The organism is Bradyrhizobium sp. CSA112, assembly GCF_029051645.1.
In the GTDB taxonomy this organism is placed as follows: Bacteria; Pseudomonadota; Alphaproteobacteria; order Rhizobiales; family Xanthobacteraceae; genus Bradyrhizobium.
On record NZ_JAACFS010000003.1, the window covers coordinates 343,986 to 401,381 of the forward strand.

Annotated in this window: 53 protein-coding genes (2 of these 53 running past the window's edge); 36 read left to right on the forward strand and 17 right to left on the reverse strand. The window is 59.4% G+C overall.

The features are described from left to right. Both GWE18_RS09120 and GWE18_RS09125 read right to left on the reverse strand, forming a co-directional pair. Positions 1-201, reverse strand: partial view of an O-antigen ligase family protein gene (locus GWE18_RS09120; protein WP_275185420.1) — the beginning only. 1,107 nt of this gene lie to the left of the window's left edge; only the first 201 of its 1,308 coding nucleotides appear in the window; its start codon is at positions 199-201; the stop codon falls past the left edge of the window. A gap of 213 nt (positions 202-414) precedes the next feature. After that, the gene (locus GWE18_RS09125; protein ID WP_275185421.1) at positions 415-1,314 is read right to left on the reverse strand and encodes a class I SAM-dependent methyltransferase; all 900 of its coding nucleotides are present in this window, start codon (positions 1,312-1,314) and stop codon (positions 415-417) included. Between the two features lie 337 nt (positions 1,315-1,651). On the opposite strand from GWE18_RS09125, the gene GWE18_RS09130 reads away from it, so the two are divergent. From GWE18_RS09130 to GWE18_RS09235, 22 genes are all read left to right on the forward strand, one after another. Then, a complete protein-coding gene (locus tag GWE18_RS09130; RefSeq protein WP_275185422.1) occupies positions 1,652-2,293 on the forward strand; it encodes a winged helix-turn-helix transcriptional regulator in 642 nt (213 codons plus the stop codon). Then, entirely contained in the window at positions 2,290-2,805 is a 516-nt protein-coding gene (locus GWE18_RS09135) for a transcriptional activator RfaH (protein WP_275185423.1), read from the forward strand. Before GWE18_RS09130 ends, GWE18_RS09135 begins: the two co-directional genes overlap by 4 nt. Positions 2,806-2,909: 104 nt before the next feature. After that, positions 2,910-3,866: a Gfo/Idh/MocA family oxidoreductase gene (locus GWE18_RS09140; RefSeq protein ID WP_275185424.1), complete on the forward strand. Its 957-nt coding sequence runs from the start codon at positions 2,910-2,912 to the stop codon at positions 3,864-3,866. 5 nt (positions 3,867-3,871) lie between these two features. Next, positions 3,872-4,456 (forward strand): acyltransferase, encoded by a 585-nt coding sequence (locus tag GWE18_RS09145; RefSeq protein WP_275185603.1) that lies wholly within the window; start codon positions 3,872-3,874, stop codon positions 4,454-4,456. Positions 4,457-4,467: 11 nt separating this feature from the next. Next, positions 4,468-5,463, forward strand: a complete 996-nt coding sequence (locus tag GWE18_RS09150; RefSeq protein WP_275185425.1) for an NAD-dependent epimerase/dehydratase family protein — start codon at positions 4,468-4,470, stop codon at positions 5,461-5,463. A 15-nt stretch (positions 5,464-5,478) separates the two neighbouring features. Beyond that, on the forward strand, positions 5,479-6,636 hold the full coding sequence (locus tag GWE18_RS09155) for a DegT/DnrJ/EryC1/StrS family aminotransferase (protein WP_275185426.1): 1,158 nt from the start codon (positions 5,479-5,481) through the stop codon (positions 6,634-6,636). An 8-nt stretch (positions 6,637-6,644) separates the two neighbouring features. Continuing rightward, positions 6,645-7,646: a class I SAM-dependent methyltransferase gene (locus GWE18_RS09160; protein ID WP_275185427.1), complete on the forward strand. Its 1,002-nt coding sequence runs from the start codon at positions 6,645-6,647 to the stop codon at positions 7,644-7,646. A 3-nt stretch (positions 7,647-7,649) separates the two neighbouring features. Further along, a complete protein-coding gene (gene asnB / locus GWE18_RS09165; RefSeq protein WP_275185428.1) occupies positions 7,650-9,569 on the forward strand; it encodes an asparagine synthase (glutamine-hydrolyzing) in 1,920 nt (639 codons plus the stop codon). Next, entirely contained in the window at positions 9,527-10,156 is a 630-nt protein-coding gene (locus GWE18_RS09170; RefSeq protein WP_275185429.1) for an acyltransferase, read from the forward strand. Before asnB (GWE18_RS09165) ends, GWE18_RS09170 begins: the two co-directional genes overlap by 43 nt. A gap of 23 nt (positions 10,157-10,179) precedes the next feature. Next, a complete protein-coding gene (locus tag GWE18_RS09175) occupies positions 10,180-11,370 on the forward strand; it encodes a glycosyltransferase (RefSeq protein ID WP_275185430.1) in 1,191 nt (396 codons plus the stop codon). 110 nt (positions 11,371-11,480) lie between these two features. Continuing rightward, positions 11,481-12,611: a class I SAM-dependent methyltransferase gene (locus GWE18_RS09180; RefSeq protein ID WP_275185431.1), complete on the forward strand. Its 1,131-nt coding sequence runs from the start codon at positions 11,481-11,483 to the stop codon at positions 12,609-12,611. A gap of 1 nt (position 12,612) precedes the next feature. After that, complete coding sequence (locus tag GWE18_RS09185; RefSeq protein ID WP_275185432.1) at positions 12,613-12,909, forward strand: hypothetical protein; 297 nt, start codon at positions 12,613-12,615, stop codon at positions 12,907-12,909. Between the two features lie 67 nt (positions 12,910-12,976). Continuing rightward, positions 12,977-14,026 carry a radical SAM protein gene (locus GWE18_RS09190; protein ID WP_275185433.1) on the forward strand — a complete coding sequence of 350 codons (1,050 nt, stop codon included), beginning with the start codon at positions 12,977-12,979 and terminating at the stop codon, positions 14,024-14,026. An 83-nt stretch (positions 14,027-14,109) separates the two neighbouring features. After that, on the forward strand, positions 14,110-15,612 hold the full coding sequence (locus GWE18_RS09195) for a hypothetical protein (protein WP_275185434.1): 1,503 nt from the start codon (positions 14,110-14,112) through the stop codon (positions 15,610-15,612). A 13-nt stretch (positions 15,613-15,625) separates the two neighbouring features. Further along, positions 15,626-17,236 carry a hypothetical protein gene (locus tag GWE18_RS09200; RefSeq protein WP_275185435.1) on the forward strand — a complete coding sequence of 537 codons (1,611 nt, stop codon included), beginning with the start codon at positions 15,626-15,628 and terminating at the stop codon, positions 17,234-17,236. 3 nt (positions 17,237-17,239) lie between these two features. Next, the gene (locus GWE18_RS09205; RefSeq protein WP_275185436.1) at positions 17,240-18,214 is read left to right on the forward strand and encodes a class I SAM-dependent methyltransferase; all 975 of its coding nucleotides are present in this window, start codon (positions 17,240-17,242) and stop codon (positions 18,212-18,214) included. Positions 18,215-18,216: 2 nt separating this feature from the next. Further along, positions 18,217-19,347 (forward strand): glycosyltransferase, encoded by a 1,131-nt coding sequence (locus GWE18_RS09210; protein ID WP_275185437.1) that lies wholly within the window; start codon positions 18,217-18,219, stop codon positions 19,345-19,347. 56 nt (positions 19,348-19,403) lie between these two features. Further along, positions 19,404-20,465 (forward strand): glycosyltransferase, encoded by a 1,062-nt coding sequence (locus GWE18_RS09215; RefSeq protein ID WP_275185438.1) that lies wholly within the window; start codon positions 19,404-19,406, stop codon positions 20,463-20,465. Continuing rightward, complete coding sequence (locus GWE18_RS09220; protein ID WP_275185439.1) at positions 20,462-22,228, forward strand: ABC transporter ATP-binding protein; 1,767 nt, start codon at positions 20,462-20,464, stop codon at positions 22,226-22,228. The genes GWE18_RS09215 and GWE18_RS09220 overlap by 4 nt, the downstream gene beginning before the upstream one ends. A 17-nt stretch (positions 22,229-22,245) precedes the next feature. Further along, positions 22,246-23,406 carry a glycosyltransferase gene (locus GWE18_RS09225; protein WP_275185440.1) on the forward strand — a complete coding sequence of 387 codons (1,161 nt, stop codon included), beginning with the start codon at positions 22,246-22,248 and terminating at the stop codon, positions 23,404-23,406. Next, a complete protein-coding gene (locus GWE18_RS09230; RefSeq protein ID WP_275185441.1) occupies positions 23,399-24,220 on the forward strand; it encodes a class I SAM-dependent methyltransferase in 822 nt (273 codons plus the stop codon). The genes GWE18_RS09225 and GWE18_RS09230 overlap by 8 nt, the downstream gene beginning before the upstream one ends. After that, positions 24,217-25,410, forward strand: coding sequence for a glycosyltransferase (locus GWE18_RS09235; protein ID WP_275185442.1), 1,194 nt, complete (start codon positions 24,217-24,219; stop codon positions 25,408-25,410). The genes GWE18_RS09230 and GWE18_RS09235 overlap by 4 nt, the downstream gene beginning before the upstream one ends. 1 nt (position 25,411) lies before the next feature. On the opposite strand, the gene asnB (GWE18_RS09240) is transcribed toward GWE18_RS09235, so the two are convergent. Beyond that, on the reverse strand, positions 25,412-27,343 hold the full coding sequence (gene asnB, locus GWE18_RS09240) for an asparagine synthase (glutamine-hydrolyzing) (protein WP_275185443.1): 1,932 nt from the start codon (positions 27,341-27,343) through the stop codon (positions 25,412-25,414). A gap of 445 nt (positions 27,344-27,788) precedes the next feature. Between asnB (GWE18_RS09240) and GWE18_RS09245 the strand changes: the two genes are divergently transcribed. Next, positions 27,789-29,072 carry a nucleotide sugar dehydrogenase gene (locus GWE18_RS09245; RefSeq protein ID WP_275185604.1) on the forward strand — a complete coding sequence of 428 codons (1,284 nt, stop codon included), beginning with the start codon at positions 27,789-27,791 and terminating at the stop codon, positions 29,070-29,072. Positions 29,073-29,091: 19 nt separating this feature from the next. Next, the gene (locus GWE18_RS09250; protein ID WP_275185444.1) at positions 29,092-30,108 is read left to right on the forward strand and encodes an NAD-dependent epimerase; all 1,017 of its coding nucleotides are present in this window, start codon (positions 29,092-29,094) and stop codon (positions 30,106-30,108) included. A gap of 672 nt (positions 30,109-30,780) precedes the next feature. Here GWE18_RS09250 and GWE18_RS09255 read toward each other — a convergent pair. Next, a complete protein-coding gene (locus GWE18_RS09255; RefSeq protein WP_275185445.1) occupies positions 30,781-32,004 on the reverse strand; it encodes an AMP-binding protein in 1,224 nt (407 codons plus the stop codon). Between the two features lie 95 nt (positions 32,005-32,099). Between GWE18_RS09255 and GWE18_RS09260 the strand changes: the two genes are divergently transcribed. After that, positions 32,100-33,260, forward strand: a complete 1,161-nt coding sequence (locus tag GWE18_RS09260; protein ID WP_275185446.1) for an AGE family epimerase/isomerase — start codon at positions 32,100-32,102, stop codon at positions 33,258-33,260. A 95-nt stretch (positions 33,261-33,355) separates the two neighbouring features. Here GWE18_RS09260 and GWE18_RS09265 read toward each other — a convergent pair whose 3' ends face one another. From GWE18_RS09265 to GWE18_RS09290, 6 genes are all read right to left on the reverse strand, one after another. After that, positions 33,356-34,198: an ABC transporter ATP-binding protein gene (locus GWE18_RS09265; RefSeq protein ID WP_057854176.1), complete on the reverse strand. Its 843-nt coding sequence runs from the start codon at positions 34,196-34,198 to the stop codon at positions 33,356-33,358. A gap of 197 nt (positions 34,199-34,395) precedes the next feature. Beyond that, a complete protein-coding gene (locus GWE18_RS09270) occupies positions 34,396-35,676 on the reverse strand; it encodes an ABC transporter substrate-binding protein (RefSeq protein ID WP_275185447.1) in 1,281 nt (426 codons plus the stop codon). A gap of 58 nt (positions 35,677-35,734) precedes the next feature. Beyond that, positions 35,735-36,808, reverse strand: coding sequence for a branched-chain amino acid ABC transporter permease (locus tag GWE18_RS09275; protein ID WP_275185448.1), 1,074 nt, complete (start codon positions 36,806-36,808; stop codon positions 35,735-35,737). A 6-nt stretch (positions 36,809-36,814) separates the two neighbouring features. Next, the gene (locus tag GWE18_RS09280; RefSeq protein ID WP_057847915.1) at positions 36,815-37,708 is read right to left on the reverse strand and encodes a branched-chain amino acid ABC transporter permease; all 894 of its coding nucleotides are present in this window, start codon (positions 37,706-37,708) and stop codon (positions 36,815-36,817) included. A 217-nt stretch (positions 37,709-37,925) separates the two neighbouring features. Then, positions 37,926-39,857, reverse strand: a complete 1,932-nt coding sequence (locus GWE18_RS09285; RefSeq protein ID WP_275185449.1) for a long-chain fatty acid--CoA ligase — start codon at positions 39,855-39,857, stop codon at positions 37,926-37,928. After that, positions 39,854-40,675: an ABC transporter ATP-binding protein gene (locus GWE18_RS09290; protein WP_275185450.1), complete on the reverse strand. Its 822-nt coding sequence runs from the start codon at positions 40,673-40,675 to the stop codon at positions 39,854-39,856. Before GWE18_RS09290 ends, GWE18_RS09285 begins: the two co-directional genes overlap by 4 nt. Before the next feature lie 305 nt (positions 40,676-40,980). Here GWE18_RS09290 and GWE18_RS09295 point away from each other — a divergent pair, with 305 nt between their 5' ends. Continuing rightward, a complete protein-coding gene (locus GWE18_RS09295; RefSeq protein ID WP_275185451.1) occupies positions 40,981-41,655 on the forward strand; it encodes a Crp/Fnr family transcriptional regulator in 675 nt (224 codons plus the stop codon). Between the two features lie 52 nt (positions 41,656-41,707). Here GWE18_RS09295 and GWE18_RS09300 read toward each other — a convergent pair whose 3' ends face one another. The 5 genes from GWE18_RS09300 to GWE18_RS09320 all read right to left on the reverse strand — a co-directional run bounded on the left by GWE18_RS09300 (position 41,708) and on the right by GWE18_RS09320 (position 46,702). Then, on the reverse strand, positions 41,708-42,403 hold the full coding sequence (locus tag GWE18_RS09300; RefSeq protein WP_275185452.1) for an ABC transporter ATP-binding protein: 696 nt from the start codon (positions 42,401-42,403) through the stop codon (positions 41,708-41,710). Next, positions 42,403-43,152 (reverse strand): ABC transporter ATP-binding protein, encoded by a 750-nt coding sequence (locus GWE18_RS09305; protein WP_275185453.1) that lies wholly within the window; start codon positions 43,150-43,152, stop codon positions 42,403-42,405. Before GWE18_RS09305 ends, GWE18_RS09300 begins: the two co-directional genes overlap by 1 nt. Continuing rightward, positions 43,149-44,450, reverse strand: coding sequence for a branched-chain amino acid ABC transporter permease (locus tag GWE18_RS09310; RefSeq protein ID WP_275185454.1), 1,302 nt, complete (start codon positions 44,448-44,450; stop codon positions 43,149-43,151). The genes GWE18_RS09305 and GWE18_RS09310 overlap by 4 nt, the downstream gene beginning before the upstream one ends. Continuing rightward, positions 44,447-45,394, reverse strand: a complete 948-nt coding sequence (locus tag GWE18_RS09315; RefSeq protein ID WP_275185455.1) for a branched-chain amino acid ABC transporter permease — start codon at positions 45,392-45,394, stop codon at positions 44,447-44,449. Before GWE18_RS09315 ends, GWE18_RS09310 begins: the two co-directional genes overlap by 4 nt. 72 nt (positions 45,395-45,466) lie before the next feature. Further along, positions 45,467-46,702: a branched-chain amino acid ABC transporter substrate-binding protein gene (locus GWE18_RS09320; protein ID WP_275185456.1), complete on the reverse strand. Its 1,236-nt coding sequence runs from the start codon at positions 46,700-46,702 to the stop codon at positions 45,467-45,469. Positions 46,703-46,981: 279 nt separating this feature from the next. Between GWE18_RS09320 and gmd the strand changes: the two genes are divergently transcribed. The 3 genes from gmd (at position 46,982) to GWE18_RS09335 (ending at position 50,134) form a co-directional block, all read left to right on the forward strand. Next, on the forward strand, positions 46,982-48,067 hold the full coding sequence (gene gmd, locus GWE18_RS09325; RefSeq protein WP_275185457.1) for a GDP-mannose 4,6-dehydratase: 1,086 nt from the start codon (positions 46,982-46,984) through the stop codon (positions 48,065-48,067). After that, positions 48,048-49,001, forward strand: a complete 954-nt coding sequence (locus GWE18_RS09330; RefSeq protein ID WP_275185458.1) for a GDP-L-fucose synthase — start codon at positions 48,048-48,050, stop codon at positions 48,999-49,001. The genes gmd and GWE18_RS09330 overlap by 20 nt, the downstream gene beginning before the upstream one ends. 152 nt (positions 49,002-49,153) lie before the next feature. Then, the gene (locus GWE18_RS09335) at positions 49,154-50,134 is read left to right on the forward strand and encodes a tripartite tricarboxylate transporter substrate binding protein (protein WP_275185459.1); all 981 of its coding nucleotides are present in this window, start codon (positions 49,154-49,156) and stop codon (positions 50,132-50,134) included. On the opposite strand, the gene GWE18_RS09340 is transcribed toward GWE18_RS09335, so the two are convergent. Further along, complete coding sequence (locus GWE18_RS09340; protein ID WP_275185460.1) at positions 50,131-50,976, reverse strand: uroporphyrinogen-III synthase; 846 nt, start codon at positions 50,974-50,976, stop codon at positions 50,131-50,133. The genes GWE18_RS09335 and GWE18_RS09340 overlap by 4 nt on opposite strands. Before the next feature lie 139 nt (positions 50,977-51,115). Between GWE18_RS09340 and purU the strand changes: the two genes are divergently transcribed. Beyond that, positions 51,116-51,979 (forward strand): formyltetrahydrofolate deformylase, encoded by an 864-nt coding sequence (gene purU, locus GWE18_RS09345; RefSeq protein ID WP_275185461.1) that lies wholly within the window; start codon positions 51,116-51,118, stop codon positions 51,977-51,979. 22 nt (positions 51,980-52,001) lie between these two features. On the opposite strand, the gene GWE18_RS09350 is transcribed toward purU, so the two are convergent. Continuing rightward, positions 52,002-52,280, reverse strand: coding sequence for a hypothetical protein (locus GWE18_RS09350; RefSeq protein ID WP_275185462.1), 279 nt, complete (start codon positions 52,278-52,280; stop codon positions 52,002-52,004). 406 nt (positions 52,281-52,686) lie between these two features. Between GWE18_RS09350 and GWE18_RS09355 the strand changes: the two genes are divergently transcribed. The 6 genes from GWE18_RS09355 to GWE18_RS09380 all read left to right on the forward strand — a co-directional run. Next, the gene (locus tag GWE18_RS09355; RefSeq protein ID WP_275185605.1) at positions 52,687-53,811 is read left to right on the forward strand and encodes an ABC transporter substrate-binding protein; all 1,125 of its coding nucleotides are present in this window, start codon (positions 52,687-52,689) and stop codon (positions 53,809-53,811) included. Positions 53,812-53,951: 140 nt separating this feature from the next. Next, positions 53,952-54,821, forward strand: a complete 870-nt coding sequence (locus GWE18_RS09360; protein ID WP_057854165.1) for a branched-chain amino acid ABC transporter permease — start codon at positions 53,952-53,954, stop codon at positions 54,819-54,821. Between the two features lie 7 nt (positions 54,822-54,828). After that, positions 54,829-55,860: a branched-chain amino acid ABC transporter permease gene (locus GWE18_RS09365; protein WP_275185463.1), complete on the forward strand. Its 1,032-nt coding sequence runs from the start codon at positions 54,829-54,831 to the stop codon at positions 55,858-55,860. After that, positions 55,857-56,609, forward strand: coding sequence for an ABC transporter ATP-binding protein (locus tag GWE18_RS09370; protein ID WP_275185464.1), 753 nt, complete (start codon positions 55,857-55,859; stop codon positions 56,607-56,609). The genes GWE18_RS09365 and GWE18_RS09370 overlap by 4 nt, the downstream gene beginning before the upstream one ends. Next, on the forward strand, positions 56,602-57,318 hold the full coding sequence (locus GWE18_RS09375; protein WP_275185465.1) for an ABC transporter ATP-binding protein: 717 nt from the start codon (positions 56,602-56,604) through the stop codon (positions 57,316-57,318). Before GWE18_RS09370 ends, GWE18_RS09375 begins: the two co-directional genes overlap by 8 nt. Positions 57,319-57,337: 19 nt before the next feature. Further along, positions 57,338-57,396 carry the 5' portion of a cobalamin-independent methionine synthase II family protein gene (locus tag GWE18_RS09380; protein WP_275185466.1) on the forward strand. It continues 1,060 nt past the right edge of the window, so the window shows 59 of its 1,119 coding nt (coding positions 1-59); its start codon is at positions 57,338-57,340; its stop codon lies beyond the right edge, outside the window.

The window sequence follows — 57,396 nt, forward strand, 5'->3', positions numbered from 1 at the left end:
AGCGCCTCGGACATAACGGGCGCCGACGAAGATCGGAGGCCAAATCAGGGCAACCAGAACAAGCCCGGCTACGACCGAAGCCGCAAAAATCGCTGTCGAGCCTATCAGATAGAACGGTACGAAGGTCTTCGCGAGGACCGCCACCGTAACTGTGACGGATGTCCATCTCGCGATGGTTGGCGCGTTGTATCTAACCTGCATGTTGCTCTATCGGTTCGCCGAACAAGTCGAGGGCTCCTGCGTCCCATGATCCTCGATTGTCAGGCTTATGCCGGATTGAGACGTCGATGAACAGATCGAGTTTTCCTTCGAGAATGGGGCTAAGAGGTTCTGCGCCGCCGCTGTAAAGCGACACCACCGAGCCGGAAACGAGCCTCAGCTCTGATATCAAGTCAACGGCAGGTTTCGGATTGTCTATGATCGTGCTGGTGATAAAGAATTCACAGAGTGGCTTTGCGAGTCTGCGTTGTAGCGTTTTTTACCGATGGCACACCAATAGGGCACTTTGTCTGAAAAGCGAATCTCCTCAAACCCTGCGTCAGCCAGCATCTGCTCGATCTGCCCTCGCGTGAACCGCTGCTCAAGCCTGGTACAGAACCGGTCGTAGGCGTCGGTGCGCATCACGTAGAAGTTTCGATCGCGATAGGACTCGAGCGGAATGGCAGCAGGAGAAAACCCAGCGCGCTCAACCAGCGCTGCGAAACGCGCCAAGGGCCAATAGATCACAACCGCGATGATCTGGCTAATCACGAGCCGCAACCTTGGCGGCAACGGCGAAATGATCATCCGGAAGAGATTGCTGAAACGCCAAACCGCGCGATACCACCATGATCGGTTGTCGAGCGCGTAATAAAGGTAAACTAAAAAAGGCGCGCCAACCTTCAGCTTGGTTGCGATAGCGCGGATGGCCGCCATTGTATCTGGCACGTGATGCAAGACGCCAAGCGAGAACGCGAAATCGAGGGAGTTATCGTCAACCGGCATATCACCGACGCTCGCGAGATGAAAGCTGACGTTGGTGGCATGGGCGAGATTCTGCCGCGCGACGGCGAGGGCGTCTGCGCTTGCATCGAGGAGATGAAGATGACCGACCTTTTGAGCGACCATGACCGACCAGCGCCCGCTGCCGCAACCCACGTCGATGCCAACCGGATGGGGCGGCAACTCGCTCCACGGAAAGATGTGGAAGTAGGACCGGAAGATCGCCTCACGGTCCGCCGGCAAAAATTCGCTTTCACCCTGTCGGAAGGTCGACCACTCATGACCGAATCCGGCCGCGACATCCAAATCAATATTTTTTGTCACGTCGTTCATCGCATGCCATTTCGGGCCGCTTCAAAGCGGCTATGAGCATGCGAGTGGGTTTGCACGAATGAATTCCTGTCGAAACTGGCGTGGTGCGCTAAGCAACTTGCATTTTGGTGTTTGTTTTGGCGTACAGCCTTGAGCCAAAGCGCGCAAGATTCCAGGTGCGATGAGATTTAGAAATGGGGCGAATTTATCGACGAGGACGGGACGTGGGACTTCGATTGCTTGTTTGCCAACAGTTATTTATAAGTAATGTCAATGGCTTGTATTGTTCATGCTATGAACGATGGACTTGACGTTCACGTCATGAACGCGCTATTACCGCCGCCAGCGGGAATTTTCCATGGATCGTGTGTTGTTAAACGAGAGCGGGGAGGACGAAAGGATCGTCCTCAATTTGCTCAATTCTGTCGATGATGGCGCTCAATCGCAACGCCGCATCGCCGAGGAACTTGGAATCGCACTAGGCCTCGTTAACGCCTACCTCAAACGATGTATCAAAAAAGGTCTCGTCAAAGTCAGCCATGCGCCGGCGCGCCGCTACGCCTATTACCTGACACCGCAAGGCTTCGCTGAAAAGTCGCGCCTAACGGTGGAATACCTGTCGTCTTCGTTTTCATTTTTCAGACAGGCCAAAGCTGATTGCACGCGAGTCTTTCAGATGGCTAGGGAACAGAACTTGCAAAACCTCGTGCTCTGCGGAAAGTCGGATTTGGCCGAGATTGCCATCCTATCGGCTGTTGACTGTGGGGTCTCGATCGTCGCCATTGTCGATCAAAACGCCAATGAGATGCTCTTTGTCGGAAAGCAAGTTGTTTCTGACTACGACCGTTTGGTAGTTTCATTTGACGCCGTCGTCGTCACCGATGTCGTCAACGCCCGCCGGGCGTTCGATGAAGCCGTGCGGCTCTACGGACCCGGGCGTGTGCTCGCTCCAAAATTGCTGGGCTTAAATGTCTCTGAGCGTCGGGGTGCGGAGCAATGAGTATCGCCAAACTCGATGCATGGTACGTTGTTCAGACGCAGATTAATGCTGAAGCGAAAGCGGCGCGCAACCTGGTGCGGCAAGGATTCGAGGTGTACTTGCCCCGTTACCTAAAACGCCGTAGCCATGCTCGCAAGATCGAGAAGGTTGCCGCGCCGTTGTTCCCGCGCTATCTATTCGTGCGAATAGACATGACGACGCAACGTTGGCGCTCAGTTCAGTCCACGTTTGGCGTGTCGCGCCTTGTATTGAATGGCTCCGGCCCGGCACCAGTGGCGCAGCAAGTTCTTGACTTGCTGCAAACGCGCGAAAACGAAAACGGCTACGTAAAGCTGGACCAGCGTCCAAAATTTGCGCGGGGAGAGAAGGTGCGCGTATTGGCGGGCGCTTTCGCAGAAAATTTGGGATTGTTCGATGGGCAGGCTGATCGCGATCGAATTGCGATCCTGCTTGACCTGTTGGGGCGTAAGGTTCGGGTCTCGATCGAGGCCGATATGGTTGCGGCTGCCTGAGGCCGCCTGACGCGCGGGTAGCCCCGCACCAATTTGAATATGCTGGTCTGGTGACCCCGAGTCACCCGGACTGCGGTAGCTTAGAAAAACCACGTCTCGGTTTCATGGGTGATGTCCAGATGACTACATTCGCGCTGATCGGAGCTGCCGGATATGTCGCGCCTCGTCACATGAAGGCGATCCATGTTGTCGGTGGCGATCTGAAGGTTGCCTATGATCCGAACGATTCTGTTGGAATTCTCGACAGCCATTTTCCGGACACGCATTTCTTTACCGAGTTTGAGCGGTTCGATCGGCACGTCGACAAACTTCGGCGCCGCGGCGAGAAGATCGACTATGTGTCGATCTGCTCGCCGAACCACCTGCACGATGCGCATTGCCGCTTCGCCTTGCGGTCTGGGGCGGATGCCATCTGCGAGAAGCCGCTGGTTCTCAATCCATGGAACATCGACGGCCTTGCGGAGATCGAGCGTGACACTGGACGTCGAATTTCCACTATCCTTCAACTGCGGCTGCATCCCGCCATCGTCGCGCTGCGCGAGAAGTTTGCAAAGAGCAATGAGCGTCACAAGGTTGACCTGACCTACATCGCGTCGAGAGGGCGCTGGTATCACGCTTCGTGGAAGGGTGAGGACGCTAAATCGGGTGGCGTTGCGACCAATATCGGCGTGCACTTTTTCGATATGCTCAGCTTCGTGTTCGGTCGTGTACAGCGGAATCAGGCCCACCTCCGCGAGCCAGAACGTGCGGCCGGCTTCCTCGAGTGCGAGCGTGCCGACGTGAGTTGGTTCCTTTCGGTCGATCGCAACGATTTGCCGGAAAATGTCAAAGGCAAGAAAACGACATTCCGTTCGATCACGGTAGACAATGACGAGGTCGAATTTTCGGAAGGCTTTACTGATTTACATACCCGCAGTTACGAGGAGATCGTCGCAGGACGCGGCTTCAGTCTAGACGAAGTGCGTTCGTCGATCGACATTGTCTCCACGTTTCGAAATGCACCAGTGACCAGCGGCGATGGCCTTATTCATCCATTCGCAAGAAAAGAGCGTCGCGCTTGACCGAGATGCGCAAAGATCCGCGCTTTCCCGGCGTACTGATTCATGTTTCGAGTTACGTGGACGAAGGTGCAATCATCGGGAACGGCACAAATATTTGGCATTTTTGCCACATCCTTCCTGGTACCATCATCGGTGAAAACTGCTCGATCGGCCAGAACGTGATGATCGGGCCGCGCGTGAAAATCGGTAACGGCTGCAAGATTCAAAACAATGTCTCGCTTTATGACGGCGTTGAACTCGCCAACGATGTGTTTTGTGGTCCGAGCTGCGTTTTCACCAACGTCAACAATCCGCGCGCCAATGTGTCGCGCAAGGATGAATTTCGAAAGACGCCTGTCGGTCGCGGGGCGAGCATCGGCGCTAACGCGACGATTGTGTGCGGACATCGACTCGGAGAATACTGCTTCATTGGCGCAGGTGCGGTGGTGACAAAAGATGTTCCGGCGTTTGCGCTTGTGACTGGGAATCCGGCGCGCCGCATAGGTTGGATGAGTAGGCAAGGTGAGAGATTGGCGGCGGATCTTGTCTGTCGGCGGAGCGGCGAACGATATCGCGAGATTTCGCCTTCGCTTCTCACGCCGATCGAGTAGGAGAATAGACATTGGACGTTCGAGGAAAGCGGTTTGTGGTGATTGGCGGCGCCGGGCTTATCGGGTCGCATGCGGTCGACCAACTCGTGCAGCAGGACGTCGGTGAGATCGTCATCTATGATAATTTCGTTCGCGGGACTCACGAAAATCTCGCGGAAGCCATGCGCGACCCACGTGTCAAGATTTTCGAAGCCGGTGGCGACATTACGCAGTCTGATATTCTCGATGCGGCTCTCAAGGGCGTCGACGGCGTTTTTCAATTCGCAGCGCTCTGGCTTCTTCAGTGCCATGAATACCCACGGACGGCTTTCGACGTGAATGTGCGCGGCATGTTCAATGTGCTCGACGGCTGTGTACGTAACGGCGTGAAGCGCTTGGTATGGTCGTCATCTGCTTCCGTCTATGGCGACGCGATTGAAGAGCCAATGACGGAAGATCATCCATTCAACAATAAGAATTTCTACGGCGCGACGAAGATTTGCGGTGAAGCGATGGCGCGCGCCTACCACTTTCGTTACGGGCTAGATTATGTCGGTCTGCGCTACATGAATGTGTATGGCCCACGGCAGGATTATCGTGGCGCCTATATCGCGGTGATCATGAAGATGCTCGACGCGATCGATCGCGGTGAGGGTCCGACGATCCTAGGTGATGGATCCGAGGCGTTTGATTTCGTGGCAGTGGAAGATTGTGCGCGGGCAAATCTGTGCGCTATGAAGGCGACCGCCACCGACAGATTCTACAATGTTGGCACCGGCAAGCGCACATCGCTCAAGGAAGTTGCCGAAAAGCTCTTGAATCTGACCGGATCAAACCAGCCGATCAACTACGCTCCTCGGAGTCAAGCGACGCTCGTCCGCAACCGTATCGGGTCGCCGAAACGTGCCATGGAGGAAATCGGGTTTGCTTCCGCTATCGACCTCGAAGAGGGCTTGAAGTCACTCATCGAATGGCGTCGTACACACATCGCCGAAGTCACGACCAGACGCGCCCACGCGGCCACCTAACAAGCAACGGAAATTATGACGCAACGACGTATTCAGATATCCCAACCCTCCATGGGGGAGGAAGAATGGCACGCGGTTCGCGAGCCATTGGTCTCCGGTTGGCTCACGCAGGGCCCGAAAGTAGCGGCCTTCGAGAAGGCTTTTGCGGAACGGCACAATGTTGCGCACGCCATGGCTGTAACGAGCTGCACGACAGCGCTTCATCTTGCCCTCGATGCGATCGGTATCGGCCCCGGCGACGAGGTTATTGTTCCGTCATTTACGTGGGTAGCAACGGCAAATGCGGTGCTTTATTGCGGCGCCAATCCCGTTCTGTGTGATGTCGATCGCGATACCTACAACATTGATGTTCCCTCGATGGTTTCGAAAATCACTGCCAGGACGAGGGCCGTCATAGCTGTGCATCTGTTCGGGTTGTGTGCCGACGTGGATAGCATTCGCGGAGCGCTTCCGCCGGGCATCAAGATTGTCGAAGACGCGGCGTGTGCGGCAGGCGCGTCTTACAAGGGCAAATGGGCGGGTGGACTTGGGGATGCTGCCTGCTTTTCGTTCCATCCGCGAAAGTCGATCACGACGGGCGAAGGCGGCATGCTGACTACCAATGATGCCAAGCTGTCTGCGAAAGCGGACATCTTGCGAAATCATGGCGCGTCGATCTCCGAAGAGCAGCGTCACCGTGGCCCCCAGCCCTATCTTCTTGCAGCGTTTGATGAACTCGGCTTCAACTATCGGATGACCGATATTCAGGCGGCCATCGGCTTGGTTCAGCTTGGTAAGCTCGACAAATTTGTCGATGAACGTGACGTGCGTGCGCGCCAGTATCGAGAGGTCCTGGCTGACCTTCCTTGGTTGCGTCACCCGCAAATATCGAATTTTGGACGTCATGCCTGGCAGGCCTACGTGACTTATGTCGATCCGCAGCTTGCTCCTGCACCGAGGAACGAAATTATGGGGCGGCTTCACGCAATGGGCATCGCAACGCGTCCCGGGACGCATTCGATTCACATGCTCGGGTATTACCAGCGGCGCTTTGGATTTAAATCTGACGATCTACCGGGAGCGCGGGATTGTGAGCGCAACACGATGGCCATTCCGATGCACAACAGGATGTCGGACGACGACTACGCTTACGTCATCGATTGCATTCGGCGGATCGACGCGGGCAAGGCGTGATATTGACCATGCGGACGTTCCCGATCTTGAGCGAAATTATCGGAACACCGGTGCCCGCAGAAGGTCCGGTCACGATCAATGGGCGGCAGTTTCTCGTCAGGGATGGTGTGTTGCGTGCCCCAGAATTCCTCTCCCGCACGCAGGCGCAAACCTCGGAGGTGTTCGGCTACAAGTGGAATCAGCGTGAAACTTTCGAAAGTCACAACGCGCGAGCCATGATGCGAGAATGGTTGCGCGCCCGCTACGGTGACCCGTCGACCATGCCATGGCTCGACAATAACGCGATTCTTGTTGACGTGGGATGTGGCGCTGCACGTAGTTCAATCGAACTGTTTTCTGACCGACTCAAGCGCGTGCGTTTCATTGGAACCGACATTTCCAGCGCGGTCGATGTTGCAGCAGAAAGTTTTCGGGCGGCGGGCCTTTCTGGTGAATTCATACAGTGCGATCTCAACGCGCTGCCGTTTCGCGAGCAAACCTGCGATGCGGTATTTTCAGAGGGGGTATTGCACCACACGGATTCGACGAAAAATGCGTTCGAGCGCGTCGCTCGACTAGTCAAACCCGGTGGGCATTTCCTGTTTTACGTCTACCGGAAAAAGGGTCCCCTTCGTGAATTTACGGATGATTACATCCGCAGCAAACTGCAGAATCTTTCGCCAGAGCAAGCATGGAAGGCGATGGAGCCATTGACGAAACTTGGCATCGCTTTTGGCCAATTGAACGCAAAGATTCAGGTGCCGGAGGACGTCGTACTTCTTGGCATCAAAGCCGGCGAATACGACATCCAGCGGTTCCTGTACTGGAATGTCGTGAAAATGTTCTATCGGGAGGATATGACGTTTGACGAAATGGCGCATATTAACTTTGACTGGTTCGCGCCGATGAACGCGCATCGCCAGACGGAAGAGGAGGTACGTCGCTGGTGCGAGATCGCCAATTTCGACATCGAGCGGGAAGTCGTCGAAGAAGCCGGGATCACCGTTGTTGCCCGGAAGCGTGATTGCTGAGCCATGTGCGGAATCGCCGGATATCTGAATTTTGACGGCAAGCCGGCCTCGCCTGTCATCCTTAAGGCGATGACGGACATGTTGGTGCATCGCGGGCCGGATGACGAAGGTCAACTGGTCGAAGGTGGCCTTGGATTAGGCCACCGCCGCCTCTCGATCATCGATTTGTACCCGACCGGCCATCAGCCAATGGCCAGCAGCGGCGGCCATCTCGTCATCAGCTTTAACGGTGAGATCTATAATTACCGTGAGCTGCGACTGGAGCTTGAGACCCTTGGTTACTCGTTCCGCTCGGAGTCCGATACAGAAGTGCTGCTTTCGGCGCTCGAGGCATGGGGTGAGAAGGCGCTGCTGCGGCTCAACGGCATGTTCGCCTTCGTGTTGTATGATCGGCGCGAGCGCTGCCTGCTTCTGGCGCGGGATCGCTACGGTATCAAGCCGTTATATTACGTGACCGTCGGCCAAACGGTGATGTTCGCGTCGGAGATCAAGGCATTCATCGCGCATCCTGCATTCAAAGCCGATCTCAACCCTGATGGGTTGATCGAATACATGAGTTTCCAGAACTTTTTGACGGATCGTACGCTGTATAAGAATGTGCACATTCTCCCCGCGGGAAATGTCTTGTCCATTGCGATGCAGGGTCCGGTTCGCGCGCCCCGCCAGTATTGGGATTTCCAGTTCAGCGAACGCGAAACTGGGCGTACCCGCGCAGATTATCTCGAAGAATTGGATAATCTGTTTGTGCAGGCAGTCAGTAGGCAGCTTGTAAGTGACGTTCCGGTCGCGTCGTACCTCAGTGGGGGGCTCGATACCGGTGCGATTGCCGTAATCGCCAGTCGGCAATTGCCGGAAATGCGGACCTTCACGATCGGATTCGACATGAGTTCGGTGTCTGGGCTTGAACTTGCTTTTGATGAGCGCGCGAAGGCTGAGCGAATGTCCGCGCTGTGCCGCACGGAACAATACGAAATGGTCCTGAAGGCTGGCGACATGGAGCGGGCGATCGACCCGCTCGTGTGGCACTTGGAGGAGCCGCGCGTTGGCCAGTCCTATCCGAATTTCTATGCCGCCAAGCTCGCCGGCAAATTCAACAAGGTTGTTCTGTCCGGAGCTGGCGGAGACGAGCTTTTTGCGGGTTATCCGTGGCGTTATTTCCGGGCTTCTGACAATCACGACTTCAACGACTATTCGGCGCTTTATTTCAAGGATTGGCAGCGCCTGGTGCCAAGTGACGCCTTTCCGGCACTGACCGCTCCACTTGACGGGAAGCATCAGACGGACCCGCTAGCCGTATTTCGCAGCGTGTTCGCACATCACGCCACGGAATTGGCCCGCCCGGAAGACTACATCTGTCACTCCCTTTATTTTGAGGCGAAAACCTTCCTGCACGGCTTGCTGGTTGTCGAGGACAAGCTTTCAATGGCGCACTCGCTCGAGTCACGCGTTCCGTTTCTGGATAACAATCTCGTCGATTTCGCAATGGCGCTTCCGGTTTCGCACAAGCTTGCCAATCTGGGGCAAGTGGCCGGTCACGATGAAAATCTGCCCGGACCGAAGACTTCGGTGTATTCGCAACGTTCGCAGGATGGAAAAGTTATTTTGCGCGAAGCGATGGCGCGCTATGTGCCTGCGGATGTCGCCAGCGGCGCCAAGCAGGGGTTTTCTGCACCCGACGCGAGCTGGTTTCGCGGCGAAAGCATAGATTACGTCCGACGTGTTCTTGTCGACCGGAGATCGCGCCTTTACGATTATCTCGATTACGACGTCGTTTGCAGGCTCGTGGCCGATCATCTCGAAGGCCGCGCAAACCGGCGTCTGCTGATTTGGTCGCTTATCTATCTAGAGAGCTGGTGTCGGCAATTCCTCTCCGGAAGCGGATGGTCAGCGACACAGCAAAGGGCGCGAGCGGCTTTGCGATGAGCAAAATGCATTCTCCGCTTGATCCCACCGCGTTTGCGGAGGCGCTCACGGCGCTCCGTTTTGAAAACGAGAAGAGGCTCAGGGAGCAATTCAATCGTAGTCTGCCTTTTGCAGACGGCGCGTTTGATCGTTGGGAAAGGGCGCGGCGGCTTGGCTTCGGCGAGCGGACGAGCATCTATGATAGTGCGATCGTGTATGGTGATGTGAGCGTGGGCGCGGACAGTTGGATTGGCCCTTCCGCGATTCTTGACGGCTCCGGCGGTCCGCTGCGGATCGGCTCATTCTGTTCGATATCGGCAGGCGTGCATGTCTATACGCACGATACGGCGCTCTGGGCGCTGTCGGGTGGAAAGCTTCCTTACAAGAAGTCAGCAGTCACGATTGGCGACAACGTATACATCGGCGGCCAGTGCTTGGTTGTCGCCGGTGTTACGATCAACTCCTGCTGCGTAGTCGCCGCTCATTCCCTCGTCACTAAAGACGTGCCGAGCGGTGCGATTGCGGGCGGCGTTCCGGCGAAGCCGATTGGACGAGTGGAGGGAAAGGGGAAAGACATCAAGTTGGTCTTTCTCACTCAGAGGACGTGACCGTGGACACTACATGCTCAAACATGATCGGTTTGTTCATTTTAAACTCTGACCTTGATGCGTTGAAGGCAAAGGGCGTAGCCGGAATGATCGGTGAGAGGACCGAAAGGGGATATCTCTCTCGCGTCATCACGTTGCATCCTATGGCCAAGGAAACGCGGGTCGTCGACGCGGGACCGGAACTTCCGGTTCATGAGCTTGCATTGCCCGCTTTTGAAGGCGCTCGCGTCCGGCGGTGGCTTGGCTTCATCGCGCATGTGTTTTGGGCGGCGATCTATGCTCGCCGACTTGCCTTGCGTGAGAGTGCATCCTTCGTACGTGCGCAGGATCCGTATTTTTCAGGTTTGATTGGCTTTCTGGCGACGCGATGGCCGCGGGTGCCGTTCTGCATATCAATTCACGCAGACTATGATCAGCGCCATGCACTCGATGGGAAGCAAGGGGCTCCAAAGATTTTGGGGTCGCGGAACCTAGCAAAGCGCCTTGAGCGATTTCTACTTCGCCGGGCCGACTTGGTTATGCCGATTCGTGAATCGCTGCGAATACAGGCTATCGGACACGGAGCGTCTTCCGAGCGAACGGTTGTGTTTCCGCATGCTGTTGATTTCCAATCGATTGACAAGGTCGATCCTGCGTTGCCCCACGAGGTTAAAGTGAGGGCAGTCGGTCGGAAAGTTCTCTTGTTCACTGGGCGACTGTCTCGAGAGAACTACGTTTGGGACGTTGTAGAAGTCGCTCGGAGGATTGTCGGACGTGGAGATTGCATCTTCGTTTTCATCGGTCTCGGGCCAGAGCTTGACGCCGTGCGTTCGGCGTGTTCCGCGGACGAGGCATTGCGAGGTACGGTGATCGTATGCGGACCGCTCGAACGGCGCGCGGTACATGCAGCACAGAAGGCGGCCTATGCTGGGTTGGTACTGATGGGAGGCTTCACTTTGATAGAGTTCTGTGCTGCGCGACGACCCTGTGTTGCTTACGATGTGGAATGGCACCGTGATCTGATTGAGGATGGCAAGACCGGAATGCTTCTTCGTGAGGGCGATCGGGAGGGCCTATACAAAGTTCTGTCGAGACTTCTCGATGAGCCTGATTTTGCGGGTCAGCTCGGTCAAGCCGCCTATACACGCGCTCGCGCGCAACACGACGTCGAAAGCGTAATGACGATTCGCCGGAATATCTATCAAAGGCTCACTGCAGAGCGGACGCTACTCTGATGTTGGATAAGATAGAACTCATTCGAGGTTGGATCGAGTCGAGGTCGCCTGCCTTGCGTCGCAGATTGTTAGAAGAGACGATGGCGGCCGCGCAGTGTGGACCGCGGCGCATGATCTCTGCGCCAGTCCCTAAAAAGGATTCGGCGTCTGGTGTGCTGTTCAAGACCTCCGCAGGTTACGAACTGCCCGTGGAGCATCACCATCGATATCGAATGGTGAAAGGCCCAACTTATATCGCGGAGTTGGTTTGGCTTTACGGATTGGAGCAACAGGGGCTGCTCGCGCCTGATGATCAGGCTGAATTCCATCGTGTCGTCGGCACCAGAACGCTTGCTGTTCCTTTTGAAGATGCGTGTTCCTGGTCCGTGCGCCTGGCCGAGAAATATATCGCGCATTTGGTGCCAGGTTCGGTCGAGGCCGGGATGCCCATTATCGCCCCGAAAGATGCAAAGCTCAAAGAACAGTTGGCGATATTCCGCAACTCCAACGGTACTCTCTTGGAGAGATTCAGTGCTTGCGGCGGGCGCGTTTTGCCGCCGGGTGCCGATGTGTTGGAGATCGGGTTCACCTCCGGTGGTCACTCGATCTTCGCGCTCGAAGGACTCGGTTTTCAGGTTTCGGGGATCGACAATCTCTATGGTGGCATCGCCGATCGCGCGGTGCTGCACACGCATCTTGCCAAGCGGCTCAGCTCGAAGGCGCAGTTCGTCTTCGGCGATGTCACGCAACAAACGCCGTTTGAGGATGCAAGTTTTGATATGATCTTCTCGATCAGCGTGCTGGAGCATGTGTCGGATTTGCCCGCTGCTTTCCGGGAAATGCGCCGCTTGCTGAAGCCCGATGGTTTTCTGCTGCATCGCTATAATCCATTTTTTGCAGCAAATGGTGGGCATTCTTGGGGTGAGCTGGATTGTCCGTGGGGCCATGTTCGGGTTTCAACAGCCGACCACCTTCGTTATCTTGAAGAGCAACGCCCATATGAGGAAGCCTGCGCGCGGCCTTGGGTGGCGAGTGCCATGAATAGGTCGGCGTCACTGGCGCAAGTACAAAAATGGCTAGTTGAGGCCGGCTTTCGGCCGGTTCTTTGGGAGGAACATCCAGAGCCAGTAGAAGAGGTGTGTTTACTCGATGGGGTTGCCGCTATCCAGGCGTTGGGACAACATCCGTTTATAGGTCTTTCCGATCTACTAACGCGGGAAGTTGTCTTTGCTGCCGTTCCTGCTACGATTTCGGCGACCTGAAATGCTTACGGTAAGAATGGAATCTCGCGCACTTCTCGAAAAGAAACTCGCCGAATCCTTCGCTGAGCCGTGGGGAACACGTGGCACACTGCGCCCAGAAATCGTCGCACTGACGGAAGATCCTGTCACTGGTGGGGTATCCGGAACGCTCCGGTTCCACGTCTCGACACGGTCTGGGAATGAAGCGCTGGCGCTCGAGCATCCGTTCGGTCCTCTGGAGAGCAAGGACGATGTCGACGATTGCCTCGCCGAGGCGCTGAGCAGGCTGCTGGCGGTTCATTCGTCATGGCCGCGGTGATGTCGAAAGCTGATTGCCGGAAAGGCGTCCCATGGGGTTTCTGAGTAAAGCTAGGACGGCTTACAGGATGAGCAAGGGCCGTCCGAAAGGATGGCAATCGCTGTTGTGGAACACGGCAATGGCGCGGACAGGACGTGTTGGTCCCTTGATGACGCCGGTTCACGTGGCCATCGAGCCGACGAACGCCTGCAACGCGCAATGCCCGGTTTGTGAGACGGGCAATTTCACCATGCGGCGACGCAAGGGACTGTTGGACTTCAAGGCCTACAGGACGCTCATCGACGAAATCGCGCCGACAACGACAACGCTGATGTACTATTTTATGGGCGAGCCGTTCCTCAACAAGCATTCGTACGACATGATACGGTATGCGCGTGATCGCGGCATCTACGTGGAGACCTGCACAAACGGTGACCTCGCGGACGCCCAAGGCGTGATCTACTCCGATATCAATAAGATCAGCTTTCAGCTCGGCGGCATGGATGAGGAGACGCACCGGCGATATCGCGTCCGTTCCAGTCTGGCGAAGACGCACGCCAACCTTCATGCGCTGATCGATCTGCGTCGACGCAATCCGCAGTCGAACGTGCAGGTTGATGTCGGCTTCATTGTGATGCGTCACAATGAGCATCAGGTGCCGGCGTTCCTGAAATGGGCCAAGGAGATCGGCGCGGATTCTGCAAATGTCATCGATCCCTGCGCGCGCAATATGTTGGAGGCACACGCCTATCTGCCGAAGGACCGCAAATACTGGTTCTACGACGAGGAGGCATTCGAGCGCGGTGTACTGAAGCCAAAACATCTGCCGGACAACGAGTGCCAGTGGATATGGAACTCAATCCAGATCAATTGGGACGGCGAAGCCGTGCCGTGCTGCCGGGATCCGAATGGCTTGCACCCGCTCGGCAACGTGTTCGAGCATGGGCTGCGTGGCGTTTTCAACAGCAAAAAGGCACGCGAGTTCCGTCAGCAGGTGTTGGACAATCAGGGCGCCATCGAAATCTGCAAGCTCTGTTCGAGCTACGGGCTGCCGACGCTTGAGAAGCCGCGGCCAATCGAGTTCGAAATCCAACGGCATAGCTTCGATCCCGAAAAGCTCGAACTGCCGACGGTATAATTCACGGTGCGCATTTGGCGTGGCCAGCTGACCAGGCCTTCCTGCTTGCTGCCGCGCAGCTATGCTTCCTTTCGGTGGACGCTGTGACATTCCTGCTGGCTTTCGTTCTCTCCGCGGCTGTCTTCCTCGCGATACGTATCTTTCCACTCGGGTCTCATCGAGAACGCGGCTGTGACGCATATTATTTTCTTATGTGCGCCCGCGCGCTGCGCGAGGATTGGCAGTTGCCCATAAGATTGCCGCCCAAATATCTCGCCGAGCCAGAGGAGCAGTGGTATCCGCCCCTTTTTCCTGTGCTTATTGCGCTGCTGCCGTCGGCATGGCTCCACCGCCGGCACTGGGCTGTCAATCATGTCCTCGATCTTGCGTTTGCAGGTGGCCTGTTTTACATGACGCGGCACTATGTGGGTGACTTCGGAGCAGCTGCGACAATTCTTGTGTACGCTGCGCAGCCGGCACTGGTGCAGGAATTCGCGGCGCTGACGAGCCGACCGCTCGGCATGCTGCTTCAGCTAGCAGCCGTCGCGGCTGGCTATGCTTGCATCATCGCAGGCTCATGGAGTGCTGGCGCCCTAGCGGTCGTGGCGGTCGCCTTGCTCGTTTATGCCCACAAGCTATCGCTGCAATTGTTGTGGTTTTTGTTTCCGTTTCTTGCGCTTGTCATGGGCGCCTGGGAATGGGTCGCCATCCTTGTCGCCGGCTACGCGCTGGCGGGGGTCGTATGGCCCGGCTTTTTTATGAAGATTCAGCGCGCGCATATCGACATCGTCTCGTTTTGGGCACGCAACTGGCCACTCCTCGGCGCGAACCCGGTACGTCAGTCGCCGCTCTATGGCGATGGCAAAACGAAGACTTCCTATTACGACAGTGCCGCAGTGCGTTCGGCACCTGCGTTTCTCAAGACGGTTCTGCAAATTAACATCTTCGCAGTATTCCTTCCGCTTGGGCTCGTCGCGCCGTTGCAAGGCGTGCCATTCGCCGATTTTCTGTGGTGGTGGGCAACGGGCATCTATTTGTGGGTCGGTGCTACCCATTTCGTCTCGCGTCTGCGCTGCCTCGGCTTGGCCCAACAGTATGTGAAGTTCGGCTATGCGCCAGTGCTGGGATTTTTGGCTATTTATCTGCAGGAAACGGCGTCAATCTGGATTTGGTTTGCCGCAGCCGCTTGCGTTGCTGTTCAACTGCGCTGGTATGTCCTTACTGCGCTTGCTCTGCGAGCAGAGCCTGCAATCCCGCATTCGGACCGGCTCGGTGAGCTATTGCAATTCATCGAGGCGCAGCCTGCTCCCCGAATCATGGTCTTTCCCTATCACCTTGCCGATGAACTCGCCTATCGCAGCAAGGCGCAAGTACTTTGGGGAACACATGGTTATGACTTCGAGCGAGTGGAGCCTTTCTTTCCAGTGCTGCAATTTCCGCTCTCTTCGTTGGTCAATGCGTTTGGGCTTTCCCACGTGGTTCTCGACACGAATTTCGCTGCGCCGGAGGAGCTGCATCTCGATGCAGCGCGTGGCGGCAAACGGATAGGTCGCTTCATAGTCTTCAAAGCGTCGGACGCAATAGCAGCGGTCGACGGTCGCACGTGACACAGGGCGCTTTATGACGTTGCCGCTAAGTTGGTTTCACGTGCCTTCCGCAACGAGCAAGTCCTCCTACGCATTTGAAGGCGCGAGAGGACGGATTGAGTGGCCGACGCGTCATGGATGCAATCTTGGTGGCGCGGGAATTTGGAATTTCCTCTGGCGGCTGGGCGCTCGACCTGCCGAACCAGAGTTGGCGCGGGATGGTCATCTTCTGATTGTCCTCGACGGGCCCTTGCCGGAAGCCGCGGCGCGCGAACTACGCGCAAAGATCGAAGGCCGCCGCGGTTGGGTGATCGCCGCAGGCGATGCCTCAGCTTTGCAGGGCTTGCTGCCGCAGGGAATAGCGATTGTAGGCGAGACATCTCCGTTTCCGTATGCGGCGCTTGGATGGACAGGGCTCGTCGGCGATAGCGCGCAAATCATTGCGCCACCCGGATGGCAGTTCTTCCGCGTTACCAGCGGCGACAAATGGGTCGAGACGTTTGGTGATCTGGTCGCATTGGGCGGCGACCGGCAGAGCCCGGAGCGGGCGCTTCGCATTCCGCTTAAGGCGCCAGCGGCAATCCGCTTGGGGCAGTTAATCCTTCTGAATGGCAATCCATTTTCTGCGTTGCAGGCATGGCTCCAAGGGCAGGAAGATCTGGAGCCGTGGCTTGCATGGCGTCATGGTGTCTTCTGGCTAGATGAGCAGGTCGAGTTTCTTGCGGACGCGCTTGAGCGCTTCGGCTTCCCGCTGGCGGAGGCCGAGACGCCAGGGGTAGTTACGTTGCCGTCGACGACCATCGTGCTGCGCCATGATCTCGATTCGTCGCGCGACATGAGTTTTTTGGCGGCCGCGCAAGCGGTTGGCGTCGGTGCAACGCACGCCGTTTTGCTTGACGCCAATACGGATTTCTGGACCAAAACGCTGGCGGCCGCAACGGCTCACGAAGCAGCCTTCCACTATGACACGCTGCGCTCGGACAGCGTTGTCGAGCGCCTTCGCCGCATCGGTGGTTGGCGGCCGGCGACAGAATATCGGCCGGGGTACCGCACCGTCGCGGGCCACGGCTTGCTCAGGCAAGTACGGGCAGCGCGATCGCGCAGTGTAGGGGTACGGACACTTCATCGTCACGCGAGTTTTATCCGCTATCCGGAATTTGTAGACGCACTCGATTATGTTTTTTCCGAGGAGCCCGAGGTTCTTGGCGCGTCAAGCTTCTTTCGTGGCCAGATCCTTCGGTGGGGAATTGATCGCTGTGATGGGGCACGCGGCACGGTGGGCCAGTTTCCGTCTCCGATGTTTCCTTATTGGATGCCCTTTCGGCCTGCACATGCGGGCGACGGAGGCAGGCTGCTGTCGGGCTTTGAGAGCACGTCGATGATGGAGTGCGAGCCGGCGCTGGTCGCGCAAATACTGGACTATCGTCCACGTCGGCTGCGGCAACGTGTGCTAACGCTGTCCTATCACCCGTTCCACGCTCACCGGCCGACCTTCAACACGGAAGGAACGCTGGTGTGGTTCCAGGAGATTCTGCTTCTACTTAAAGAACAGAATGTATGCGTTCTTTCACTGGCGGAAGTTCTTGCACGTTGTCACCAAGACCTCACAGAGCGAGTGAGCGGCCGTCATGGGAAATCGGATTGATTGATGATCGACCAAGTAACTGACGCTTTCGCGGCGGCCTGCCCTTTCTGCAAGACAAGCTTCGTCGCTTCGTCAAGTGGCCGTTGCGTCACGTGCGACGCTGCTTGGCAGAAGAAAGGCCGAGTAGTTTCTTGGCATCCGAACGTGGGGAGGGGCGAACCGCAGCCCGTAAAGTCTCCTTCACTGGCTCGTAGAATCCGCCTTGCACGTCAGAATCCATGGCTGGTCGGCCAGTATCTCGCAGCGAAAGTCAGTCGTTTTCATCCCTTGCAAGGAACGTTGTCGCCGCTGGCGGCACTTAGCAGGCGACGGGTTGAGCAATATTATTGCCGAACGCTGACAGATAAAGCGTTGGCGAGCGAATGGGTTGAGGCATTCACTAAGGGTCTCGATCTGCCCACCGCTCCTTTCATGCTTGATCATGGTTGCGGTCGTGGTCGGATGACAGCCTTAGCGATACAAAATGGCTACCGGGTGTTTGGGCAGGAAGTAACTACCCATCCTTGGTGGAGTCGCCTCAATTTCGAGGTGGCACAAGTTGTGCCGCCAAATGCTAGGTACTTACCATGGGCCGACGGTGCGTTTTCGCTCATGCTGGATGTAGGTGTCATCGGGCATTTCGACTACAGCTCCCTTGCGCAACTCGCCAAGGAAGCCCACCGCGTAATTCGTACGGGCGGATATTGGATCATCCTCGAAGCTAATAGCGACGGATACGGCGCTGCCGGTCCGCGCAACCACTATGGTCGGCTACATAGCCTTAGCGAAGTAAAATCGCTCGTATGTCAGGCTGGTTTTGTCATTGTCGATGTCGAATACGAAGGGTTCCGCTCACCGATTCTACCTCGCACCGTGGATTATGTGCGGAACATTCTTTGGCCGTCGCCGCTAAACTTGAGCGATAGGCATTCTTTCGCTGCCCGTATCACGCAACCTGTCAAGCGATACCTCTGGAGGCTGCGTTTGCAGCGGGTCTGAATATGGTTCGTATCTTACTTTTACCCTCGCCGTTTCAATATGTGAATCCGACTTGGGAAAAGCTTCTTGGTCAGCTCGTAGAGGACGGGTCAGCCATCGTGGTTGGTCCCCGAACCGGAAAGGCTTCGCGCAGCCTTAAGCAAATCATTCGAAATAGCGGCCCTTTCGATGTCGTCATATGCGATCCATGGTTCTTCTTTCAGTCGCCGTCCATTCCTGAGGAGTATTTGCCTCTCGACATGGGCGAAGTTGATATACCCATTATTGTCTCTTTGATGCAGTATGATTTGCATAATTTGTCTAAAGAGTTTCTGGACCGAATTGAAGCTAAAGCCGCATGTGCGATTTCTGCTTGCGCAGGGCATGATTTTAAATACGTGCCATCCGAAGACGCATTTCGCAATGAACCTTGGCTAGAACGATCTGCACATTCGATTTCTTCGGTAACGGCGCTCGGTGAAAAGTTCTTCTTGATACCTCACTGTATCGGATCCGATGAATTCGAAAGCAGCGCTAGACGAAAAGCTTTTGACTTGATCGTTCCAGGCGTTGGTTATCATTTTCGGCGATTGGTGCGCGAATGGGCTGCGGAAAAGACGTGTTTGACTGTGGGCAATGATCGAGACCTGATACAAAAGGTGCTGGGCAGGCTGAGTCATCTATTTCTGTTCGGAAGTAAGCTAAGCTGGGCCAATCAGCCCGTGGGAATAAAACTGTATCAGCGGCGATTCCGGACGGCGATTTCCCGAGCACGAGTGGCAGTTACTTGCGACGGCTCTATTAGTTACCCAATCCGGAAGTTCTTTGAGATCCCCGCAGTCGGCACCATTCTCGCTGCAAAGTTTTTTGATCGGCCGGAACGGCTCGGTTTTCTAGCTGGACAGAACTGCTTCAGTTTGACGGAAGACAATCTCGACGAACTTGCGGACATTGTAGAGCTTGCGCAAAGCGATTCAGGGCCCGCTTTGCGTGTCCGCGAGGCGGGCCAAACCATGGTCCGCGACCTGCATAGTGTTTCCGTGCGCGCGCGTCAGCTTCGCGATCTTTGCGGAGCGGTTGCGTCAGGCGATGCCAATGCAATGATCTGGAAAGACGGTCGACCTATTCTCATAAAGCGGGTCGTTGAGCATTGAGAATCCTCGTTCTCGACACCAATGTTGCCTATGCGAATCCGACCGCGCGCGTTCTGTTGTCCGCGCTCGCGCGCGAGGCAGACATTGTCTTCGGCGGAATTGGCTATGCCGCCGACACTTCGAATTTGCGCGCACTCGAGCGGCGCGTGGGCCGTTTCGATGTCATTGTCGGGCAGACCTGGATGTTCGGTGCGCCGGGCGCGGGACAATATGGCGCCTTCGTGCCGCGCGATCTGCGGGATTATCCGGCGCCGAAAGTGCTCAACCTGCTTCAGGTGGACCCTTATGCAATCCCCGAGTACATCTACGAAAGCTGCGTCAGAGGCGCCGACGCCGTTGTCAGCACAGTCGCAAGCCCGCAGTATCGAATTCCCGATCCGTGCGCGGCAACCGAGCGCGAGAGTTGGTTCGATCCCGGACTTTATATGGTGCGACATCCCGAATTGATCGACGAGCGCTGGCTAATGCTACCGCATTGCGCTGCTGAAGCGGAGTTCGTGCCACACGGTGCAGTATCAAAGCGATGGGACGCAATTGTTCCGGGCATCGGCTATCGTTTTCGGAAGGAGGCACGGGATCATCTCGCCAGTCGGCGAGAATTCTCGCTGGCCTCACTCGACAGTCCCTTGCAGCGTTTTCTCTATTGGGCCACCTCCGATTATCGTGTGCAGCGCCATATTGACCTGTCGGCCTGGTTTCACAGCCGTTTCCGTAACAGGATTGCCGCGTCCCGCGTAGGCATTACGTGCGACGGATCGGTTGGGTACGCGATCCGGAAGTTTTTTGAAATTCCAGCGTTCGGTACCTTGCTCGTTGCTCGCTTCTTTCCCGACATGGGAGCTCTCGGGTTCAAAGACGAGGAAAATTGCTTCGCGGTGGACGATCATTCCCTGGGTCGGCTAAACGAGGTCCTGGGCTTTGCGAAAAGCGATAGTCGCGAAGCGGTGCGGATTTTGAACGCGGGGCAGGAGATGATCCGCGAGCGACACAGTGCTACAGTCCGTGCACGGCAGTTTCTTGTCCTGCTCGAAGCCCTTTGCCTGGGTAAACTGAGCGGCACGCGATGGCGCGACGGCCAGCAGATCATTCTCGCTTCAGACGTCACGGTGGCGTTATGATTGCGAAACTTGCCAGGAAACTTCTCGGCGACCTCTGGCACCAGTTCGGCTGGCGTGCGCCGACACTCGTCCTCCTCATCATTCTTGCCGGTTCGTTCGAAGGCGTTGCGATCTCACTGCTTTTGCCGCTTCTTTCGGTCCTGGGCGTCACCGGGGGCGAAGAAGCCCATATGTCGCTGTTCAACGCAACATTCGCGCGAATCGGTCTCGACATGACCCTCGGAACCGTCGTGGCGCTGATCGCCACCATCATTGTGCTGCAATATTCTTCGGTGATCGCGCAAAGTTGGTTGTCTGCCACGGTGCAAAGCGGTTACTTGCGCGTTCTGCGGCAAGAAACGTTTCGGCGCGTCATGCATGCTGATTGGCCGTTTCTGATGAAGCGTTCCGTTGGTGGATTGATCAGTTTCGTGACATCGGAAACGTCGCGCGCCGCGTCCGCGGTTTATGTAGTCGTACAACTTGTCAGCGCGGTTGTGACCGCGACGATCTTCGTGGTCATAGCTGTCGTGCTTTCGTGGCAGCTTACGTTCCTGCTGCTTGCCGCAGCCGGGCTTGTTGCGGCTCTCCTGCATCCGGTTCTTCGCTGGTCGCGCGCTCTAGGCGCCGAGACATCGGTTCAGCACGCCCGGTCGTTGGGCTGGCTTAACGAGGTGTTTAGTGGAGCCAAGCTGATCAAGGCCACAGCGGCGGAAGAGTATGTTGCTCAGCGCCACAACATCATCGAAGATGACCTTGCCCGCATCCAGCGGGGATTGTTGCTTCAGCCTCATCTGCTGCGCGTAGTATTTGAGGCGACAGGCATTCTGCTGTTGCTCGGTACCTTGGCGCTTGCGTCCAGGTTCTTCTACCTTGAGGGTGGCGTGGTCCTCACGGTAGTGGCATTGTTCATGAGGCTTTATCCGCGTCTCGGCAATGTTCAGCATTTGGTACAGCAGCTATTTATCACGCTACCTGCTGTGGAGAATCTTGAACGACTTAACCGCGAGCTCGACAGCGCGCAGGAAACTATTGGTCAGCCCGACAATTTGCTTTCGCCCGGCGATATAGACATTAGAGATCTTCATCTGCGTTATGATGAGCGACCGGTGTTGCGGGGGATCGACTTGCATCTCGCCGCCGGTGGACATTATGCTTTTGTCGGCCCGTCTGGAGCGGGGAAGACGAGTCTTGTCGATTGTCTACTTGGTCTCGTCCCCAGTTCGAAGGGGAACATTTGCGTCGGTGGTGTGCCGATGGCCGAAGTAGGTCTCGCCAACTGGCGTCGGTCCGTAGGCTACGTCACCCAGGAGACGGTGCTCTTCAACATGTCTATCCGCGACAATATCGCCTGGAGCAATCTGGAAGCATCGGACGCAATGGTCGAGGACGCCGCACGACGCGCCAATGCGCATGAGTTCATCATAGCAAACCCAAAGGGCTACGACGCGATGATCGGGGACCGGGGCGTTATGCTGTCCGGCGGGCAGCGGCAGCGCATCGGGCTCGCGCGAGCGCTACTCGGCAACCGCGCCTTGCTTATCTTAGACGAAGCCACGAGCGCACTCGATAGCGACGCAGAACAGTCGATATTGGGCGCCATTCGCGCGCTGCGCGGGAAGTTAACCGTAATTATGATTGCCCACCGACTTCCGACAGTTCGCTTCTGCGACCGGATTTTTTTGATTGAAGAGGGGCAGGTGGTCGAAGCAGGCGGTTGGTTGGAGCTGATTACCAAGAATGGCCGCTTCTCAAGCTTGCTCGAAGCTCAGGGAATGCCCTGATCCGTGTACCCGATGACATGACGGACGTGCTCTTTTTCGTTGGCAGTCTTGCCGTGGGCGGAACCGAGCGGCATCTGTCGCAAGTGTTGCCTGCGCTCACAAAGCGCGGTTGGGCTCTTAAGATGGTTGTTTTCAGCGACGGTGGCGCGTTTACCGAGCCAATCGAAGCGGCGGGCATTCCGATCGAGGTTTTGCCGCGCGGGTTTTCCGTCCCTGTTCCAAAATTGAGGGGCGCGCTGGCGCTGGTACAGCAGACACGAGCGCTTGCCGTTGGCCTCCGCCGCCGGCCGCCGCGTATCCTCCACTGCTTCCTCCCAACGTGTTGCATAGTCGGCGGATTGGCGGTGCGAATGGCCGGATTTTCACCGGTGGTTATGAGTCGTCGGTCTCAGGCAGCGCGACCTTCCTCGTTTCCCGGAGATAAATCGATGGAGCGTTGGGCGCTCCGGCATGCAAATCTCGTCTTTGGCCATTCCAGCCGGGTGATTGATGAACTGAAGGCGGAAGGCATCGCCAATACCAAGCTTCGTCTGAACCATAATGGTATCGATCTTGAAGCGTTTGATGACGCGGCCGGCGAGCGGGAAGGGACACGGCGCGCCGAACAGTGGCGTCCGGACGAGATAGTTTTTGCGACAGTCGCCAATCTCATTCCGTACAAGGGCCATGTGGATTTGATCCAGGCATTCGCGCGGCTTGCAGGGAATCTGCCGTGGCGTCTGGTCCTGGTCGGACAGGGTGGACCTGCCTTTACGCAGCAGTTGCGCGAGCTCACGCAACGGTTAGGAATCGCTGAGCGAGTGGATTTTCTTGGTGGGCGCGCCGACGTTCCGCGACTGCTGAAGGCCGCCGATGCAGGAATCCTGGCTTCGCATCAGGAGGGGTTCCCCAACGCGATCCTCGAATACATGGCCGCCAGCCTGCCGGTGATCGCGACTGCGACAGGCGGAAATTTTGACGCGGTGTGTGAGAATCAGACAGGATTGCTCATTCCCCCCGCCGCACCGGAATTGTTGTCGCAGGCGGCGGTCTTGCTGCTGAGTGATCCGCTGCTGCGAAAGCGTTTAGGGCAGGCCGGACGCCGGCGCGTCGAATCAACATTTTCTCTCGACGCTTGCGTGGACCGCTATGAGGACGCGTACAGAGGGTTACTTGGCAATGGACATCATCATGGATGACACCGACGTGAGTGATAAGGAACGTCGATTTAAGTTTGGCGCCAATTGGCGACGGTTTCTCGAGATGGTGGATAGCGCACGCATCCGGACTGCAGAGGAATCGCTGCGCAACATGCTTCCAGAATCGGCACTCCAAGGCAGGAGCTTCGTCGATGTTGGTTGCGGCAGCGGCTTGTTCAGTCTCGCCGCCCGCAATCTCGGCGCCAAAGTTCATTCCCTCGACTACGACCCGCAATCCGTCGAATGCGCCCATGTGCTGCGCGAGCGGTTTTGCTCGGGCGATGCAGATTGGTCCATTGAACGCGGGTCCGCGCTCGACGAAAGCTATATGCGTGGGCTCGGACAGCATGACGTCGTGTATTCTTGGGGCGTCTTGCATCACACAGGTGATATGTGGCGCGCGCTCGAGCTGACAGGCGAGTTGGTCAGCCCGGGCGGCGCGCTGGTCGTGTCAATCTACAACGATCAGGGCCTTCGGTCCGAACGCTGGAAACGAATTAAGCGTTATTATGCCAATAGCCCGCAATGGCGCCAAAGACTCATCGTTTGGCTCGCATTCATGCGAATCTGGGGCCCGCAACTGGCGCGTGATTTCCTTCGCGGTCGTGGTCTGTCGACCTGGCGCAACTATGGCAGCGATCGCGGTATGTCGGCCTGGCACGACCTCGTCGACTGGGTTGGCGGCTATCCGTTCGAGGTCGCCAAGCCCGAAGAAATCTTCGAGTTCTTCAAGACGCGTGGTTTCAAGTTGCAGAAATTGAAGACGTGCGGAGGCGGCATAGGCTGCAACGAGTTCTTGTTCGTTCGATCATGAGCCCCGAAACAGTTTTTTGCGTGATCGGCTCGCTCCATGTCGGTGGGGCGGAACGTCACCTCGTTCAGGTCTTGCCGCGGCTTGATCGCAAGCGTTGGTCGCCTGTGGTCTATTGTCTGACCGAGCGTGGTACGCTGGCTGAAGAGATGGAGGCTAACGGCGTGCAGGTTTTGACTTCAGCGCTCGATCCGCCGCCGAAAGCTGGGTCGGGGGTGCGTCGGGCGTGGTGGGTTGCCGCAACGACCCTAGAACTTGCTGCGACAATGCGTTCCCTAAATCCAGCAATCGCGCATTTCTTTCTCCCTGCTGCCTACATTCTCGGTGCGCCAGCGGCGTTCCTCGCACGCATTCCCGTGCGAATCATGAGCCGCCGAAGCCTAAATGAGTATCATACAGGGCATCGTTTTCTGCGGCTGGTCGAGCGCAGCTTGCATCCCACAATGAGCGCGATAATTGGGAACTCTCGTAGCGTAGTTCAAGAACTGCATCAGGAGGAGGGAGTTCCGAAAGACCGCTTGGGATTGATTTATAACGGCATTGATCAGAAATCCTTCGTTTCGACTGAGACTCGCATTGCCACCCGAGAGCGATTGAGCATTTCAGACGACGCCATCGTGTTCGTCATCGTCGCCAATCTTATTCCTTATAAGGGCCATTCCGATCTTTTCGCAGCGTTTGGGATCGCGAAGCAGCGGCTTCCTCGCAACTGGCGGCTCCTCATCGTCGGACGAGATGACGGTATCGGCGAGGACTTGAGTGCTTTGACGAAGCGTCTGCAGATTGAGGAAAACGTTGTTTTCCTGGGGGGGCGTGATGACGTCCCGGAGTTGCTGCGAAGTGCCGACGTCGGAATTCTCAGCTCGCATCAGGAGGGTTTCTCTAACGCAATTCTGGAAGGCATGGCTGAGGGCCTTCCGATGATCGTTACCAATGTCGGCGGCAATTCAGAGGCCGTCGTCGATCAAGAAACTGGCTTTGTCATAGCGCCACGGAATCCGGAGCAGTTCGCTGCGGCTATCGAGCGACTGGCAGGCGACGATCAGCTGCGGCAGTCCATGGGAATGAAAGCAAAAATCCGAGTCCAGCAGGAGTTTACGCTGGAAGGCTGCGTGAGGCGGTATGAACAGCTTTATGAGGCATTGCTGCAACGCCGAAAGCCGGTGGACCTGATCGAAGTGGGCTTTCGTTGAGTCAGGTCCACCGTTCCCGCCAAGCCTCGAACATAAGCACGTTCCAGAGCAAATATTGCCAGTTTCGACGTCCGGATAGGTGCTCGCTCCAATAGCGTCGAACGACGCCGCTATCCAGGAATTCCGTTTGTTTCAAGCGGTCTTCCGAGAGAAGGGACTCTGCCCAGTCGCGCAGGGGACCGCGCAACCATTCGCCCAGAGGGACGCCAAATCCCATCTTCGGCCGGTCGATCAACTCTTTAGGTACGTGGCGATAAAGAACTTGCCGCAGCAGCCACTTGGTCTCGCCGCCTCTGATTTTCGCCGAATGCGGCAGCCTCCAGGCCAGTTCGACCACGCGATGGTCCAAAAGGGGTACCCGAGCTTCGAGTGCAATCGCCATGCTGGCTCGATCCACTTTTGTTAAGATATCGTCCGGCAGATACGTTACCAAATCGAGAAATTGCATGCGGTCTAACAGGTCTGGAAAATCCTTTCGTGTGGTATCATCCCAAAGAACGCCGCGATCTTCCGAAACGGACGGGGTGATCTGCTCAGGTGTCCAGTGGCTAATCAAGCGCCGGTACAGCTCATCAGCGTGGCTTAGTTGGAGTACAGAAGCCATTTTGTGGATCTTGTCGCCGGCTTGCGGACGAGCAAACGCGTTCGGCAGGATGTTGGACAGCCGGTCCCACCGGGTCGGGCTTAACGATGCTAGGCCCGAGGCGAGTGCAAGTCTCATCGGTCTGGGGACGAGTGAAAGCGCGCTCCAGAAACGCTTTGTCAGTTGGTATCGATTGTAACCCGAAAATAGTTCGTCGCCGCCGTCGCCCGAAAGTGCGACAGTGACGTGTTTTCGGGTCATCGCGGACACCAAATAAGTCGGTATTTGAGATGAATCGGCGAATGGTTCGTCGAACATTTCCGCCAGGTTCGGTATGACGTCGAGAGTTTGCCGAGAAGTTACAACAAGTGCGGTGTGGTCGGTGCCGAGATGGCGGGCGACCGCGGCAGCATGGGGCGCCTCATTGAAACTTGCCTGCTCAAATCCGATCGAGAACGTTTTGACCTGCCCCGCACTGGCGGCCTTCATCAAGGCGACTACTGTAGAGGAATCAACACCGCCCGACAGAAAGGCGCCGAGGGGAACATCGGCGATCATACGCCGACCGACGGCATCCATGAGAAGAGATTCCAGGCGGTCCGTCAGCGTTCGATCATCTTCACGAAGCGGATTGCGAACACCGGAGAGAGCAACCTGCCGGGCGTCCCAGAACTTTTCCAGCCGCGGCTCGCCGCCAAACGGTAGCGTCAGGATCATTCCGGGTTCGAGCTTGTAGACGTTTTCATAGATCGTATGGGGAGCCGGGATATAGTTGTGACGCATAAATGATGCGACGGCATTCGGCCGTATCTGGGGCGTCCAGGTGGGATGGCTTCGCAGCGCCTTGAGCTCTGAGCCGAACATGAAGAGCCCAGTGAACTTCGCCCAGTAGATCGGCTTTATTCCAAGCCTGTCGCGAAGCAGAATTAGCATGCGCGTTTTTCTGTCCCACACTGCAAGTGCAAACATTCCAATCAGTCGATCGGCGGTGGCACGCACACCGACACGGTCGATCGATTCCAGTATCACTTCGGTATCGGAATGCCCGCGGAACTGATGTCCCGTCGCTTCGATCTCCGCGCGGATTTCTAGGTGGCTATAAACCTCGCCATTGTACACGATGACGTAGCGTCCGTTGGCGGAAAGCATGGGCTGATGCCCGGCGATCGAAAGATCGACAATGGACAAGCGCCGGTGCACCAGCGCCACGCCGGTCTCTCCATCGATCCAAACGCCATGGTCGTCCGGGCCTCGATGCTGCAAGCTGATGTGCATGGCTTCAGCCACGGATCTCAGCTGTTCGAGTGATGTCTGCGAATTAGTGGCAACGAATCCTGCAATACCGCACATCTTGACTTGCCACCCGAGAAATTCAGCAAAAATCGACCACGCTTGAGCAGCCGATTTCAGGGACTTGCGAGATCAGGGCTTCGCAACGCGTCAGGAATTGAGGGCGATATATCGTGTTCTAAGTGCAAGGTACAGCAGTTTGCAAACCTGACAGACATTTGCTATCCGACGTCGCTCCCGAACCACGAAATGGAAAAGCAGCCTAGGAGCATTGGCACTGATCCAGGCCTGCGCGTGATTGACGTCGATTGGGTGACGCATTGGCGGTGCTGCAAGCCTCAGTCGGAGTGGCCCGCGAGCAGACGCTGTCGGCCGCTATTTTGTTATCTCTGGCAGCCTGTTATGACTTAACATCGACAGGAAGTGCCGGCTGTTTCGCTATTGCTGAAGGGCTGGCATTAAGTCTAAAAGGACCCTTGAAAAGTTCCAAGTGGATATTGTTAAAGTGGCACACGGGCGCAGTATCGCGGTTATCGGCTTGGGATATGTGGGATTGCCTGTGGCAGTATCATTTGCCCGAACGCACGTTCCAGTCGTTGGTTTCGACGTGGATGCGGCGCGAATTTCCGAGTTGAACGCGGGCCATGACCGCACCCGGGAGGTCGAAAAGGGCGATCTGCGGCACGCGTCGTTGACCTTTTCAGCCGACGTAAGGGCGATCCGAGAGTGCAATTTCTATATCGTCACCGTCCCGACCCCAATCGACGGGGCGCATCGACCGGATCTCGGTGCGATGATTGCAGCATCACGCTCGGTGGGGAGCGTGCTCAAGAAGAATGATATCGTTGTCTATGAATCGACAGTGTACCCGGGCGCGATCGAAGAGGAATGCATCCCAGTACTCGAACAAGCGTCCGCGTTGAAGGCGGGCTCGGATTTCCATGTCGGATATTCGCCGGAGCGAATCAATCCGGGCGACAAGCAACATCGGTTCGAAACAATAATGAAGGTCGTGTCGGCCCAGGACGCGAAGACCCTCGACATTGTTGCTGACGTGTACGGATCAGTTGTAACCGCTGGTATTCATCGCGCACCTTCCATTAAAGTTGCCGAAGCGGCTAAGGTTATCGAAAATACACAACGCGATCTCAATATCGCGTTCATGAATGAATTGTCGCTGATCTTCAATGCGCTCGATATCGATACCGGCGATGTCCTTGCGGCAGCCCGAACGAAATGGAATTTCATGCCCTTTCAGCCGGGACTGGTTGGCGGCCACTGCATTGGCGTTGACCCGTATTACCTGACCTATCGTGCCGAAAAAGCGGGGTACCATCCGGAAGTCATCTTGGCCGGTCGGCGCATCAACGACGGCATGGGCCAGCGAATCGCGAGGGAATGTGTTCGCGGGCTGTTGCAGCGGAAAGGCCGCGGCGGCATCGTCACCATCCTGGGCCTGACCTTCAAGGAGGACGTTCCGGATACGCGCAATTCTCGTGTTGTCGATATCATACGTGAGCTAGAGTCGTTTGGCCTCTCGATCCAGGTGCATGATCCCTTGGCGAATGCTGCGGAGGTCAGGCAAGAATTCGGTGTGGCGCTGACTGAACTGGATGCCCTGCGACCTGCCGACGCCGTCATTCTGGCAGTGGCGCACGCTCGCTATATCGATGGAGGCTGGCCGCTCATTCAACGGTTACTGCAAGACGGCAAAGGTCTTGTTTTCGACGTCAAGTTGAAGCTTGATCGCAGCTCGCAGCCTGAAGGCGTCGAGTTATGGCGGCTCTAGGCGCCAAGCCGGAGAGAAGATGTCCGATCGCGCGATACTAGTCACCGGAGCAGCCGGTTTTATCGGATTTCACGTGGCTCAACGTCTGTTGTCAGCCGGCCGCAAGGTCGTTGGTCTCGATATCATCAATGATTATTATGATCCTAATCTCAAGGAAGCTCGCCTCGAGATTTTGAAGCGCCATTCGAATTTTAGCTTTGCAAAGCTCGATCTGACCGATCGTGAAGCGATCAAGTCGCTCTTTGCGCAGCATCGTTTTCCCATCGTCATTCATCTCGCAGCTCAGGCAGGCGTCCGCTACTCGCTCGAAAACCCTCATGCCTATATCGATTCGAATATCGAAGGGTTCATAAACATACTTGAGGGCTGCCGGCACAACGCCTGCGAACACCTGCTCTTTGCATCTTCCTCTTCGGTGTATGGCGCGAATACCAAACTGCCATTTTCGGTGCAGGATAATGTCGATCACCCTATCAGTCTCTACGCCGCGTCAAAGAAGGCTAACGAGCTGATGTCGCACGCATACAGCCATTTGTATGGTCTTCCTGCCACCGGTCTACGGTTCTTCACGGTCTACGGTCCTTGGGGCCGCCCGGACATGGCAATGTTTATTTTCGCGAAAGCTATCTTGAGCGGTGCTCCGATCAAGTTGTTCAACCATGGCAATATGCGTCGCGATTTTACCTTTGTAGATGATGTCAGCGAGGCGATCGCTCGCCTCGTCGATTGCCCACCACGGGGCAATCCAAACTGGTCGGGCGACGTCCCCGATCCCGCAAGTAGCGGAGCGCCTTGGAAAGTCTACAATATAGGCAACAACAATCCTGAAGATCTCACGCACGTAGTTTCGCTTCTGGAGAAGGAATTCGGGCGAACGGCCATCAAAGAGATGTTGCCGATGCAGCCCGGCGACGTGCCGGCAACGTATGCCGATATCGAGGATCTGGCGCGTGACATTGGATTCAGGCCTGCGACCACTATTGAAGATGGCATCGAACGATTTGCAAAATGGTATCGCGAGTACCACAAGGTTTAGCAGGAGCGACAAAGCCGCTGGCAAGCCGCAAGTTCGATGTGGTGCGCAAGCGCTTCTCGCGCTTGATAGCGCCGCCCAATTTCCGAATATTCGCGCATGTGCTGGCTGATCTCTGTGAAAGCCGCGCGTTCTCGATGCAATCAAAGTTGGATACTCTCCGTCGCGAGCCTGCGAGCCAGCGGCGAGTAGATCATGCCGCTATGGTCGATCGACGAAGGCCAACTTGCCCTTCAGCTCAAATGGAGCGTTTGCCATCGGCGGCCTCTTGGCGCGCCTCCTCGAGATCGCTCGCGACCATCTCCTTGACCAGTTGGTTAGTTAAACGTCGTTTTCCGGCCCAGCCCAGCTTCACCCACGCCTCGCTGGCATCGCTGATCAGAAGGGCTCCCCCTTAACTCGCCGCAGCTCGACGTCGGCTATGAGGGAGACGGATGCCGGCTTTTTTCAACGCATCAGCGATCTTTGCGGGGAAGATAGCTTCCGAGATCCGGATACTCTTCTCGAACCCCGCCTGTAAAATAGGGCACACGAAACGGCGGTCTTCCTTGAGCTTTGCCTGGCGTCGAATAGTCGACGCAGGGGCGAAGAGGCGGCAGGCCTTCTCTCATCTCGTCCGGTCCCCCCCATGCCAAACGTCACGGCGAAGGCGTTTCGTCGATTGGAATGTGCCGCCTACCGTTCGTCCGATATCACCTTACCGTCGTTCGGCAGCGAGCCGACGCCGACCAGTTCGACATTGCCGCCGAGCTTCGTCACCGCGCGCAGCGTTGCGGCGAGTTCGTCCTGAAGATTTTCGGCCGCCGACGCCGTTTCCGCCTTCAGCGTCATCAGGTCGCTCTCGCCGGACCGCGTGACCACTAGTCGCAGCCGTCCGAGTTCGGGATGGCGCTTGCCGATCTCGGCGATCTGCTCGGGGCGGACGAACATGCCCTTGACCTTGGTGGTCTGGTCGGCGCGGCCCATCCAGCCCTTGATGCGCATGTTGGTGCGTCCGCACGGGCTTATGCCCGGCAGCGCTGCGGTGAGATCGCCGAGCGCGAGGCGGATCCACGGGTGCTGCGGGTCGAGCGACGTGACGACGATTTCGCCGACGTCGCCGGGCGCTGCTGGATCGCCGGTGCCGGGCCGCACGATCTCCATGATCAGGTCCTCGTTGACGACCATGCCGTCGCGCGCTGGCGTCTCGAACGCGACCAAGCCGAGATCAGCGGTGCCGAACGCCTGGTAGGCGTCGATGCCCCGCGACCTGACTTCGTCCTGCAATGATTTCGGAAAGGCGGCGCCGGAAACCAGCGCGCGCTTGATTGAAGAAACGTCGCGCCCGGCGCTTGCTGCGGCATCGAGCAGGATCTTGAGGAAGTCGGGCGTGCCGCTATAGCCGGCCGGACGGTAGGCCTCAATCAGCTCGAACTGGTGCTCGGTATTGCCGGGCCCGGCCGGGATCACCGCGCAGCCCAGCGCCCGCGCCGAGGCGTCGAAGATGAAGCCGCCGGGCGTCAGATGGTAGCTGAAGGTGTTGAGCACGACGTCGCCGGGCCGAAAGCCCGCCGCAAACAACGCGCGTGCGCCGCGCCAGGGGTCGGCGTGAACGGACTCGGGCTCGAAGATCGGGCCGGGCGAGGTGAACAGCCGCCCGAACGAGCCCAGGGGTGCCGCGACGAAGCCGCCGAAGGGCGGCGCGGCCTTGTGCAGGGCAGGGAGTTCCGACTTGCGTAGCACCGGCAGGCAGGCAAGCGCGGCCCGGCTGGTCACGGAAGCCGGATCGATGCCCTTCAGGCGCTCGGCATAAGCCGGCGCGGTCAGTGCCTTGCGCAGGACGTCCGGCAGGCGAGAGAACAGCTCCGCCTCCCGTTTCGCCGGCTCGCGGGTTTCAAGGGCGTCATAGTGATCGGTCATGGCTGATGATCCCGCAGATTGGGGCCGATTGCGTGCCGCCGCTGGCGTGCTATCAGACGGCGGCTACCGGTGTTGCTCGTGTTCCAGAGGACGCAATGGCTGAAGGACATACCGCTGCGGCAGGAGACGGTGCCGTTTCGGCCGATATCGTCGCCAGGCTGAAGCTTCGCATGATCGACCACTGCCTGCCGCTGTGGTCGACCGAAGGCTGGGACGACAAGGCGGGCGGCTTTATCGATCAGCTCGACCGCGACGGCAGTGCAGACCGCCTGGCGCCGCGCCGGGTGTTCGTGCAGGCGCGCCAGATCTATTGCTATGCCAAGGCCGCGCAAATGGGTTGGTACCCCGAAGGCCGCGCGATCGCGCTGAGGGGGCTGGAGCATCTGCTGGCCAAGGCGAAAGCCCCCGACGGCAGACCGGGCTTCGTCCACACGCTGACGCCCGACGGCGCCGTGCTGGACCCGCTGCGCGATTCCTACGACCACGCCTTTGTCCTGCTGGCCCTTGCGACCGTCTACGGGCTCGATCGCGATGCGCAGATCCGCGCCGAGATCGACGCGATCTGTCATTTCATCGATACGCAACTGCGCTCGCCGCATGGCGGGGTTCACGAAGGGTTGCCGGTATCGATGCCGCGGCGGCAGAACCCGCAGATGCATCTGTTCGAAGCGATGATCGCGGCGTTCGACGCGACGCACGACACGGTGTTCCAGAACCGGGCCGGGAATTTCTTCAGTCTGTTTCTGGCCAACCTCTACGACAAGCAGCGGCAGGTGCTTGGGGAGTATTTTGAGGAGGACTGGTCGAGGATCGAGCCCGTCAGTATCGAGCCGGGGCATCAGGCGGAGTGGGCGTGGCTCCTGAGGGGCTTTGAACGCATTACGGGCTGCCCGACGGGGCGCTATCGCGGCGAATTGCTGGCGGCGGCGCTGCGCTATCGCGACGCGGCGACCGGCTGCCTGGTCGACGAAGGCCACGCCAACGGCAATATCAGGCGGCATACGCGCCGGCTGTGGCCGCAAACTGAAATCGCCAAGGCGTGGATCGCGCAGGCAGAAGCGGGCGAGGCGGGAGCCGCGGATGAAGCGCGCGCGGCGCTGGCGCGGCTCGAACGGCATTATCTCAGCCATCCCGTCGCGGGCGGCTGGCACGACCAATTCGATCGCGACGGCAATTCGCTGGTCGCCACGATCCCTGCGTCTTCGTTCTATCATGTTCTTTGCGCAGTCTCGGAAGCGGAGCAAGTGCTCGGCTAGAGCTTGATTCTTGTTTGACGCGTTTTCTTCACGCGAACCGGTCTCCACCCCCCGGATCAGGTCCGAGGGCATGCTTCGCTCGAAAACGCTATGGCTCACAGCCACCGCTTCCGCCGCTTGAAGCTTTTCAGGTTCTTGAAACTCTTGCGCTGGTCGCCAGCGCCGCCGAGGTAAAATTCCTTGACGTCCTCATTGTCGCGCAATTCGTCGGCCGTGCCGTCGAGCACCACCTTGCCCTGTTCCATGATGTAGCCGTGGCTTGCGACTGACAGCGCCGCGCGCGCGTTCTGCTCCACCAGGAGGATGGTGACGCCGAGGTCGCGGTTGATCTCCTTGATGATGGAAAACACTTCCTTGACCAGGAGCGGCGACAGGCCCATCGACGGCTCGTCCATCAGGATCATCTTGGGGCGCGCCATCAGCGCGCGGCCGATTGCCAGCATCTGCTGCTCGCCGCCGGAGAGATAGCCGGCGAGCCCGGTGCGTTCCTTGAGCCGCGGGAAATATCTGAAGACCATGTCGATGTCGGCGGCGATCTCGTTGTCGGTGCGGGTGAAGGCGCCGAGCTTGAGATTTTCGATCGACGTCATGTCCGCAATGATGCGGCGGCCTTCCATCACCTGGAAGATGCCGCGGCGGACGATCTTGTCGGGATCGATGCCGTTGATGCGCTCGCCGTCAAACAGGATCTCGCCGCGAATGACTTCGCCGTCCTCGGTCTTGAGCAGACCGGAGATCGCCTTCAGCGTCGTCGACTTGCCGGCGCCGTTGGCGCCGAGCAGCGCCACGATCGCGCCCTTCGGCACCTCGAGGCTGAGGCCGCGCAGCACCAGGATGACCTTGTCGTAGACCACCTCGATGTTGCGGACGCTGAGCAGCGGGGCGGCGGTAGGGGCCGTGGCCTTCGGAGGGCGGTCGATTTCGGTTGCTTCAGTCATGTTTCTTGATCCTGGCGTTGTTAGGGGAGCGGGTCTTCCGCTCCTCCCACCGCCGTCATCACCCGCGTATGCGGGTGATCCAGTATTCCAGAGGCGCCTGCGATCAATCGAGAAGCCGCGGCGTACCGGATCCCCGCTTTCGCGGGGATGACAGTTGAGTGTTGAGGCGACTAGAGGCGCCTGCAGGCGCGCCTAGCTTACCAGCCGAGCCACTCGGGCTTGCGCGGCAGGTCGATCGTCTTCACCTTCTCCATCTTGATGCCGCCGTTCTTGACGAGATCGCTGAGCGGGGCATCGGTCGCACCTGCGACCTTCATGCGATAGAGATCGACCTTGAGCGTGCCGCGGTGATCCTTCTCGGTGAAGGTTGAGGGGTTGCAGATGCCTTCGCCACCTGCGGGCACCCAATCCTTCTTCTGATAGAAGCCCTTCTTGACGTTCTCGCCGGTGGCGCCGCCGTTCTTGGCAGCCCATTCGACGGCCTCCTTCATGTAGAGCGCGGTGCAGACGCCGGCGACGTAGTGCACGGGACGGTAGGCGGTGCCGGCCGCGTCCGACATCTTGGAGATTTCCATGAAAGTCTTCGTGCCGGGCGCGCTGCCGCCCCACGCCACCGCTGTGCGCAGCGGGAACACCACGCCGTCGGCGGCGGTGCCTGCGGCCTTGGCGGCGTTCTCGTCCATGCCCCAGACGTTGCCGAGGAACTGCACATCGACTCCGGCTGCCTTGCAGGCGTTGAGCACGGAAATATTCGAGCCGGCGGTGTTGCCGAGATAGGCGTAGTTGGCGCCTGAGCTCTTCAAGGTCAGGCACTGCGCGCTGTAATCGCCGGGAGTCAACGCGAAGACGATCGGCGGCAGCAGCTCGAAGCCGAGTTCGGCGGCAATCGCTTCACCGGCGGCCTTCGGCGCGTTCGGATAGGGATGGTTGGCGCCCATATGGACGAACTTCGGCTTGCCCGGCTTGCCCTTGGCCTTCCAGTCCTCGGCGGCCCAGGTCAGCATGCCGCGAACCGCGTCCGAGTAGCTCGGGCCGTAGAAGAAGTTGTAGGGCGCGGGCTTGGCCTTGCCGCCGGCGCCGGTCGGATCGGAGAGTGCTGCGGCATAGGATGCCGAAATATCGGGAATCTTGTCCTGGGCCAGGAATCCAGTCAGCGCTTCGGTGTCGGCAGTGCCCCAGCCGAGAATGGCGGCGACCTTGTCCGCGCCCGACCATTTCTTGTACTGGGCGATGGCGCGCGGCACCTGATAGCCGTAATCGACGGTATCGACATTGACCTTGGCGCCGTTGATGCCGCCGCTCTTGTTGATCCACGCATAGGTGTCCGCAACACCCTGTCCGAACGGCGTTCCGACATCCGAGGTCGGACCCGAATAATCGGCGAGATGGCCCAGCGAGATCGGCGCTTGGGCTGATGCTGCAGTACTACCCAAAAGCAAAGCGAGCGAGGCTGTGCTCAACAGAGTCTTCGTCTTCATAGACATAGTCCTCCCGGTTACTTCTCGAGGTCTTCTCGTTGTCCGTCCCGTTCCGACCTCAATGCGAGAACGGGTAGAGTTTCCAGTACGCCTTGATCTGTCGCCATCGATGCGCAAGTCCATCCGGCTCGAACACCAGAAAGACGATGATGATCACGCCGATGGCCATCTCGCGCAAGAAAGCGATGTTGTTCTTTAGTCCCAGAAATTGGTCGATCGGGCTGTCGCGCAGCGCGACGCTGAGCCATTCCATCGATTCCGGCAGCAGCACCATGAACGCCGTACCCATCAGCGTGCCCATGATCGAGCCGAGCCCGCCAATGATGATCATCGCAAGGAAGATGATCGAACGATCGATGCCAAAGCCTTCGTTGGAGACCACCTGATTGTAATGCGCGTAGAGCGCGCCGCCGACGCCGGCAAAGAAGGCGGCGAGACCGAACGACAGCGTCCGGTACTTGGTCAGGTTGATGCCCATGATCTCGGCGGAAAGATAATGGTCGCGCACCGCGACCAGCGCGCGTCCGTCACGCGAACGGATCAGGTTGGTGACCAGCAGATAGCAGACGATGACGTAGGCCAGCACGACATAGAAATACTGCTTATCGCCGCGCAGCATGTAGCCGAAGATCGAGAACGGCTCGGCGCTGGCGGGAACGCTGCCGCCGGTGAACCATTCGGCGCGCGCAAAGAAGTCGAGCAGGATGTACTGCGCCGCCAGCGTCGCGATCGCGAGATAGAGTCCCTTTAGCCGCGCGGCTGGCAGGCCGAAGACCAGGCCGACCGCGGCCGTCACGACGCCCGCGAGCGGAATGCAGAAGAAGACGGGAATGCCGAACCGGTTCGAGAGATAGGCCGAGGTGAAGGCGCCGAAGCCGAAGAAGGCGGCGTGGCCGATCGAGATCTGGCCGGTGAAGCCGACGACGATGTTGAGGCCGAGCGCGGCGATGCCGAAGATGCCGATCTGGATCAGCAGGCTGAGGATATATTCGTTGACGACGTAGGGCGCAAAGCAGACCAGGGCGATGCCTGCGATCATCGCGTTGCGGCTGGTCGTGGTCGGAAACGCGGTGGTATCCGCCGCATAGCTGGTGCGGAAATCGCCGGCGGGAATGAGGGTTTGGCCTGCCATAATTGATTACACCCGTTCGATGTCTTTGGTGCCGAACAGGCCGTACGGCTTGATCATCAGGATGATGATGAGCGCATAGAACGGCGCGATCTCGTAGAGATTGCCCCAGTGCAGATATTCGCTGTCGAGAAAGTGCGCGACGTTCTCCAACAGCCCGATGATGATGCCGCCGAGCACCGCGCCGCCGACGCTGTCGAGACCGCCGAGGATCGCCGCCGGAAACACCTTGACGCCATAGGCAGACAAGCCAGCCGAGACGCCGTTGACGACGGCCACCACCACGCCTGCGACGGCGGAGACGGTCGCCGAGATCGCCCAGGCCATCGCGAATACGCTTTTGACGGAAATGCCGAGCGACTGCGCCACCTGCTGGTTGAAGGCGGTGGCGCGCATCGCCAGACCGTATTTGGAAAGCCGAAAGAACCACGCCATTCCGACCATCATCGCCACCGAGACTGCCAGGCTCATCAGATAGACGGTCTGCACCTGAAGTCCGAGGATGTTGACGTTCTGGGTCTGGAAGATGCGCGGGAACGGCTGCAGGTTGACGCCGAACATCCATTTCATCAGCGCCGAAAACACCGTCGACAGCGCGATCGTCACCATGATCACGGAAATGATCGGCTCGCCGATCATCGGGCGCAGGATCACGATCTGGATGGCGATGCCGAACAGGAACATGAACACCAGCGTGATCGGCATGCCCAGATAAAACGGCACCTGATATTTTGTGAGCAACCACCAGCATACCCAGGCGCCGACCAGCAGCAATTCGCCCTGCGCGAAGTTTACCACCTGCGTCGCCTTGTAGATCAGCACGAATGACATCGCGACCACGCCGTAGAGCGTGCCGACCACGAGGCCGTTGACGAGGAGCTGGATGAGGAGCTGGGTGTTCATGTTTTCTGATACGCGAGAGTTGAGGTGCCTTGTCCCTCTCCCCTTGTGGGAGAGGGTGGCTTCGCGAAGCGAAGACGGGTGAGGGGTTCTCTCCGCATTCGCAAGTGTGGAGAGAGACCCCTCACCGAAGCGAATCCGCGGCGACCGGCGGAGCAGCCCTCTCCCACAGGGGGAGAGGGCGCATCAACTAGCACTCCCGGATGTTGCTGCAGCAGACTCATTCCGCGGCCTCCGCCATCGGCGCAGGTCCGCCGAGATCGACCACGCGGAGGGTGGTGCGGATGCGCTGGGTGGTGCCGTCCTGGAAGCGGATCACGGTATCGACCGGAATATCGCTCTTGCCGCCGTAGATGGCGTCGATGATGCCGGCGTATTTCTCGTTGATGACGCTCCGCCGGACCTTTCGGGTGCGGGTCAGCTCGCCGTCATCGGCGTCGAGCTCTTTGTAGAGCAACAGGAAGCGCGAGATGCGCTGCGCCGGCGGCAGCGTGGCGTTGACGCCTTCGACTTCCTTGCGCAGCAGCGCATATACCTCGGGGCGCGAGGAGAGGTCGGTATAGGTCGTGAACGAGATGCGATTCTTCTCCGCCCATTTCGAGATGATCGAGTAGCGGATGCAGATCATCGCCGCCAGCGTGTCGCGGCCGGCGCCGAGCACGACCGTCTCGGCGATATAGGGCGAGAACTTCAGCTTGTTTTCCAGATATTGCGGCGAGAAGCGCTCGCCGCGCGAGGTCTCGGCGAGGTCCTTGATGCGATCGATGACCACGAGCTGGCCGTGATCGTTGAAATAGCCGGCGTCGCCGGAATGCATCCAGCCGTCCTTCATGTCGGCGGCCGAGGCTTCCGGATTTTTGTAGTAGCCGAGGAACATGTTGGGGTGGCGGACGACGATCTCGCCGACGCCGTTGACATCAGGATTATCGACGCGGATCTCAATGTCGGCCGCCATCGGCACGCCGGTAGTATCAGGATCGACCTTGCCAAAGGGATGCAGCGTGTAGGCACCGAGCAGTTCGGTCTGGCCGTAGAGCGTGCGCAGCGGCACACCCATGGCCTGGAAGAACTTGAACGTATCCGGCCCGAGCGCAGCGCCGCCGGTCGCGGCCGAGCGCAGCCGCGTGAAGCCGAGGCGGTCGCGTAGTGCGCGGAACAACAACTGGTCAGCAAGCACCGAACGCTTGCCCTCGGCCAGCGCCGAAAGCCCGGCCTTCATGCCGATGTCGTAGAGTTTCTGCTTCAGCGGTGAGGAGTCCATCACGCCGGCGCGCACGTCGGCGGCGATCGATTCCCAGAGCCGCGGCGCAAACAGCACGAAGGTCGGCGCGATTTCGCGAAAATCGTGCATCATGGTCTCGGGCTCTTCGACGAAGTTGACCTTCATCCGGCAGAGCAGCCCTTTGCCGAGCGCGTAGACCTGCTCCATGATCCAGGGCAGCGGCAGCACCGAAACATATTCGTCGTCCGGTCCCTTCGGATCGAATGTCAGATAGGTCGCGCAATGCTTGAGGACGCGTCCAGCCGCCAGCATCGCCAGCTTGGGGTTCGCCGTTGTGCCCGACGTGGTGCAGAGGATTGCAACATCTTCGCCGCCCGTCGCGTCGACCAGCCGGTCGTAGAGGCCGGGCTCGCGCGCGGCGCGGTCACGCCCCATCGTGGCCAGCTTTCCGGCCTCCATCAGGCGCGGATCGTCGTATTTCCGCATGCCGCGCGGATCGGAATAGACGATGTATTTGAGGTTGGGGGCGCGGTCGGCGAGCGCCAGCAGCTTGTCGACCTGCTCCTCATCCTCGGCGAACACCAGTTTGGCTTCGCCATAGCTGAGCAGGTAGGCGGCTTCCTCGTCGAGCACGTCGCGATAAAGGCCGAGGCTCATGGCGCCGATGGCATGCGTTGCGATTTCCGCCGCCACCCAGTCCGGACGATTGTCGCCGATGATGCCGATGACGTCTCCGTGCCCAAGACCGAGTTCGACCAGCCCGAGCGCGAAATCGTGCACACGGGTCTGGTAGTCCTTCCAGGTGAAGACGCGCCACAGCCCGAGATCCTTTTCGCGCAACGCGATCTCGTCGCCATGCTCTTTCGCATTGAGGCGCAGCAGCTTCGGGAAGGTATCGGCCTGGGCGGCGCGTCGGGCGTAATCCATCATGCCGCGCTCTCTCGAGGTGCCGGCGTATCGTCGGGGTCGACAAGGACCTCGTCCTCTTCGCCGAGATAAGCGCGTTTCACATGGGGATCGGCGAGAACCGAAGCCGGGTCGCCCTCGGCGATCTTGCGGCCGAAATCCAGCACCATGACGCGGTGGGAGATGTCCATCACCACGCCCATGTCGTGCTCGATCATCATGACGGTCATGCCGAACTCTTCGTTGAGATCGACGATGTAGCGCGCCATATCCTCCTTTTCCTCGAAGTTCATGCCGGCCATCGGCTCGTCGAGCAGGATCAGTTGCGGTTCCAGCGCCATGGCGCGGGCGAGTTCGACGCGCTTGCGCAGGCCGTAGGGCAGGGTGCCGGCGGTGGCCTTGCGCACCGACTGCAGGTCGAGGAAGTCGATGATCTCCTCCACCTTGCGGCGGTGCTCGAGTTCCTCGCGCCGCGCGCCGGTCAGCCAGTACAGCGAACCCGTGAGGAAGTTGTTCTTCAGGAGGTGGTGCCGCCCGACCATGATGTTGTCGAGCACGCTCATATGATGGAACAGCGCCAGGTTCTGGAAGGTGCGGCCGATGCCTAGCGCGGGCCGGGCGTTGGGATTGAGGCCGGTGATGTCCTTGCCGCGGTAGAAAAGCTGGCCTTCGGTCGGCTTGTAGCGGCCCGAGATGCAATTGACGATTGAGGTCTTGCCGGCGCCGTTCGGGCCGATGATCGAGAACAATTCGCCCTCGTTCACGCCGAAGGAGACTTCGGTCAGCGCACGGACGCCACCGAAGCGCAGAGACACCCCGCGCACTTCCAACGTGTAAGCCACTCATTCCCTCCAGATACGGCGCTTGAGCAGCGCTCTTTATCTATCGTTTGCAATGCGCGATCCTACATCGGCGCTGACGGGCAAGCCATCCGACTATCGGTACCGGCCGATGCCCCGCGTTGCGCGTGGTAGCGTCGCACCCCGCCAGCGCGCCGTGGGCTGCGCGTACCGAGGTGGCTCTCCTTAGGGCAATGCGATAGTTTGAAATGTCTTTTGCCTGACAATTGGTCAGGAAATTTCGCCTGAGGGCGCTCCTGTTGCAGTGCAGCACGAGAATCAATGAGGACACAACGGTCGATGCGATCATGATTGCTGCGGATTACCTCAAGCGCATCGCGGCCTGGTCGCGCGAACTGAACGAACGGGAAATCGAGGTCGCCCGTGCCGGCATCGTGGAGAAATCCTATCGCGCCAACGAGCATATCTTCATGCGCGGCGATGCCTTCGACTACTGGACCGGTATCGTCACCGGTCTTGCCCGTATGAGTACGGTATCGAGCGGCGGCAAGGCTGCGACGTTCGCCGGCCTCACGGCGGGCGCCTGGTTTGGCGAGGGCTCGGTGCTGAAGAGCGAGCCGCGCCGTTACGACGTGGTGGCGCTCCGGGATACAAGACTGGCGCTGATGGACCGCAACACCTTCTTCTGGATGTTCGAGAACAGCGTCGCGTTCAACCGCTTTCTGGTCCGGCAGCTCAACGAGCGGCTCGGCCAGTTCATCGGGGCGGTGGAACATGGCCGCACGCTCGACGCGACTAGCCGCGTCGCGCGTTCCATCTCCTCGCTGTTCAACCCGATTCTCTATCCGGACATGACGCGCCATCTTGAGATCACGCAGGAAGAAATCGGTGCGCTTTCCGGTATTTCGCGCCAGAATGCCAACCAGTGCTTGAAGCGGCTGGAGAAGGAAGGCTTGCTGCGGCTCGAATATGGCGGCGTCACCATCATCGAACTCGAACGTTTGCGCCACCATGGCGAGTGAGCCTGTTCATCCCGGCGCGGCACGGCGGCCCGGGAGCCGATCGATCTCGCGGCTAGACCTCCAGCCATTCCTTTCGAATAGCATCGTTTGCCCTGAGTTCGGCCGGGGTGCCTTCGAACACGATGCGGCCGTGACCCATCACGTAGAGGCGGTGCGAAATCCGCATCGCGATTGAGAGTTTCTGCTCGACCAGAAGGATAGCCACCCCGCGCCGGGCGATTTCGGCGAGGAGATCGCCGACCTGTTGCACGATGATGGGCGCCAGCCCCTCGGTGGGCTCATCGATCATGACGAGTTCCGGGTCGCCCATCAGCGTCCGGCAAATCGTCAGCATCTGCTTCTCGCCGCCCGACAGCACACCGGCGGCGGTATCGGCGCGCGCGGCTAGATTGGGAAACATCTCGAGCATGTCCTCAAGCCGCCATTTACCAAGCCGCCTGGTATCCTTGATGCCAAGCATCAGGTTTTGCCGAACGGTGAGACTCGGAAAGATATCGCGATGCTCCGGAACGTAGCCAAGTCCGAGATGGGCGATCTTGTAGCTTGGCAAGCCGGCGATGTCGGTGCCTTTGAACCGGATCGAACCCTGGGGCGGAACTTCGCCCATGATGGCTTTGACGGTCGTTGAGCGGCCGACGCCGTTGCGTCCGAGCAGGCTGACCACTTCGCCGGCCTCGATGCGGATATCGACGCCCTGCAGAATGTGGCTCTTGCCGTAATAGGCGTGCAGATCCCTGACCTCGAGCATCACGCCGCCTCCTCGCCGAGATAGGCTTCCTTGACCTTCTGGTTGCCGCGGATCTCCTCGGGCGTTCCCGATGCAATGATCTGGCCGTAGACCAGCACCGAAATCCGATCGGCGAGGCCGAATACCACGCTCATATCGTGCTCGACGATCAGCAGCGTGCGCCCCTCGGTGAGGCGCCGGATCAGCGCCACTGCGCGTTCCGTCTCGGCATGGCTCATGCCGGCGGTCGGCTCATCCAGCAGAATCACGTCTGCGCCGCCGGCAACGGTAATGCCGATCTCGAGCGCGCGTTGCTCTGCGTAGGTGAGAAGACCTGCAGGGACGTCGCGCCGGCCCGTGAGGTTGATGTCTTCGAGGATGCGTGCGGTCCGCTCACGTATTTCCGGCAGGTTGTCGATGTTCTTCCAGAACGAATAGCGGTGACCGGCGGCCCACAGCACGGCGCAACGCAGGTTCTCCCAAACGCTCATATTGGCGAAGACGTTGGTCACCTGGAAACTGCGCGACAGCCCGCGGCGGTTGATCTGGTAGGGCGGCAGGCCGGAGACCACTTCGTCTCGCAGCAGGATGCTGCCGGATGTCGGCAACATGTAACCGCTGATCAGATTGAACAGGGTGGACTTACCGGCGCCGTTCGGTCCGATCAGGGCATGGCGCTCGCCCTGCGCGACCGCAAGGTTGACGTTGCGGATCACCGACGTCATTGCGAAGTTTTTCTCGATGCCACGCAATTCGATCGCGGTGCTCATGCGGCTATTCCTTTGGCGCGCGCGCCGCTGGTGGCGTCGTCCCAGGCATGGGCGACCCGTGCCCAGGTCTTGCGCGCCACCAGAAAGCCGCCGACCAAAAGGATCGCGGCCATCGCCCATACGTATCGGTTCGCGGCGTCGAAGGGCACGCCGAACGCCTTGATATGAGAATCGTCGCCGGCGTGCACCGTGAAGTGGACGATCGTCTCGATCGCGACGATGAGGCCGATGATCATCGCCGACGTCGGCACCAGGGCGATCAGGTAGCTCGGCAGGACCCTGGCAAGGGTGCCTGCCCTCAACAGCGGCCGGTGCATCATCAAGAGGCCGGTGATGCCGCCCGGCGCGAACACCACTACCGCGATGAAGATCAAGCCGAAATACAACTGCCATACCTGCGTCAGATCGCTCAAGCCGAGTGATAGAATCGTGACGAAGATCGCGCCGACGATCGGACCGATAAAGAAGCCGACGCCGCCGATGTAGGTGGCGAACAGCACGGTTCCCGACTGCACCGCGCCGAGATAGGCCGAATTGGCGATCTCGAAATTGATCGCCGCGAGCGCGCCCGCTATCCCGGCAAAGAATCCGGAAAAGCAAAACGCCAGATAGCGGACGACGTGCGGATCGTAGCCGACAAACTGGACCCGTTCCGGATTGTCGCGCACCGCGTTGCACATGCGGCCGAGCGGCGTACGGGTGAGCGCGTACATCGCGATCACGGCAATCAGGGTCCAGGCCGCCACCAGGTAGTAGATCTGGATTTGCGGCCCGAAACTCCAGTCGAATATCCGAAACACCTTGGTGCGGTTGGCGGAGATGCCTGCCTCACCGCCGAAGAAGGAGCGCAGGATCAGCGCGGAAGAGGCGATCAATTCGGCGACGCCAAGCGAAATCATCGCGAACGCTGTTCCGCTGCGCTGGGTCGAGACCCAGCCAAGCAGCACGGCGAACAGCAATCCGGTCAAGCCGCCGATGAGCGGCACGACAGGCAGCGGGATCGGAAGCTTGTTGGCGCCGATGATGTTGATGGCATGGATCACCAGGAAGCCGCCAAGGCCGTAATAGACCGCATGTCCGAACGACAGCATGCCGGTTTGGCCGAGCAGGATATTGTAAGACAGCGAGAAGACGATCGAGATGCCGATCAGGCTGAATGTCGTCAGCGAACCGCCCGATGGAAAGATCCTGGGTAGCAGCAAAAGTGCGATCACTGCCGCAGCCCACAATCCGTAGAATTTGAGTTTTTCGGTCGCGGTCGGAAAGGGCGGCGCTGCGCTTGAAGCCATCTCGCTCATGTCTCGCGTGTCCCAAGCAGCCCCATCGGCCGGAAGATCAGGATCAGCACCAGCAGCACGTAGGGCATGATCGGTGCGATCTGCGCGATGGTCACACCCCAGATGTCGCCAAGCCAGGATGAGGCATAGGCCGGACTGAGCGGACCGAATGCGCCAGCCAGCGAGCCGTTCATCGAAACTGCAAAGGTCTGTACCAGGCCGATCAGCAGCGAGGCTGCAAAGGCGCCGGGAAGCGATCCCAATCCTCCGACCACCACGACCACGAACAGGATCGGACCGAGCAGTCCCGCCATGTTCGACTGTGTAACCAGCGCGGGTCCTGCGATGACGCCGGCGACCGCGGCCAAGGCGGTGCCCACGCCAAACACCAGCATGAAGATGCGTCCGACGTTGTGACCGAGATGGCCGACCATGTGCGGATGCGTCAGCGCGGCCTGCACGATCAGGCCGATCCGCGTTTTCTTCAGGACAATCAGCAGTCCGATGAAGATGGCGATCGACACCAGCAGCATGAACATCTTATAGGCGGGATAGTTGGTGGAGAAGATCGTGAAGGCCGGAAAATCAAGTAGCGCCGGTACGCGGAAATCGACCGGGCTTTTGCCCCAGATGATCTGCACGATTTCCTCGATCGCGAATGCGAGGCCGAATGTGAACAGCAATTCGGCGACATGGCCGTTCTTGTGGACCCGGCGCAGGCCGTAACGCTCGACGGCAGCGCCGATCGCGCCGGCGAGCACTGGCGCGATCACGAGCGCGGGCCAGAATCCGAACCATCGGCTGATCTGAAAGCCGAAAAACGCGCCGAGCATGTAGAAGCTCGCATGCGCAAAGTTGAGCACGCCGAGCATGCTGAAGATGACGGTCAGCCCGCTCGCCATCAAGAACAGCAACATGCCAAACAGGACGCCGTTGAGCGTGGATATGACGATCAGTTCAAGCAAGGCGCACCGCCTGATAATAGGAAGGGCATCCGTCCCGAAAGGTTTCGGGACGGATCAGTGAGGCGCGAACCGTCAGTTCGGCCGTTCCATCTTGCAGGTGGTCGGAAGTACGGTCTGCGGCGTGTCGATCTTCGCGACGAGCTTCCAGCCCCAACCGGTCTTCTCTTCGTCGAACGGTTCCTTCTCGGAGCGTTCGCCGAGCGAAGAGATGTAGATCGGCTGGAAGAACTGGTGGTCGTCTTTCCGCATGTAGCCCTTGCCGCCATCGAACACTTCGAACTCCATGCCTTCCAGCGCAAGCGCAACCTTGACCGGATCGATCGACTTGGCCTTGTTGGCCGCGGCTGCCAGCATCCGCATTTCGTTGACGGCGCGCGGATAGAACAGGCTGAAATCGTACTTCGCGCGGATCGCCTTCTCGAAGTCCTGCGATGGTTTGTGCTCGAGGTTCGGAATGCCTTCGCCGACCTGGAACACCTGATGGTTGAGGTTGGCCTGCTTGACGGCGGTCGGGCCACCGGTGCCGCCCGCATAATAGGTGTACCAGTTTACCTTGAGCCCGGCGTCGGCGGCTGCTTTGAGCAGCAGCGCGAAATCCTGGCCCCAGTTGCCGGTCACGACGGTGTCGGCGCCAGACGCCTTGATCTTGGCGATATAGGGCGCGAAATCCGTGATCTTCAGCAGCGGATGCAGTTCGTCGCCGACGATCTTGATGTCGGGCCGCTTGGCGCCGAGCATTGCCTTTGCCTGGCTGCGAACGGCCTCCCCGAACGAGTAATCCTGGTTGATCAGGTAGACACTCTTGATCGCCGGAACCGTCTTCATATAGTTGGTGAGCGCCTCCATCTTGATGTCGGAGTTCGCGTCCCAACGGAAATGCCAGAAGCTGCATTTGGCGTTGGTCAGGACCGGATCGACGGCGGCATAGTTGAAGTACAGGACTTCCTTGCCGGGATTACGTTCATTGTACTTGGTAACGAAGTCCGACAGCGCGCCGGCAACCGACGAGCCGTTGCCTTGCGTCAAATATCGGACACCGGCGTCAATGGCCTTCTGCGCCTGAATGAGGCTTTCCTGCGGATTGGTCTTGTTGTCGAACGGAACGATCTCGACCTTCTTGCCCTGGATGCCGCCCTTTGCGTTCAGTTCGTCGGCGAGAAATTGGAACGTTTTCAGGCCGACTTCGCCGATGCTGGCGCCGCCGCCCGACAATGGGTCGATGTACCCGATTTTGAGCGTTTCCTGTGCCATTGCCGTGCTGCCAAGCAACGGCAGCGCGAAGGCCGCAGCCATCATGAATTTACGCATGTATTCCTCCTTGGTTGGCTTTTCTTGGTATTCGCTAAGGGCTACGGCCCCTGATGTGGTTTGATTGTGGGGCAAGGCTCCATTACCCGCAAGTCCAGCGCTTGGCCAGCCGATGGGGCACGCCGACGGCCTGATTTGCTTGGATGAAGGGGAGCATGTTAGGAATTTCGGCCGTCCGGCTTGCGTCCACGGGACCAGGGGTTATCGGCCGGTCCCGCGCATTGCAATTTGGAATCGTTGGGCCGCTTTTTGCGGGCCCGTCGCGTTGTTGGAGAATATATGGCGGCTCAGGATTCACGGCGGCGCGTGGCGCTGATCACCGGCGTCACCGGCCAGGACGGCGCCTATCTTGCCGAGTATCTGCTCGGCCTCGGCTATGAGGTCCACGGCATCAAGCGGCGGTCGTCCTCGTTCAACACCGCGCGCATCGATCACCTCTACCAGGATCCGCATTCCCGCAATGTGCCGTTCCTGCTGCATTACGGCGACATGACCGACTCGACCAACCTGATCCGGCTGATGCAGCAGATCAGGCCGACCGAGATCTATAACCTCGCCGCCCAGAGCCATGTCGGCGTCAGTTTTGAGAGCCCGGAATATACCGCCAATGCCGATGGCATCGGCGTGCTGCGGCTTTTGGAAGCGGTCCGGATCCTCCGCATGGAAAAGGAGACGCGGTTCTATCAGGCCTCGACCTCCGAACTCTACGGCCTCGTGCAAGAGGTGCCGCAGCGGGAAACCACGCCGTTCTACCCGCGCTCGCCTTACGGCGTCGCCAAGCTGTACGGCTATTGGATCACGGTCAATTACCGCGAGGCCTACGGCATGTTTGCCTCGAACGGCATCCTGTTCAACCATGAGAGCCCGATCCGCGGCGAGACTTTTGTGACGCGCAAGATCACGCGCAGCGTCGCCCGCATCGAGACCGGCCTGGACGAGGTGCTCTATCTCGGCAATCTCGATGCCAAGCGCGACTGGGGTCATGCGCGGGACTATATCGAGGGTATGCACAGGATCCTGCAGGCCGATGCGCCCGACGATTTCGTGCTGGCGACCGGCGAAACCCGCTCGGTGCGCGCATTCGTCGAGCTGGCGTTTGCCGAAGTCGGCCGCCGCATCGAATGGCGCGGCAAGGGCGTCGAGGAAACCGGCGTCGACGCCAAGTCCGGCAAGACCGTGGTCCGTATCGACCCGGACTATTTCCGGCCGACCGAAGTCGACCTTCTGGTCGGCGACGCCAGCAAGGCGCGGGAGAAGCTCGGCTGGCAGCCGAAGACCTCGTTCGCCCAACTGGTCAAGGAGATGGTCGCGGGCGATCTCGAAGACGCCAGGCGGGAGGCGGCGGGTGGCAAGCATTCCGTTTGAGCTGAACGGCAAGACGGTCTACGTCGCCGGGCATCGCGGCATGGTCGGCGCCGCGCTGGTGCGCCGGCTGGCGCGTGAGAATGTCGAACTGCTGACGGCGCCCCGCAATGAGGTCGATCTGCGCGACCAGGCCGCGGTCGACCGCTGGTTCGCCGCGAAGCACCCGCAGGTGGTGTTTCTGGCGGCCGCCAAGGTCGGCGGCATCGTCGCCAACAACACGCTGCGCGCTGAATTCCTCTATGACAATCTGGCGATTGCGACCAACGTGATTCATGCGGCGCATGTCAACGGCGCCGCGAAGCTGATGTTCTTAGGTTCCTCCTGCATCTACCCTAAGCTGGCGCCGCAGCCGTTGCGCGAGGACTCTATGCTGACGGGCCCGCTGGAGCCGACCAACGAGCCCTATGCGATCGCCAAGATCGCCGGGATCAAGATGGTGGAGGCCTATCGCAGCCAGTACGGCGCGGACTTCATCAATGTGATGCCGACCAACCTCTACGGCCGCGGCGACAATTATCATCCCGAATATAGCCATGTCGTCGCCGCGCTGATCCGCCGCTTTCACGAAGCAAAAGTTTCCGGCGCCAGGGAGGTCGTGGTCTGGGGCACCGGCACGCCGCGGCGCGAATTTCTCTATGTCGACGACCTTGCGGACGCCTGCATCCATTTGATGAAGACCTATTCCGGCGGTGAGCTGGTCAATATCGGCACCGGCGAGGACATCACGATCGCCGAATTCGCCCGCGTGGTCGCGGCGACCGTCGGCTACACCGGGGAAATCAGTTTCGACACCTCACGGCCGGACGGCACCCCGCGCAAGCTGCTGGACGTCAGCCGCTTAGCAAAGCTCGGCTGGCGCGCCAACACGAAGCTCGAGGACGGCATCCGGTTGGCCTATCAGGCGTTCCTCAGCGAGCACGCGGTGAGCGGCTAGCTCGCCGAACGAAAGCCCTGTCAGTCCGCGCCAACACGAAAGCATTTCGCCTCTCCCGCACGAAAATCGATATCCAATTTTCCCGATCATGCTCTAGGATGCACGCGCCGAGCGGCCGCAAAGAGCCGCCGCCGCGTGTTGTCGGAGGAAGCATGATGAAATATCAGCGTCGCCAGTTCTTGCAGATCGTCGCCGGTGCGGCTGCGCTCCCCGTTACGTCAAGCATTGCAAGTGCGCAGGCCTATCCATCGCGGCCGGTACGCCTCGTGATCGGCTATACGCCCGGCGGCTCGGCGGACCTCACCTCGCGCCTGATGGGACAATGGCTGTCTGAAAAGCTCGGGCAATCCTTCGTGATCGAGAACCGGCCGGGCGGCGGCACCAATATCGCCACCGAGCAGGTGCTGCGCGCCACGCCCGACGGCTACACGCTGCTTCTCGTGGCGCCAGCCAACGCTATCAACGCCACGCTTTACGACAAGCTGCCCTTCGATTTCATGAAGGAGATGGAGCCGATCGCCGGCATCATTCGCTTCCCCAACGTCGTAGTGGTGCACCCGTCGCTGCCGATCAAGTCGATTCCCGAATTGATCGCCTATGCCAAGGCCAATCCGGGCAAGCTCAATATGGCGTCGTCAGGCAACGGGTCCACGATCCACATGTCGGGCGAACTGTTCAAGATGCTGACCGGCATCAACATGCAGCATGTGCCTTACCGCGGCGGCGCACCGGCACTCACCGACATGCTCTCCGGCGTGATGCAGGTGATGTTCGACAATCTTCCGACCTGCGCCGAGCACGTCAAATCCGGCAAGCTGCGCGGCCTCGCGGTTACCAGCACGACGCGGTCCGACGTGCTGCCGGACCTGCCGCTGGTCGCCGATTATCTGCCGGGCTACGAGGCCAGCGCCTGGTATGGCCTTGCCGCACCGAAAGGCACGCCGCCGGAAATTGTCGACAGGCTCAACAAGGCGGTCAACGAAATCCTCGCCGATCCCAAGGCAAAGGCCCGGTTTGCCGAGATCGGCGCGATTCTGCTGCCTGGCTCGGCCGCAGATTTCGGCAAGCTGGTGGCGGATGAAACCGACAAATGGGGCAAGGTAGTCAAGTTCGCGGGCGCCAAGGTGGACTAGCTTCTCGCTGCTGCGCGCGGCGGCTTCTTGCTTAGTTCTGCCGCCATCGCTGAGATCAGCGGCCGCATGAAGAAAGCGTCGTCGGCCGGATAGATATCGGTGCGCAGGCCGTGCGACTTGAGTTCGTCTGATACTGCCGGGCCGACGGAAGCGATCGGCGTGCGCTCGAGCCCCTCACGCAGCCGATCCTCGCAGCCGCGCGTCCGCGCGACCTCGATCAGGCGGCGGACCTGGCCGAGGTTGGTCAGCGCGATCGCGTCGATGCGGCCTGCCGCCATCTCGTCGATCGCGGTGAGGATGTTGGCGTCGGCAGCCTGCGCATCGTAGACGTAAGGCAGCACCGTATCGACCTCGGCGCCCTGCGCCTTGATCGCGCCGATCAGGACGCTGTGATCCTTGTCCGGGTAAAGCTGCAGGCCGAGGCGATGGGCGCGCAGATCGAGGCGCGACAGCATCTCGGCAACGCCTTCGGAGGTCGGCTTTTCCGTCGTCATCTGCGGTTCCAGCCCGATTTCCCGCAGCGCCTTGCCAGGTTTGGGCCCGCGGGCGAATTTGCGTGCCTTGCCGAGCGAGGCAATGAATTCCTGTTCGACGCCGATCCGCCGGACGACCTTCATCAACCGGCGCAGGCCTTCGCCCGTCATCAGCACGACGTCGTCAAAGGGCTTTTCAATGCACCGCCTGATCCAGGCTTCGACCGGCGCCGGGTCCGGCGCGTCGTGGATGGTGAACATCGGACATTGGAGCACGTCGGCGCCCTGCTCGGTGAGCAGGCGGGAAAACTGCGCCTCCTCGCGCGTTTCCAGGATCAGGATGCGGTAACCGTTCAATCTGTCAGCCATGATCTCGCTCCAACGCTTTTGCTTCGCGCTTTGTTCATCCTGACCCCGGTTTCGGGATTGGCGCAAGCGGATGCGCGGTGATAGAGCAGGGCCGCAATCGCCGCTTCACCCTTTTGCCTGAATTGTAGTCAGCTTTGCCATGCCCGATCACCAGTTCGTCCTGACCCTGTCCTGCCCGGATCGCCCCGGCATCGTTTCCGCGGTGTCGACCTTTCTTGCCCATAACGGGCAGAACATTCTGGACGCCCAGCAGTTCGACGACGTCGAGACCGGGAATTTCTTCATGCGAGTAGTGTTCACCGCCGCCGATCTCGCCGTCGAATTGCAGGCGCTGCAGACCGGCTTTACCGCTATCGCCGATCGCTTTGCCATGGAATGGCAGATGCGCGACCGCGCCAATCGCCGCCGGGTGATGCTGCTGGTCTCCAAATCGGATCATTGCCTAGTCGACATCCTCTATCGCTGGCGTACTGGCGAACTCGAGATGATCCCGACCGCCATCGTCTCCAACCATCCGCGCGAGACCTACGGCAATCTCGATTTCGGCGAGATCCCATTCCACTACATGCCGGTCACGAAGGAAACCAGGCGCGAGCAGGAAGAGGCGGTCTGGAAGCTGGTGCAGGATACAAAGACCGATCTCGTCGTGCTGGCGCGCTACATGCAGATCCTGTCGGACGAGATGTCGGCAAAACTGTCCGGGCGCTGCATCAACATCCACCACTCGTTCCTGCCGGGATTCAAGGGCGCGCGGCCCTACCACCAGGCGCATGAGCGCGGCGTCAAGCTGATCGGCGCCACCGCGCATTACGTCACGCGCGACCTCGACGAAGGCCCGATCATCGACCAGGACGTCGAGCGCATCAGCCATCGCGACACGCCGGAAGATCTTTCGCGCAAGGGCCGCGATATCGAGCGTCGCGTGCTGGCCCGCGCCATGCGCCATCACCTCGAGGATCGGGTGATTCTCAACGGCCGCAAGACCGTGGTGTTTATGGATTGAGGGGGGCATTCCCGCCTCGGCGTTAGCGGGCCCCATCCTGGGATGAAGGCGGGGGCTTGGCCTCTTCGCCGCGTTCGGAAGCCGGCAACAGACGCTTCCGCTCGCGCTCCCGCATGTACTCGTCATATTTCGCGGTCCCGGGGCGCGGCGGGGCGTCCGCGGGCAGTCCGCCGATCGCCGCCGGAATGGCGTCGCTGACCCCGGCTGCGAGCTTCTCGTTGATGGTCCCACAACCGGCCAAGCCGCAGCCCGCGAGGGCAACGGTGACGATCGTGAAAATATGGCGCGCGCTGGTCGACATCGGCAGAAGGCTACAACCTGACCCTTTAAGGATGATGGATTTAGGGCGCTGCCGCCGGGAACCGGCGAGGGCGCTTCTTTGTTGACAGGACCATTTGATTTGTACAACCGTACAAATAGCTAATCCACGGGAGGCGTCGGGCGGCGAAATCGGATCATATCATAATACCGTTGCGTATTTCGTGACAGTTCCGGCTGGCCTAGCCTCTTCGCCGCGGCACGCCAATGGTCCGATTGACAAAAGGGCGGCCAAGGACGCCATGTTGCCGCGCTACCCTGCCGAAAAATCTGGGTTATGGTGAGATCAAGGGCCGGGGACTCGGTTCGAGGCACAAGACCGATCAGGGGGAGAAACGTTCATGTCTTTTCGCAGTCACATGTTGCTGGCCGCAGGCGCTGTCGCAGGGATGCTGGCACTGGAGCCGGCTCACGCCCAGCAAACCGTCAAGATCGGGCTGATCCTGCCGATGACCGGCGGCCAGGCATCGACCGGCAAGCAGATCGACAACGCGGTCAAACTCTACATGCAGCAGAACGGCGACACCGTCGCCGGCAAGAAGATCGAAGTCATCCTCAAGGACGACGCCGCAGTTCCCGACAACACCAAGCGCCTCGCGCAGGAACTGATCGTCAACGACAAAGTCAATTTCATCGCGGGCTTTGGCGTGACGCCGGCAGCCCTTGCCGCGGCGCCTCTGGCGACGCAGGCCAAGGTTCCGGAAATCGTGATGGCGGCGGGCACCTCGATCATCACCGAGCGTTCGCCCTACATCGTCCGCACCTCGTTCACGCTGGCGCAATCGTCGACCATCATCGGTGATTGGGCCGCGAAGAACGGCATCAAAAAGGTCGCGACGCTAACCTCCGACTATGCGCCCGGCAACGACGCGCTGAACTTCTTCAAGCAGAACTTCACCGCCGGTGGCGGCGAGATCGTGGAAGAGGTGAAGGTGCCGCTGCAAAATCCTGATTTCGCTCCGTTTCTGCAGCGTATGAAGGATTCCAAGCCCGACGCCGTGTTCGTGTTCGTGCCGGCAGGACAGGGCGGCAACTTCATGAAGCAATATGCCGAACGCGGGCTCGACAAAGCGGGCATCAAGGTGATCGGCCCCGGCGACGTGATGGATGACGACCTGCTCAATGGCATGGGCGATGCTGCGCTCGGCACCGTCACCGCGCATCTTTATTCCGCGGCCCATCCCTCGGCCGCAAACAAGGAATTCGTCGCCGCCTACAAGAAGGCCTTCGGCCAGCGCCCGGGCTTCATGGCGGTCGGCGGCTATGACGGCATCCGCCTGATCTACGAGGCACTGAAGAAGACCGGCGGCAAAACCGACGGCGATGCGCTGGTCGAGGCGATGAAGGGCATGAAGTGGGAAAGCCCTCGCGGCCCGATCTCGATCGATCCGGAAACCCGCGACATCGTGCAGAACATCTACATCCGCAAGGTCGAGAAGGTCGACGGCGAACTCTACAACGTCGAGTTTGCGACCTTCGAGGCCGTGAAGGATTCCGGCAAGACCAAGAAGTGACGCGGGACGCGTCATCCCGGGGCGCGCATCAGCGCGAACCCCAGATGCGCAATTGCGCATCAAGGATCTCGAGATTCCGGGTCTGGTCCTTCGGACCATCCCGGAATGACGGGTTGCGTTGAGAGGTTCAGCCCCATCCCATGACCACGCTGTTCACCATCCTGTTCGACGGTGTCGCTTACGGCATGTTGCTGTTCGTGCTGGCCTGCGGGCTCGCGGTGACGCTCGGGCTGATGAATTTCGTCAATCTCGCCCATGGCGCCTTCGCCATGACCGGCGGCTATATCTGTGCGGTGCTGGTGAACAATTCCGGCTGGCCGTTCTTCGCAGCGCTTCCGCTCGCCTTCGTCTCGGCCGCGGCGATCGGCGTGCTGCTGGAGCGCACGCTGTACCGCCACCTCTACACCCGCAGCCATCTCGACCAGGTGCTGTTCACGATCGGCCTCACCTTCATGTCGGTGGCGGCGGTGGACTACATCATGGGATCGTCGCGCATCTTCATCAAGCTGCCGGCGGCGCTCGAAGGCCAGTTCGATTTCTTCGGCGTCGGCATAGGCCGCTACCGGCTGATGATCATCGTGATCTGCGGCTTGCTCACGGTGGCGCTGCAACTGATCCTGGCACGCACGCGCTTCGGCAGCCGCTTGCGCGCGGCGGTCGACGATCCCCGCGCGGCGATTGGGCTTGGCATCAACGTGCCGCAGGTCTTCGCATTCACTTTTGCCTTCGGCTGCGGCCTCGCAGGTCTCGGCGGCGCACTGAGCGCCGAGATTCTCGGGCTGGATCCGTATTTCCCGCTGAAGTTCATGATCTACTTCCTGATCGTGGTCACGGTCGGCGGCTCGTCCAGCATCACCGGGCCGTTCCTCGCTTCGCTGCTGCTCGGCATCGGCGATGTCGCCGGCAAATATTACGTGCCGAAGATGGGGCCGTTCGTCATCTACACCATCATGATCGTCATCCTGATCTGGCGTCCGAACGGTCTGTTCGGCCGCGCCGCCGCGCGATGAGCCCGCGATGACCGCAACATCCGACGTCTCATCCCATGCCATTGCCCGCGCCCGCTGGCGGCCGGCCGAGATCGCGTTCTGGATCCTCGCGGCATCCTGCGCGTTCCTGTTTCCGTCCCGCTATCTGATCATGACGGACATCATTCGGCTGGCATTGTTCACGCTGTCGCTCGACCTGATCCTGGGCTACGCCGGCATTGTCTCATTGGGGCATGCCGCCTTCTTCGGCGTCGGCGCTTATTCCGCCGGGCTGATGGCGCTGCACGGAATCATCAACGAGCCTGTCATTGCGCTGGTCGTAGCGGGGCTGATCGCCATGGTGCTCGGCTTCCTCACCAGCTTCCTCGTGATCCGCGGCGTCGACCTGACGCGGCTGATGGTGACGCTCGGCATCGCGCTGCTGCTCGAAGCGCTGGCGGAACGCTTCTCCAACATCACCGGCGGCACCGACGGGCTGCAGGGGATCGAGATGCAGCCGATCCTCGGCCTGTTCGCGTTCGACATGTTCGGCAAGACCGGCTTCTTCTATTCGCTGATCGTACTGTTCCTGCTGTTTTTGCTGGCGCGGCGGATCGTGAATTCGCCGTTCGGCCTGTCGCTGCGCGCGATCAAGAACAACCCGTTGCGGGCATCCGCGATCGGCGTGCCCGTCAACCGACGCCTGATCGCGATCTATACGGTGGCTGCATTTTATGCGGGCATCGCCGGCGCGCTGTTCACCCAGACCACGGCACTGGCGTCGCTTGATGTGTTCGCGTTCGAGCGCTCGGCCGATCTGATGCTGGTGCTGGTGATCGGCGGCACCGGCTATCTCTATGGCGGCTTGATCGGCGCTGTCGTGTTCAAGATGCTGCAGGAATTGTTTCAGACCATCACGCCGCAATACTGGATGTTCTGGATCGGGCTGGTTCTGGTCGTGATGGTTCTGGTTGGCCGCGAGCGCATCCATCGCTGGGTGCTTTGGGGGCCGAACTTCGTCATTCGTCAGGTCTTTGGACGCAAGGCCGTCGTGGCCGTTCCCGAAAGCGATGCGCCATGACGATCGCGCTGGAAACAAAAGGACTGGAGAAATCCTTCGGCGGCTTGAAGGTCACGCGCGACCTGTCGCTGAGGGTGGAGCAGGGCGCCCGCCATGCCCTGATCGGGCCGAACGGCGCCGGCAAGACTACCGTCATCAACCTCCTGACCGGCGTGCTGAAGCCCAATGCCGGGCAAATCTTGCTCGAAGGCAACGACATTACGGACCTGGCGGTTCACAAGCGGGTACTCCGCGGGCTGTCGCGCACCTTCCAGATCAATCAGCTCTATGCCGACCTTACTCCGCTGGAAACAATTGGGCTCGCCGTCTCCGAGCGGCTCGGCGGCGGCGGCGATTGGTGGCGGCGTATGGGCACGCGCGGCGACGTCAATCAGGAGATCGCGGAAACGCTCGGGAGCTTTCATCTGCTTGATGTGATGAATGAGCGCACCGCGACGCTGCCTTATGGCAAGCAGCGCCTGCTGGAGATCGCGGTCGCGATTGCAACGCGGCCGCGTGTGCTGCTGCTCGACGAGCCTGCCGCCGGCGTGCCGGAAAGCGAGCGCCATGATATTCTGGCCGCCGTCGCTGCCCTGCCGCGCGATGTCACCGTATTGCTGATCGAGCACGATATGGATTTGGTGTTTTCCTTCGCCGACCGGATTTCGGTGCTCGTCAATGGCGCCATGCTGGTGGAGGGCCCGCCAGACGAAGTGGCGCGGGATCCCCAGGTCAAGGCGGTCTATCTCGGCGAGGCTGCCGATGCCTGATCTTCTCGTCATCGACAGCTTGCGTGCCGGCTACGGCGAAGCTGTGGTGCTGCCCTCGATGTCGCTCGCGCTGGGCGAGGGCCAGGTGCTGGCGCTGCTCGGGCGCAACGGCACCGGCAAGACCACGCTGATCAATTCGATCGTCGGCATCACCCGCCGCTTCGGCGGCGCGATCTCTCTCGGTGGGCTTGATATCACCGCGATGCGCCCGGACCAGCGGGCGCGTGCAGGGATCGGCTGGGTTCCGCAGGAGCGCAATATCTTCCGCTCGCTGACGGTCGAGGAAAACATGACCGCCGTGGCCCAGCCCGGCCCGTGGACCGTGGAAAAGGTCTACGAGATGTTTCCGCGGCTGAAGGAGCGCCGCACCAATTTCGGCAACCAGCTTTCCGGCGGAGAGCAGCAGATGCTGGCGATTGGCCGCGCGCTTACCCTCAATCCGAAAGTCCTGCTGTTGGACGAGCCGACCGAGGGACTGGCGCCGATCATCGTCGAGGAGTTGCTCCGGGCGCTCGGCACCATCACCCGGGCTGGCGGCATCTGCTCGATCATCGTCGAGCAGAATGCGCAAAAGATTCTGGGGCTGGCCGATCGGGTTGTGATATTGGAACGCGGCGCAATCGTGCATGATGCGGCCAGCAGCGCGTTGAAGGCCGATCCCGCGGTGCTCGAACGCTATCTCGGCGTCGCCGGCGCTGCAGCGCACTAGATTTATGGGAGTGAAGACCATGCAGAGAACAAAGCCCCCGTTCCGTGCCGACGAGGTCGGCAGTCTGTTGCGGCCGCC

What these genes read in the sequence shown, in the direction of transcription:
- GWE18_RS09125 (WP_275185421.1), bottom strand. Translation starts at nt 1,314, where the DNA reads ATGAACGACGTGACAAAAAATATTGATTTGGATGTCGCGGCCGGATTC.
- GWE18_RS09130 (WP_275185422.1), top strand. Translation starts at nt 1,652, where the DNA reads ATGGATCGTGTGTTGTTAAACGAGAGCGGGGAGGACGAAAGGATCGTC.
- GWE18_RS09135 (WP_275185423.1), top strand. Translation starts at nt 2,290, where the DNA reads ATGAGTATCGCCAAACTCGATGCATGGTACGTTGTTCAGACGCAGATT.
- GWE18_RS09140 (WP_275185424.1), top strand. Translation starts at nt 2,910, where the DNA reads ATGGGTGATGTCCAGATGACTACATTCGCGCTGATCGGAGCTGCCGGA.
- GWE18_RS09145 (WP_275185603.1), top strand. Translation starts at nt 3,872, where the DNA reads ATGCGCAAAGATCCGCGCTTTCCCGGCGTACTGATTCATGTTTCGAGT.
- GWE18_RS09155 (WP_275185426.1), top strand. Translation starts at nt 5,479, where the DNA reads ATGACGCAACGACGTATTCAGATATCCCAACCCTCCATGGGGGAGGAA.
- GWE18_RS09160 (WP_275185427.1), top strand. Translation starts at nt 6,645, where the DNA reads ATGCGGACGTTCCCGATCTTGAGCGAAATTATCGGAACACCGGTGCCC.
- asnB (WP_275185428.1), top strand. Translation starts at nt 7,650, where the DNA reads ATGTGCGGAATCGCCGGATATCTGAATTTTGACGGCAAGCCGGCCTCG.
- GWE18_RS09170 (WP_275185429.1), top strand. Translation starts at nt 9,527, where the DNA reads ATGGTCAGCGACACAGCAAAGGGCGCGAGCGGCTTTGCGATGAGCAAA.
- GWE18_RS09175 (WP_275185430.1), top strand. Translation starts at nt 10,180, where the DNA reads ATGATCGGTTTGTTCATTTTAAACTCTGACCTTGATGCGTTGAAGGCA.
- GWE18_RS09180 (WP_275185431.1), top strand. Translation starts at nt 11,481, where the DNA reads ATGATCTCTGCGCCAGTCCCTAAAAAGGATTCGGCGTCTGGTGTGCTG.
- GWE18_RS09185 (WP_275185432.1), top strand. Translation starts at nt 12,613, where the DNA reads ATGCTTACGGTAAGAATGGAATCTCGCGCACTTCTCGAAAAGAAACTC.
- GWE18_RS09190 (WP_275185433.1), top strand. Translation starts at nt 12,977, where the DNA reads ATGAGCAAGGGCCGTCCGAAAGGATGGCAATCGCTGTTGTGGAACACG.
- GWE18_RS09200 (WP_275185435.1), top strand. Translation starts at nt 15,626, where the DNA reads ATGACGTTGCCGCTAAGTTGGTTTCACGTGCCTTCCGCAACGAGCAAG.
- GWE18_RS09205 (WP_275185436.1), top strand. Translation starts at nt 17,240, where the DNA reads ATGATCGACCAAGTAACTGACGCTTTCGCGGCGGCCTGCCCTTTCTGC.
- GWE18_RS09210 (WP_275185437.1), top strand. Translation starts at nt 18,217, where the DNA reads ATGGTTCGTATCTTACTTTTACCCTCGCCGTTTCAATATGTGAATCCG.
- GWE18_RS09220 (WP_275185439.1), top strand. Translation starts at nt 20,462, where the DNA reads ATGATTGCGAAACTTGCCAGGAAACTTCTCGGCGACCTCTGGCACCAG.
- GWE18_RS09225 (WP_275185440.1), top strand. Translation starts at nt 22,246, where the DNA reads ATGACGGACGTGCTCTTTTTCGTTGGCAGTCTTGCCGTGGGCGGAACC.
- GWE18_RS09230 (WP_275185441.1), top strand. Translation starts at nt 23,399, where the DNA reads ATGGATGACACCGACGTGAGTGATAAGGAACGTCGATTTAAGTTTGGC.
- GWE18_RS09235 (WP_275185442.1), top strand. Translation starts at nt 24,217, where the DNA reads ATGAGCCCCGAAACAGTTTTTTGCGTGATCGGCTCGCTCCATGTCGGT.
- asnB (WP_275185443.1), bottom strand. Translation starts at nt 27,343, where the DNA reads ATGTGCGGTATTGCAGGATTCGTTGCCACTAATTCGCAGACATCACTC.
- GWE18_RS09250 (WP_275185444.1), top strand. Translation starts at nt 29,092, where the DNA reads ATGTCCGATCGCGCGATACTAGTCACCGGAGCAGCCGGTTTTATCGGA.
- GWE18_RS09255 (WP_275185445.1), bottom strand. Translation starts at nt 32,004, where the DNA reads ATGACCGATCACTATGACGCCCTTGAAACCCGCGAGCCGGCGAAACGG.
- GWE18_RS09260 (WP_275185446.1), top strand. Translation starts at nt 32,100, where the DNA reads ATGGCTGAAGGACATACCGCTGCGGCAGGAGACGGTGCCGTTTCGGCC.
- GWE18_RS09265 (WP_057854176.1), bottom strand. Translation starts at nt 34,198, where the DNA reads ATGACTGAAGCAACCGAAATCGACCGCCCTCCGAAGGCCACGGCCCCT.
- GWE18_RS09270 (WP_275185447.1), bottom strand. Translation starts at nt 35,676, where the DNA reads ATGAAGACGAAGACTCTGTTGAGCACAGCCTCGCTCGCTTTGCTTTTG.
- GWE18_RS09275 (WP_275185448.1), bottom strand. Translation starts at nt 36,808, where the DNA reads ATGGCAGGCCAAACCCTCATTCCCGCCGGCGATTTCCGCACCAGCTAT.
- GWE18_RS09280 (WP_057847915.1), bottom strand. Translation starts at nt 37,708, where the DNA reads ATGAACACCCAGCTCCTCATCCAGCTCCTCGTCAACGGCCTCGTGGTC.
- GWE18_RS09285 (WP_275185449.1), bottom strand. Translation starts at nt 39,857, where the DNA reads ATGATGGATTACGCCCGACGCGCCGCCCAGGCCGATACCTTCCCGAAG.
- GWE18_RS09295 (WP_275185451.1), top strand. Translation starts at nt 40,981, where the DNA reads ATGATTGCTGCGGATTACCTCAAGCGCATCGCGGCCTGGTCGCGCGAA.
- GWE18_RS09300 (WP_275185452.1), bottom strand. Translation starts at nt 42,403, where the DNA reads ATGCTCGAGGTCAGGGATCTGCACGCCTATTACGGCAAGAGCCACATT.
- GWE18_RS09305 (WP_275185453.1), bottom strand. Translation starts at nt 43,152, where the DNA reads ATGAGCACCGCGATCGAATTGCGTGGCATCGAGAAAAACTTCGCAATG.
- GWE18_RS09310 (WP_275185454.1), bottom strand. Translation starts at nt 44,450, where the DNA reads ATGAGCGAGATGGCTTCAAGCGCAGCGCCGCCCTTTCCGACCGCGACC.
- GWE18_RS09320 (WP_275185456.1), bottom strand. Translation starts at nt 46,702, where the DNA reads ATGCGTAAATTCATGATGGCTGCGGCCTTCGCGCTGCCGTTGCTTGGC.
- gmd (WP_275185457.1), top strand. Translation starts at nt 46,982, where the DNA reads ATGGCGGCTCAGGATTCACGGCGGCGCGTGGCGCTGATCACCGGCGTC.
- GWE18_RS09335 (WP_275185459.1), top strand. Translation starts at nt 49,154, where the DNA reads ATGATGAAATATCAGCGTCGCCAGTTCTTGCAGATCGTCGCCGGTGCG.
- GWE18_RS09340 (WP_275185460.1), bottom strand. Translation starts at nt 50,976, where the DNA reads ATGGCTGACAGATTGAACGGTTACCGCATCCTGATCCTGGAAACGCGC.
- purU (WP_275185461.1), top strand. Translation starts at nt 51,116, where the DNA reads ATGCCCGATCACCAGTTCGTCCTGACCCTGTCCTGCCCGGATCGCCCC.
- GWE18_RS09350 (WP_275185462.1), bottom strand. Translation starts at nt 52,280, where the DNA reads ATGTCGACCAGCGCGCGCCATATTTTCACGATCGTCACCGTTGCCCTC.
- GWE18_RS09355 (WP_275185605.1), top strand. Translation starts at nt 52,687, where the DNA reads ATGCTGGCACTGGAGCCGGCTCACGCCCAGCAAACCGTCAAGATCGGG.
- GWE18_RS09360 (WP_057854165.1), top strand. Translation starts at nt 53,952, where the DNA reads ATGACCACGCTGTTCACCATCCTGTTCGACGGTGTCGCTTACGGCATG.
- GWE18_RS09365 (WP_275185463.1), top strand. Translation starts at nt 54,829, where the DNA reads ATGACCGCAACATCCGACGTCTCATCCCATGCCATTGCCCGCGCCCGC.
- GWE18_RS09370 (WP_275185464.1), top strand. Translation starts at nt 55,857, where the DNA reads ATGACGATCGCGCTGGAAACAAAAGGACTGGAGAAATCCTTCGGCGGC.
- GWE18_RS09375 (WP_275185465.1), top strand. Translation starts at nt 56,602, where the DNA reads ATGCCTGATCTTCTCGTCATCGACAGCTTGCGTGCCGGCTACGGCGAA.